This window comes from Desulfosalsimonas propionicica, from assembly GCF_013761005.1.
GTDB lineage: Bacteria > Desulfobacterota > Desulfobacteria > Desulfobacterales > Desulfosalsimonadaceae > Desulfosalsimonas > Desulfosalsimonas propionicica.
This window is the reverse complement of sequence record NZ_JACDUS010000001.1, coordinates 459,438-517,108: the sequence shown is the minus strand read 5'-3', so window position 1 is coordinate 517,108 and position 57,671 is coordinate 459,438. Positions and strand designations below refer to the sequence as shown.

At 55.5% G+C, this 57,671-nt stretch carries 50 protein-coding genes and 1 riboswitch (2 of these 51 cut by a window edge); of the genes, 22 read left to right on the top strand and 28 right to left on the bottom strand.

Annotation, left to right across the window (positions count from 1 at the left end):
* On the bottom strand, positions 1-1,410 hold the 5' end (the start) of the coding sequence (gene uvrA / locus HNR65_RS02260; RefSeq protein WP_181549810.1) for an excinuclease ABC subunit UvrA. It extends 3,900 nt beyond the left edge of the window; 1,410 of the gene's 5,310 nt are visible here — the first part of the coding sequence; it begins with the start codon at positions 1,408-1,410; its stop codon lies beyond the left edge, outside the window.
* 696 nt (positions 1,411-2,106) lie between these two features.
* Between uvrA and ahcY the strand changes: the two genes are divergently transcribed.
* From ahcY to cobA, 6 genes are all read left to right on the top strand, one after another.
* Positions 2,107-3,369 carry an adenosylhomocysteinase gene (gene ahcY, locus HNR65_RS02255; RefSeq protein ID WP_181549809.1) on the top strand — a complete coding sequence of 421 codons (1,263 nt, stop codon included), beginning with the start codon at positions 2,107-2,109 and terminating at the stop codon, positions 3,367-3,369.
* Positions 3,370-3,514: 145 nt separating this feature from the next.
* On the top strand, positions 3,515-4,960 hold the full coding sequence (selA, locus tag HNR65_RS02250) for an L-seryl-tRNA(Sec) selenium transferase (protein ID WP_181549808.1): 1,446 nt from the start codon (positions 3,515-3,517) through the stop codon (positions 4,958-4,960).
* Positions 4,957-6,315 carry a tetratricopeptide repeat protein gene (locus tag HNR65_RS02245; RefSeq protein ID WP_181549807.1) on the top strand — a complete coding sequence of 453 codons (1,359 nt, stop codon included), beginning with the start codon at positions 4,957-4,959 and terminating at the stop codon, positions 6,313-6,315. Before selA ends, HNR65_RS02245 begins: the two co-directional genes overlap by 4 nt.
* A gap of 100 nt (positions 6,316-6,415) precedes the next feature.
* Positions 6,416-6,643 carry an FmdB family zinc ribbon protein gene (locus HNR65_RS02240; protein WP_181549806.1) on the top strand — a complete coding sequence of 76 codons (228 nt, stop codon included), beginning with the start codon at positions 6,416-6,418 and terminating at the stop codon, positions 6,641-6,643.
* Positions 6,640-7,581: a hydroxymethylbilane synthase gene (hemC, locus tag HNR65_RS02235; RefSeq protein WP_181549805.1), complete on the top strand. Its 942-nt coding sequence runs from the start codon at positions 6,640-6,642 to the stop codon at positions 7,579-7,581. Before HNR65_RS02240 ends, hemC begins: the two co-directional genes overlap by 4 nt.
* Positions 7,578-9,107 (top strand): uroporphyrinogen-III C-methyltransferase, encoded by a 1,530-nt coding sequence (gene cobA / locus HNR65_RS02230; protein ID WP_181549804.1) that lies wholly within the window; start codon positions 7,578-7,580, stop codon positions 9,105-9,107. The genes hemC and cobA overlap by 4 nt, the downstream gene beginning before the upstream one ends.
* 65 nt (positions 9,108-9,172) lie before the next feature.
* On the opposite strand, the gene nuoF is transcribed toward cobA, so the two are convergent.
* Positions 9,173-10,960 (bottom strand): NADH-quinone oxidoreductase subunit NuoF, encoded by a 1,788-nt coding sequence (nuoF, locus tag HNR65_RS02225; RefSeq protein ID WP_181549803.1) that lies wholly within the window; start codon positions 10,958-10,960, stop codon positions 9,173-9,175.
* An 87-nt stretch (positions 10,961-11,047) separates the two neighbouring features.
* A complete protein-coding gene (gene nuoE / locus HNR65_RS02220) occupies positions 11,048-11,542 on the bottom strand; it encodes an NADH-quinone oxidoreductase subunit NuoE (RefSeq protein ID WP_181549802.1) in 495 nt (164 codons plus the stop codon).
* A 270-nt stretch (positions 11,543-11,812) separates the two neighbouring features.
* Between nuoE and HNR65_RS02215 the strand changes: the two genes are divergently transcribed.
* Positions 11,813-12,427: a hypothetical protein gene (locus HNR65_RS02215; protein WP_181549801.1), complete on the top strand. Its 615-nt coding sequence runs from the start codon at positions 11,813-11,815 to the stop codon at positions 12,425-12,427.
* Between the two features lie 30 nt (positions 12,428-12,457).
* A complete protein-coding gene (locus HNR65_RS02210) occupies positions 12,458-12,565 on the top strand; it encodes a 30S ribosomal protein THX (RefSeq protein WP_181549800.1) in 108 nt (35 codons plus the stop codon).
* A gap of 22 nt (positions 12,566-12,587) precedes the next feature.
* Here HNR65_RS02210 and HNR65_RS02205 read toward each other — a convergent pair whose 3' ends face one another.
* From HNR65_RS02205 to HNR65_RS02185, 5 genes are read right to left on the bottom strand one after another with little or no spacing between them, the layout of a single operon-like run.
* Complete coding sequence (locus tag HNR65_RS02205; protein ID WP_181549799.1) at positions 12,588-14,135, bottom strand: ASKHA domain-containing protein; 1,548 nt, start codon at positions 14,133-14,135, stop codon at positions 12,588-12,590.
* A gap of 34 nt (positions 14,136-14,169) precedes the next feature.
* Positions 14,170-14,919, bottom strand: a complete 750-nt coding sequence (locus tag HNR65_RS02200; protein WP_181549798.1) for an SIR2 family NAD-dependent protein deacylase — start codon at positions 14,917-14,919, stop codon at positions 14,170-14,172.
* Positions 14,920-14,937: 18 nt separating this feature from the next.
* Positions 14,938-15,777, bottom strand: coding sequence for an MBL fold metallo-hydrolase (locus HNR65_RS02195; protein ID WP_181549797.1), 840 nt, complete (start codon positions 15,775-15,777; stop codon positions 14,938-14,940).
* A gap of 20 nt (positions 15,778-15,797) precedes the next feature.
* On the bottom strand, positions 15,798-16,616 hold the full coding sequence (locus HNR65_RS02190) for a 50S ribosomal protein L11 methyltransferase (protein ID WP_181549796.1): 819 nt from the start codon (positions 16,614-16,616) through the stop codon (positions 15,798-15,800).
* Positions 16,600-17,382 (bottom strand): ATP-binding protein, encoded by a 783-nt coding sequence (locus tag HNR65_RS02185; RefSeq protein ID WP_181549795.1) that lies wholly within the window; start codon positions 17,380-17,382, stop codon positions 16,600-16,602. The genes HNR65_RS02190 and HNR65_RS02185 overlap by 17 nt, the downstream gene beginning before the upstream one ends.
* Positions 17,383-17,572: 190 nt before the next feature.
* Between HNR65_RS02185 and HNR65_RS02180 the strand changes: the two genes are divergently transcribed.
* On the top strand, positions 17,573-18,001 hold the full coding sequence (locus HNR65_RS02180) for a secondary thiamine-phosphate synthase enzyme YjbQ (protein ID WP_181549794.1): 429 nt from the start codon (positions 17,573-17,575) through the stop codon (positions 17,999-18,001).
* Positions 18,002-18,004: 3 nt separating this feature from the next.
* Complete coding sequence (gene cobS, locus HNR65_RS02175) at positions 18,005-18,769, top strand: adenosylcobinamide-GDP ribazoletransferase (RefSeq protein ID WP_181549793.1); 765 nt, start codon at positions 18,005-18,007, stop codon at positions 18,767-18,769.
* Here cobS and HNR65_RS02170 read toward each other — a convergent pair.
* From HNR65_RS02170 to HNR65_RS02160, 3 genes are all read right to left on the bottom strand, one after another.
* Positions 18,766-19,470, bottom strand: coding sequence for a cytidylate kinase-like family protein (locus tag HNR65_RS02170; RefSeq protein WP_181549792.1), 705 nt, complete (start codon positions 19,468-19,470; stop codon positions 18,766-18,768). The genes cobS and HNR65_RS02170 overlap by 4 nt on opposite strands.
* Before the next feature lie 157 nt (positions 19,471-19,627).
* A complete protein-coding gene (locus tag HNR65_RS02165; RefSeq protein ID WP_181549791.1) occupies positions 19,628-20,224 on the bottom strand; it encodes a flavodoxin family protein in 597 nt (198 codons plus the stop codon).
* 163 nt (positions 20,225-20,387) lie between these two features.
* Positions 20,388-21,119 carry a TorF family putative porin gene (locus tag HNR65_RS02160; RefSeq protein ID WP_232364610.1) on the bottom strand — a complete coding sequence of 244 codons (732 nt, stop codon included), beginning with the start codon at positions 21,117-21,119 and terminating at the stop codon, positions 20,388-20,390.
* A gap of 512 nt (positions 21,120-21,631) precedes the next feature.
* Here HNR65_RS02160 and HNR65_RS02155 point away from each other — a divergent pair.
* From HNR65_RS02155 to sat, 5 genes are all read left to right on the top strand, one after another.
* Entirely contained in the window at positions 21,632-22,549 is a 918-nt protein-coding gene (locus tag HNR65_RS02155; RefSeq protein ID WP_181549790.1) for a radical SAM protein, read from the top strand.
* Positions 22,536-23,372, top strand: coding sequence for a cobamide remodeling phosphodiesterase CbiR (cbiR, locus tag HNR65_RS02150; RefSeq protein ID WP_181549789.1), 837 nt, complete (start codon positions 22,536-22,538; stop codon positions 23,370-23,372). The genes HNR65_RS02155 and cbiR overlap by 14 nt, the downstream gene beginning before the upstream one ends.
* A 40-nt stretch (positions 23,373-23,412) precedes the next feature.
* A riboswitch (cobalamin riboswitch) is annotated at positions 23,413-23,618 on the top strand.
* 383 nt (positions 23,619-24,001) lie between these two features.
* Positions 24,002-25,063 carry a nicotinate-nucleotide--dimethylbenzimidazole phosphoribosyltransferase gene (gene cobT / locus HNR65_RS02145; protein WP_181549788.1) on the top strand — a complete coding sequence of 354 codons (1,062 nt, stop codon included), beginning with the start codon at positions 24,002-24,004 and terminating at the stop codon, positions 25,061-25,063.
* 864 nt (positions 25,064-25,927) lie between these two features.
* Complete coding sequence (locus tag HNR65_RS02140) at positions 25,928-26,749, top strand: sugar phosphate isomerase/epimerase family protein (RefSeq protein ID WP_181549787.1); 822 nt, start codon at positions 25,928-25,930, stop codon at positions 26,747-26,749.
* A gap of 170 nt (positions 26,750-26,919) precedes the next feature.
* Positions 26,920-28,194 (top strand): sulfate adenylyltransferase, encoded by a 1,275-nt coding sequence (gene sat, locus HNR65_RS02135; RefSeq protein WP_181549786.1) that lies wholly within the window; start codon positions 26,920-26,922, stop codon positions 28,192-28,194.
* 117 nt (positions 28,195-28,311) lie between these two features.
* Here the strand turns inward: sat and HNR65_RS02130 are convergent, their stop codons facing one another.
* The 10 genes from HNR65_RS02130 to HNR65_RS02085 all read right to left on the bottom strand — a co-directional run bounded on the left by HNR65_RS02130 (position 28,312) and on the right by HNR65_RS02085 (position 43,357).
* A complete protein-coding gene (locus tag HNR65_RS02130) occupies positions 28,312-29,829 on the bottom strand; it encodes a sigma-54 interaction domain-containing protein (RefSeq protein ID WP_181549785.1) in 1,518 nt (505 codons plus the stop codon).
* A 15-nt stretch (positions 29,830-29,844) separates the two neighbouring features.
* Positions 29,845-31,377, bottom strand: coding sequence for a PAS domain-containing sensor histidine kinase (locus tag HNR65_RS02125; protein ID WP_181549784.1), 1,533 nt, complete (start codon positions 31,375-31,377; stop codon positions 29,845-29,847).
* The gene (locus HNR65_RS02120; RefSeq protein WP_181549783.1) at positions 31,361-32,239 is read right to left on the bottom strand and encodes a ribonuclease H-like domain-containing protein; all 879 of its coding nucleotides are present in this window, start codon (positions 32,237-32,239) and stop codon (positions 31,361-31,363) included. Before HNR65_RS02120 ends, HNR65_RS02125 begins: the two co-directional genes overlap by 17 nt.
* Positions 32,240-32,603: 364 nt before the next feature.
* Positions 32,604-33,758: a quinone-interacting membrane-bound oxidoreductase complex subunit QmoC gene (gene qmoC / locus HNR65_RS02115; protein WP_181549782.1), complete on the bottom strand. Its 1,155-nt coding sequence runs from the start codon at positions 33,756-33,758 to the stop codon at positions 32,604-32,606.
* A gap of 41 nt (positions 33,759-33,799) precedes the next feature.
* Positions 33,800-36,136: an FAD-dependent oxidoreductase gene (locus HNR65_RS02110; RefSeq protein WP_181549781.1), complete on the bottom strand. Its 2,337-nt coding sequence runs from the start codon at positions 36,134-36,136 to the stop codon at positions 33,800-33,802.
* Between the two features lie 11 nt (positions 36,137-36,147).
* Entirely contained in the window at positions 36,148-37,425 is a 1,278-nt protein-coding gene (locus HNR65_RS02105) for a CoB--CoM heterodisulfide reductase iron-sulfur subunit A family protein (RefSeq protein WP_181549780.1), read from the bottom strand.
* 330 nt (positions 37,426-37,755) lie between these two features.
* Entirely contained in the window at positions 37,756-39,732 is a 1,977-nt protein-coding gene (aprA, locus tag HNR65_RS02100; RefSeq protein WP_181549779.1) for an adenylyl-sulfate reductase subunit alpha, read from the bottom strand.
* A 61-nt stretch (positions 39,733-39,793) separates the two neighbouring features.
* Entirely contained in the window at positions 39,794-40,231 is a 438-nt protein-coding gene (gene aprB, locus HNR65_RS02095) for an adenylyl-sulfate reductase subunit beta (RefSeq protein WP_181549778.1), read from the bottom strand.
* Positions 40,232-40,623: 392 nt separating this feature from the next.
* Positions 40,624-41,796 (bottom strand): alanine racemase, encoded by a 1,173-nt coding sequence (gene alr, locus HNR65_RS02090; protein ID WP_332309006.1) that lies wholly within the window; start codon positions 41,794-41,796, stop codon positions 40,624-40,626.
* Positions 41,797-41,833: 37 nt separating this feature from the next.
* Positions 41,834-43,357 (bottom strand): YifB family Mg chelatase-like AAA ATPase, encoded by a 1,524-nt coding sequence (locus HNR65_RS02085; protein WP_181549777.1) that lies wholly within the window; start codon positions 43,355-43,357, stop codon positions 41,834-41,836.
* A gap of 329 nt (positions 43,358-43,686) precedes the next feature.
* Between HNR65_RS02085 and lpxC the strand changes: the two genes are divergently transcribed.
* From lpxC to coaD, 6 genes are read left to right on the top strand one after another with little or no spacing between them, the layout of a single operon-like run.
* On the top strand, positions 43,687-44,574 hold the full coding sequence (gene lpxC / locus HNR65_RS02080) for a UDP-3-O-acyl-N-acetylglucosamine deacetylase (RefSeq protein ID WP_181549776.1): 888 nt from the start codon (positions 43,687-43,689) through the stop codon (positions 44,572-44,574).
* Positions 44,575-44,631: 57 nt separating this feature from the next.
* Entirely contained in the window at positions 44,632-45,207 is a 576-nt protein-coding gene (locus tag HNR65_RS02075; RefSeq protein WP_181549775.1) for a DUF4390 domain-containing protein, read from the top strand.
* Positions 45,208-45,211: 4 nt separating this feature from the next.
* A complete protein-coding gene (locus tag HNR65_RS18190; protein WP_332309005.1) occupies positions 45,212-47,449 on the top strand; it encodes a sensor histidine kinase in 2,238 nt (745 codons plus the stop codon).
* Between the two features lie 38 nt (positions 47,450-47,487).
* Positions 47,488-48,858, top strand: a complete 1,371-nt coding sequence (locus HNR65_RS02065; RefSeq protein ID WP_181549774.1) for a sigma-54-dependent transcriptional regulator — start codon at positions 47,488-47,490, stop codon at positions 48,856-48,858.
* Entirely contained in the window at positions 48,855-49,448 is a 594-nt protein-coding gene (gene rsmD, locus HNR65_RS02060) for a 16S rRNA (guanine(966)-N(2))-methyltransferase RsmD (RefSeq protein ID WP_181549773.1), read from the top strand. Before HNR65_RS02065 ends, rsmD begins: the two co-directional genes overlap by 4 nt.
* Positions 49,449-49,497: 49 nt before the next feature.
* Positions 49,498-50,019 (top strand): pantetheine-phosphate adenylyltransferase, encoded by a 522-nt coding sequence (coaD, locus tag HNR65_RS02055; protein WP_181549772.1) that lies wholly within the window; start codon positions 49,498-49,500, stop codon positions 50,017-50,019.
* Here the strand turns inward: coaD and HNR65_RS02050 are convergent.
* Positions 49,971-51,002, bottom strand: a complete 1,032-nt coding sequence (locus HNR65_RS02050; protein ID WP_232364609.1) for a DUF368 domain-containing protein — start codon at positions 51,000-51,002, stop codon at positions 49,971-49,973. The two genes, coaD and HNR65_RS02050, sit on opposite strands and share 49 nt — an antisense overlap.
* Complete coding sequence (locus HNR65_RS02045) at positions 50,999-51,658, bottom strand: protein-L-isoaspartate(D-aspartate) O-methyltransferase (protein ID WP_181549770.1); 660 nt, start codon at positions 51,656-51,658, stop codon at positions 50,999-51,001. The genes HNR65_RS02050 and HNR65_RS02045 overlap by 4 nt, the downstream gene beginning before the upstream one ends.
* Before the next feature lie 151 nt (positions 51,659-51,809).
* Between HNR65_RS02045 and prmA the strand changes: the two genes are divergently transcribed.
* A complete protein-coding gene (gene prmA / locus HNR65_RS02040; RefSeq protein WP_181549769.1) occupies positions 51,810-52,730 on the top strand; it encodes a 50S ribosomal protein L11 methyltransferase in 921 nt (306 codons plus the stop codon).
* A 22-nt stretch (positions 52,731-52,752) separates the two neighbouring features.
* Here prmA and HNR65_RS02035 read toward each other — a convergent pair whose 3' ends face one another.
* The 5 genes in view from HNR65_RS02035 to ftsE are tightly spaced (at most 57 nt apart) and all read right to left on the bottom strand, a layout consistent with a single transcriptional unit that may run on beyond the window.
* Positions 52,753-53,889 (bottom strand): divergent polysaccharide deacetylase family protein, encoded by a 1,137-nt coding sequence (locus HNR65_RS02035; protein ID WP_181549768.1) that lies wholly within the window; start codon positions 53,887-53,889, stop codon positions 52,753-52,755.
* 57 nt (positions 53,890-53,946) lie between these two features.
* The gene (locus tag HNR65_RS02030) at positions 53,947-55,353 is read right to left on the bottom strand and encodes a S41 family peptidase (RefSeq protein WP_181549767.1); all 1,407 of its coding nucleotides are present in this window, start codon (positions 55,351-55,353) and stop codon (positions 53,947-53,949) included.
* Between the two features lie 11 nt (positions 55,354-55,364).
* Positions 55,365-56,777: a peptidoglycan DD-metalloendopeptidase family protein gene (locus HNR65_RS02025; RefSeq protein WP_181549766.1), complete on the bottom strand. Its 1,413-nt coding sequence runs from the start codon at positions 56,775-56,777 to the stop codon at positions 55,365-55,367.
* Positions 56,741-57,619 carry a cell division protein FtsX gene (locus HNR65_RS02020; protein ID WP_181549765.1) on the bottom strand — a complete coding sequence of 293 codons (879 nt, stop codon included), beginning with the start codon at positions 57,617-57,619 and terminating at the stop codon, positions 56,741-56,743. Before HNR65_RS02020 ends, HNR65_RS02025 begins: the two co-directional genes overlap by 37 nt.
* Positions 57,616-57,671 carry the 3' portion of a cell division ATP-binding protein FtsE gene (gene ftsE, locus HNR65_RS02015; RefSeq protein WP_220128251.1) on the bottom strand. Its footprint extends 661 nt past the window's final position, so only the last 56 of its 717 coding nucleotides appear in the window; its start codon lies off the right edge, out of view; it ends in the stop codon at positions 57,616-57,618. Before ftsE ends, HNR65_RS02020 begins: the two co-directional genes overlap by 4 nt.

Genomic DNA, 57,671 nt, shown 5'->3' with positions numbered 1-57,671 from the left:
GGTCTCGCCTCCGGACAGGGTTCTGGACTGCCGGCCAAGGGACAGATAACCCAGGCCCACGTCGCAGAGAAACTCCAGGCGATCCCGGATTTCGGAAAGCAGCATTTCCGTTGCCCGATCATTACCGTCCAGATCCGCATCACGAAAAAATTGTTGGGCATCCTGGATGGCCATCTGCTCGATTTGGGCGAAATTTTTGTCCTTTATCTGAAACAGCAGGGAGCCGGGCTTTAACCGGGCGCCCCGACAATCCGGGCAGGTGAGATAACGACGGAACCGGGACAGAAAAATCCGTGCGTGTTTTTTGTACCTGCGGCTTTTGAGCCAGTCGAAAAAATCATCAATCCCATACCATGACCCGTCTCCCGTCCAGATCCGCTCCCGCAGATCCGAATCCAGGTCCTGCCAGGGAGTGTCTGCGGGCAGCCGATTTTTGCGCATCCAGGCCATGAGATCATTCTGGCAGGCGGAATAGGACTGGGTCTGGAAGGGTCGGATCGCTCCGTTGGCGATGCTTTGCCCGGGATCGGGAATCACCAGGTCCGGGTCAATGTCGATGATCCGGCCAAACCCGTTGCAGGTCTCGCAGGCGCCCACGGGATTGTTAAAGGAAAACAGGGCGGCTGTGGGTTCGGCATAGTCGATATCGCAGACCGGGCAGTGAAGGCTGTTGCTGAAATGCAGGGTCTCTCCGCTGTCTGCCATTTGCAACTGAATCCGTCCATGTCCGAACTGCAAAGCCGCCTCAATGGAATCAATGATCCGGGCCCTGGCTGCAGGGCGAAGTTTCACCCGGTCGAGCACCACGGTCACCGGCCCTGCGGCCCCGTAATCCAGGCCGGCCTCTTCAATGCGCAGGGCCCGGCCCTGCTCCAGCACCCGGGAAAAACCCGCCTGCTCCAAGGTCTCGCGCACATCCTCCGGGCCTGCATCCCCAACGGGCCGGGAAAAACAAATCAATGCGGTTGTGTCCCGGCCCCGGGCCAGCAGGGCGTCAAAAATGTGCTCCGGGCTTTCCCGGTGCACCGGCCGGCCGCAGCCCCGGCAGTATAGGTGGGCGGCCCGGGCAAACAAAGAGCGCAGGTAATCGTCAATCGAGGTCATGGTCCCCACGGTGGAACGCGACGTCTGCACCGGTGAGGTGCGGGCAATGGATATGGCCGGCAGCACCCCCTCGATGCGATCTGCCTCGGGCCGGTCCAGCCGCTCCAGAAACTGACGGGCATAGGGGGAAAAGGTTTCCACGTACCTTCGGTAGCCCTCTGCATAAAGCACGTCAAAGGCCAAAGAGGATTTCCCTGCCCCGGCCACGCCCGTGACAACGGTCACCGCGCCCACGGGCACGGTGACATTGATATTTTTGAGGTTATTTTGCCGTGCATTGACCACACGGATCTGATCCTGAGCCATAATATTGCCTGTTTTTATCCTTTTTCCTGCAATCAGAGTGTTATATTTCGCCGGGTGATTTTCAGTCTGCCCGAAGTACCCTGGTAAAAATAGCTCCTTTCCCGATTTTCGCAAGGGCCGGGACGGCCATGATTTGTTCGCTGCTGACCGCTTGCGCGCTCAAATGCGACTCACAAACCATACCCGCCCCGGCCCTTGCCCAACGCTAAAATCCTCTTCAGGTAAAAAATTCTGCAAACTATCCGCTATTCAGCAAAGCATTGGCAATGGAAAAGAAAAATCATGAACTCAAAACCTTATCCGGAGCAGGCGACCTGCAAAACACCCGGTATCTTTTACGTCGTGGGCCATGGGGTTGGGCGGGTGTGGTTGGGGCAGCTGCATTGGAGCGGTTTCGGTCAAAGATTCGGACCGGAGCTGAAGCGTCCCAGCCACACCCGCCCGGCCCCATGCGAAAATCCTCGGAAACGTTTCCTCCTGTTTCGTTTTGCCGGTAGTTTCCCCAACATGGCTGAATTGCAAAAAAATAATTATAAAAACAATGTGTTAAAAATTTTTCACACCCGGCCCGAATTTGACACAAGCGTTTTAAATGCCTATTTTTATAAAAGATGTGCTTGCGACAGCGTCCGGAAAATGCCTGACAGCAGCATTGCAACCCCTTCGTCGAACCCCTTATTCGAAAAGGAGACAACCATGGACACCGGAAAAAACTATGAAGTCAAAGACATTTCCCTGGCGGGCCAGGGCGCCCGCAACATGGAACTGGCCGAACTCAATATGGGTGCCCTACTTGAAGTGCGCAAGCGCTTTTCCAGCGAAAAGCCCCTGTCGGGCATCCGGGTGGGCCTGGCCCTGCACGTGACCAAGGAAACCGGCATACTGGTGCGCACCCTGATCGCAGGGGGCGCAGATGTGGCCATCACCGGGTGCAACCCCCTTTCCACCCAGGATGACGTGGCCGCAGCCCTGGCCGAGGAAGGCGTGCGCGTCTGGGCCTACAAGGGCGAAACCACGGAGGACTATTACCGCTACATCAACAATGTCATTGATTTCAAACCCCATATAACCATTGACGACGGCTGTGACCTGGTATCGGAGATCCACAAAAATCACCCCCATCTGCTCCCGGAAATCATCTGCGGCTGCGAGGAAACCACAACCGGCATCATCCGCCTCAAGGCCATGGAAAAAGCCGGTGTTTTAAAATACCCCATGATTGCCGTCAACGACAACAAGACCAAGCACATGGTGGACAACTATTACGGCACCGGCCAGTCCAGCATTGACGGCATCCTCCGGGCCACCAACCTGCTGTATGCCGGAAAAACATTTGTGGTCTGCGGCTACGGCAGCTGCGGCAAGGGGGTGGCCGAGCGCGCCAGGGGCCTGGGCGCAAACGTTATTGTCACCGAGGTTGATAATTTCCGGGCCCTGCAGGCGCACTATGACGGCTACCGGGTCATGAAGACGGCAGATGCCGCCAAAATCGGGGATGTTTTCTGCACGGTGACAGGAAATAAGCACGTCATCAACATCGAGCACATGAAGCAGATGAAAAACGGCGCAATCCTGGCCAACTCCGGCCATTTTGACAACGAACTCCAACTGGAATCCCTGCGCAAAGCCGCTTCCTCCGTCCGTCAGGTGCGTCCCTTTATGGATGAATTCGTGATAGACGACAAAAAACTTTTCGTGCTGGGAGAAGGCCGGCTGGTAAACCTGGCGGCAGCCGAGGGCCATCCCAGCGAGGTCATGTCCACCTCCTTCTGCGGCCAGGCCCTGGCCTGCGAATACGGAGTCAAGAACAAAGACAGGCTTGAAGACCGGGTCCTGAAACTCCCCGAAGAACTCGACGACCAGATCGCAGGTCTGCAACTTAAAGCCATGGGCGTGGAAATCGACGAATTTACCCAGGAGCAGAAAGATTACCTTGACAGCTGGGAAGAAGGCACCTAATGCCCAAAAAAACCTTGAACCTGGCGCCTTTGAAATGATATGAGTGTATAATTTCTTATTTTAACAGCAAAATCACCGGCCGGAGACGAACGTAACCTCTCTCCGGCCATTTGACCGTATCCACACTCATACAGCATTGCCAGGTATGTCCGGAAAAAACGACCAAGTCCTTCCCAATGACCGGCAGGCCCAGCTGCGGCGCCTGCCCTCGGTGGAATCCATGCTGGAGGCCGCAGCCGAAGATCCGCAGCTGGCCGACGCCCCCAGGTCGGTTGTCAAATCCGCCGTGCGCCGGGTCCTGGATGCCATTCGCAAAGACCTTGTTTCCCGGACCCCTCCGGCCGATGATCCGGGTATTTCCAAACAAGCCATTTTCCGCCAGATCCGGAACGAAATCCAGTCGGCCATGGCCGAAAACCTCACCCATGTGATCAATGCCACGGGCGTGGTGGTGCACACCAATCTGGGCCGTTCAATTTTGTCGCAAAAAGCCATGGCGCACATGACCGCCGCGGCCGGCCGGTACTCCAACCTGGAATTCAACCTGGCCGAAGGCAGGCGGGGATCGCGCTACGAAATCGTGGAGGACCTCATCTGCGAACTCACCGGGGCAGAGGCTGCCATGGCGGTCAACAACAACGCCGGGGCCGTGCTTTTGTGCCTGGACACCGTGGCAAGGGGCCGGGAGGTGGTGGTATCCAGGGGAGAACTGGTGGAAATCGGCGGCGCCTTCCGGATTCCGGATGTCATGGCCAAAAGCGGGGCCATCCTCCGGGAGGTGGGCACCACCAATCGCACCCATCGCCGGGACTATGAATCGGCCATCAGCGAAAACACCGGCCTTCTGCTAAAGGTGCACACCAGCAACTACGGCATTGTCGGCTTTACTGCAAGCGTTGGCCTAAAGGACATGGCTCAGATGGGCAAACAGGCCGGGGTGCCCGTGATGGAGGACCTGGGCTCCGGCACCCTGGTGGATTTTTCCAGATACGGACTTTCCCGGGAACCCACGGTGCAGGAGTCCGTAGCCGCCGGGGCCGATATTGTAACCTTCAGCGGCGACAAACTCCTGGGCGGGCCCCAGGCCGGAATTATCGCAGGCTCCGGGCCGGTCATGGAAAAAATCAAAAAAAACCCTCTGACCCGGGCCCTGCGCATTGACAAGCTCACCCTGGCCGCGCTGGAAAGCACCCTGCGCGCCTACCGGGATGAAGCTTCGGCCATGCAGACCATTCCCACGTTGTACATGCTCACCTGCCCCCTGGCCGACATCCGGGAAAAGGCCAAGCGCCTTACCGGGCTTCTGGGGCAGATCAACGATGATCGGCTCACTTGCCGGATCATTGATTCGGCATCCAGGGCCGGGGGCGGATCGCTTCCTTTGCTGGAACTGCCCACCCGGTGCGTGGCCATTTCCATCAAAGACATGTCCGCGGCCCGGATGGATCAAGGCCTGCGCCAACAACGGCCTGCTGTTACCGGCCGCATCGAGTCAGATACTTTTCTTGTGGACCTGAGAACCGTATTGTCCGACGAAGTTGAAATGATTTCACGGGCTGTGAACCTTTTGCTGTCAGGGAGTTCTTCATGAGCGACACCAGTGCCTCTGCACACCGCAGCCAGACTTCAAGCAGTGCATTTCTGCTGTCCCAGAGCGGGGTGGGCGAACCTTTGCCCGCCCACGGACCGGCAACAGACCAGGCCGCTGCCCGGACCCTTGAAGCCCTGACCAGCCTTCCGGATGCTGCCATATCCCCGGGCCGGCTTATGGAAGCAGCCGCCGGCCGGCTGGCGAACACAAATTTGTTTTCCGTGATGGTTCTGCGCATGGACGATTTTGCCGCACACCCGGAGCCGGAAACCCTGGCCCTGGACACGGCCGCGGCCGTGAGACAGACTTGCCGGCAGCACGAAGGATTCTGGGGGGTATTTGACGAGGACAAACTGGCCTGTTTTTTTCCTGGCATGGATGAAGCCGGCGCCCTTGAACTGGCCTGCGGCCTGCAGGAACAAATAAAACGTCAGCAGGCCCGGAGTCTGACCATCGGCATTGCCGCCTATCCCGCCCTGGATTTTGACCGGGCCGAAATTCTGATCAACGCCCAAAAAGCCCTGGAGCATGCCGAATTTTTCGGGCCGGGCAGCACCACGGCCTTTGACGCGGTCAGCCTCAACATATCCGGGGACAAGTATTACCAGGCCGGCGATATTGACGGGGCGGTTTTTGAATTCAAACGCGCCCTTGCCATGGACCCGAAAAATGTGAATGTCTACAACAGCCTGGGGGTGTGCCACGGGGTCAGACAGGAACTGGATGCGGCCCTGGAATGCTTTGTCCGTGCAGCCGAGCTGGACCCCGGAGAGGTAATGGCATTGTATAATGCCGGTTACGCGCATATGTGCCTGGACGATCATGAAAAAGCCCTCAAATATTTCTCCGGCGCGGAACAGATCGATCCGGAAGTCTTTGAGGTGGCGTTTCAGACCGGCCGGGTATACCTGGAAGCCAATGATCTGGAAAATGCGCTGCAATACCTGGAAAGGGCCGTGGCTTTAAACCAAAAATCCGGGATTGCATACCGATACCTGGCAGACTGTTACCTGCACCTTGGGCGGGACACGGATGCTACGGCCGCCTATAAAACCGCCTTGAAACTCCGGCCTGATGACGCTGAAGCCCTGTCTGCCCTGGGCTGGCTTTATGACAAACAGGGCAGAAACGCTGATATTGCCCTGATGTTCTGCCGCCGGGCGGCTGAAATGGCCCCGGACAACGGGCTGTTCCGGTACCGGCTGGGGCGGGTTTATTTCCAGCAAAACGAGCCGGAAAAGGCCCTGGCTGAATTTGAAGCCGCAAGCGCCTGCGGATATGACGCATCTGAGGACATCGCCCGGATCGGACAGATCGCCGAAGGCCCGGACACGGACCGGCAGGCCCGGGCATAGGGCAGCCGGCCTTGATTGAACCGCAGGCATGGTTAATTTGTTTACATCCGGTCCTGCATGGGATATGAAAGCGGACAAAATTTACCACAGGAGGCATGTCATGCCCATTTATGAATATTATTGTCAGAAATGCGACAAAACCTTTGAAACCCTGATTTTGGGAAAGGAAACCCCGGCCTGCCCGGACTGCGGCACCGAAGAGGTCCAAAGGCGCCTTTCGGCCTGCGGTTTTGTAAGCAAGGGCGAGGGCGGCCAGACCGTGAGTGCCTCAGCAGGCTCGGCCTGCGGGGGATGTGCATCCACCAGCTGCGGCAGCTGCGGCATATGACTTCCGGGACCATACGAATCGGCACCCGCGGCAGCCAGCTTGCCCTCTGGCAGGCCAACTGGGTAAAGCATCAAATCCAGGCTCATCATCCTGAAATTTCCGTGGAACTGGCGGTCATCAAGACCAGCGGGGACAAGATCCTGGATGTGCCCCTGGCCAAAGTGGGCGGCAAGGGGCTTTTTGTCAAGGAAATCGAGGAAGCCCTGCTGGCAGAAGACATCCACATGGCCGTGCACAGCATGAAGGACATGCCCGGGGAAATCCCAGAAGGCCTCTGCATTGCCGCCATTCCGGTGCGGGAAAACCCTTGTGACGCCTTAATTGCCAGAAACGTCACCAAGATCGAAGACCTTCCTCAAGGGGCATCCATCGGCACCAGCAGTCTGCGCCGGGGCTCCCAGATGCTTTACCTCCGGCCGGACCTGGATATCCGTCCGCTGCGCGGCAACATTGACACCCGGATCAAAAAACTGGAATCCGAAAACCTGGATGCCGTGATTCTGGCCGCAGCAGGCATGATGCGCCTGGGCTTCGGGGACCAAATCACCGCAAAAATCGATCCCCAAACCCTGATGCCAGCGGTAGGCCAGGGCGCTTTGTGCATCGAAGCCCGCAAAAACGACGCTGAAACAGCCGATCTGCTCTCAGCCATTCATCATCCGGATACGGCATGCACCGTGCTGGCAGAGCGCGCTTTTTTAAAACGCCTCCAGGGCGGATGCCAGGTGCCCATTGCCGCGTTTGCACAGAAACAGGGCCGGCAACTGACAATCAACGCCATGGTGGCTGAAATCGATGGTTCGGTGATGTACCGCGAGCAGATGCAGGGCACGGCCGATGATCCCGAAAAATTGGGAACCGCCGTGGCCGGGCGCTTAATTGACCGCGGCGCCGGCGATATCGTCCAACGGCTCATAGAGGAGGCCCGGCAAACATGACCGGCAAGGTTTATCTGATCGGCGCCGGCCCGGGAGATCCGGGCCTGATCACCCGCAAGGGAATCGATTGCATTGCCGCAGCAGACGTGGTGGTATACGATTACCTGGCATCTGCCGAACTGCTCAAATACGCCCGGGCTGATGCAGAGCTGATCTACGTGGGAAAAAAGGGCGGGGATCACACCCTCAACCAGGAGGGCATCAATGCCTTGCTGGTAAAAAAAGCCGGGGCCGGCAGGGTGGTGGCCCGGCTAAAAGGGGGAGATCCGTTTATTTTCGGCCGTGGCGGCGAGGAAATCGAGGAGCTGGTGGCAGCCGGTCTGGCATTCGAAGTGGTGCCAGGGGTGACATCCGCGGTGGCCGCACCCGCATATGCGGGCATCCCCCTGACCCATAGACAGTTTGCCTCGTGCGTGACCTTTATCACCGGCCACGAAGACCCGGATAAGACCGAATCCATGCTCAACTGGCAGGCCCTGGCAGACACCGGCGGAACCCTGGTGTTTTTCATGGGGGTCAAGAACCTGCCCAATATCGTGGAAAAACTTTGGCAATCCGGAAAAGACCCCAAAACTCCGGCAGCACTTGTGAGATGGGGCACCACAGCCGGCCAGCAGACGGTTTCCGGAACCCTTGAGACCATCTGCGGCAAGGTGGCCGCAGCCGGTCTGAAAGCACCTTGTATCATCGTGATCGGAGAGGTGGTCAGCCTGCGCGAAAAAATGCAGTGGTTTGAAAACAGGCCCCTGTTTGGCCGGCGGATCGTGGTGACCCGGGCCAGAAAACAGGCAAGTGACCTTGTGGAAAGACTATCGCAAATGGGAGCAGCCTGCCTGGAAATGCCGGTGATTGAAATCGAGCCGGCCAAAGACCTGTCTGCCCTGGATGCAGCCATTGAAAACATCAGCGGATATGACTGGCTCGTGTTTACCAGTGTCAACGGGGTGGACGCATTTTTCACCCGCCTGCAGGGCCTGGGATATGACACCCGGGTCCTGGGCCGCATCCGGACTGCGGCCATCGGACCGGCCACAGCAAAGCGCATGAATGACAACGGGTTAAACGCGGATATCATACCCGAAAGCTACCGGGCCGAGTCCGTGGTCAGCGCCTTTGCCGGCCAGAATGTTTCCGGCAAAAAATTTCTGCTGCCCCGGGCCGAAGGGGCGCGGCCGGTGCTGCCTGAAGAACTTTCAAAAATGGGAGCCAGCGTGGATGAGATCCTTTCCTACCGCGCCGTACAGGGACAGGCCGAAGCCAAAGACCTGGCCGAAGCCCTGAAATCCGGCCGGGTGGATATGGTCACCTTTACCAGCTCCTCCACGGTGAAAAACTTCATGGCCCTTTTGCCGGAATCCATGGCAAAGCAGCTGCTTTCCGGCACCACCCTGGCCGCAATCGGCCCGATTACAGCCCAAACCGCTTCTGATATGGGCCTTGAAATGGACGTGATTGCAGACGAATACACCATTGACGGTCTCTGCAAAGCCATCGCGGCCTATTACCAAAAAAAAACGGCGGTCTGAAAAAAGACCGCCGCTTTATCCCGTAATTTCATGGATGCCGGCGATAAAAGCCGGCATTTGCCGTTTTATTCGATTGCATCAAACCGGCAGGCGTCATAGCAGGCCATGCACTGGATGCATTTTTCCTTGTCAATTGAGGCCGGCTGCTTTTTCTCCCACTGCACCGCACCGGTGGGGCAGGCCTTGAAACAAAGCCCGCACTTCTTGCACTTGTCCGGATCCACGGTAAATTTCAGCAGCGCCACGCATCGCTTGGCCGGACACCGCTTTTCATAGACATGGGCGTAATACTCATCCCGGAAATAATTCAGGGTGGAGAGCACCGGGTTGGGCGCGGTCTGGCCCAGACCGCACAATGAAGAACTTTTGATCACTTCCGAGAGTTCTTCCAGGGTTTCGATATCCCCGGGCTCGCCCCGGCCCTCGGAAATTTTTTCCAGAATCTCCAGAATCCGTCGGGTGCCTTCCCTGCAGGGAGTGCACTTGCCACAGGACTCCTCCTGGATGAAATCCATGAAAAACCTTGCCATGTCGACCATGCAGGTTTTTTCATCCATGACGATCACGCCGCCGGAACCCATAATGGCCCCGACCTTGGCGATTTCCTCGTAATCCACCGGGGTGTCGAGGTATTTTTCCGGAATACATCCGCCAGAGGGGCCGCCGAGCTGCACGGCCTTGAACTTTCGCTTGTTGGGAATGCCGCCGCCGATATCATAAATCATTTTGCGCAAGGATATGCCCATGGGCACTTCCACCAGGCCGATATTGTTGATATCGCCGGAAATGGCAAAAACCTTGGTTCCCTTACTGCTCTCGGTGCCCACGCTGGCATACCACTGGCCGCCGTTTAACATGATCTGCCCGACATTGGCCAGGGTTTCCACATTGTTTAAAACCGTGGGCTTGTCCCAGAGCCCCTTGTTGGCGGGAAACGGAGGCCGGGGACGCGGCATGCCGCGCCTGCCCTCGATGGAACGCATCAGGGCGGTTTCCTCGCCGCACACAAATGCGCCCGCGCCCTGGTAGATATCCACGTCAAAACCAAACCCGCTGCCCAAAATATCCTCGCCCAGCAGGCCGTAGTCCCGCGCTTTTTCAATGGCCAGGCTCAGGCGCTGGATGGCCAGGGGATATTCCGTGCGGCAGTAGATATATCCCTGGGTGGCGTTGATGGCCTTTGCAGCAATGATCATACCTTCGAGCACTGCATGGGGATCCGCCTCCAGGATGCTGCGATCCATAAACGCCCCCGGATCGCCCTCGTCGGCATTGCACAGAACATACTTGACATCGCTTTTGGCCTGTGCCGCAAACCCCCACTTCACGCCCGTGGGAAAACCGGCGCCGCCCCGGCCGCGCAGGCCGGATGCCTTGATCTCCCCAATGATATCTTCGCTGCTCATCTCGGTCAGGGCTTTTGCCATGCCGAAATAGCCGTCCCTGGCAATGTATTCGTCAATGCTTTCCGGGTCAATCAGGCCCTTGTTGCGCATGGCCCAGATCATCTGGTGGGCGAAAAAGGGAATTTCGTCCATGTGGGCCATGGTCTTTTTGGATACAGGATCCCGGTACATCAGCCGCTGCACCGGACGGCCCTTTAAAAAATGGGACTCCACGAGTTCGGCAGCGTCGTCGGCCTTGAGCTGCTGATAAAAAATCCCCTCCGGCTGCACCAGCATAACCGGCCCAAGGGCGCAAAACCCGTTGCAGCCTGTTTCAATCACCCGGACTTCCTTTTCAAGCCCCTGGTTTTTCAATTCCGCATCCAGCGCTTCATGAAAACTTTTGCTGCCGCTGGCATGGCAGCCGGTGCCGCCGCAAAGCATCAAATGAAGTCTCGCCTGATCCATGATTCTCTCCCGAAAATATTCCAGTCCGTGTCAGTATACAAAAATCGGATGAAAAACGCATCCACGCCCTGATGCGCAGCCCGACGACTATTCGTATTTTTCCAGAATCCCGGATACCTGGTCTGCGGAAATACCGCCGTAGGTATCCTGGTCCACCACCACAACCGGGGCCAGCCCGCATGCCCCAAGACAGCGCACCGCTTCCAGGGAAAACCGCCGGTCTTCGGTGGTGCCGCCCACCTCCAGGTCAAACTCCTTGCTGATCCGGCCCATGACCTCCTTGATGCCCTTGACATAACAGGCCGTTCCCAGGCAGGCCCGGATCCTGTGCCGGCCCTTGGGCGTCAGGGAAAACAGGGAATAAAACGTGGCCACCCCGTATACATCGCTGGAGGGGATATTGAGCCCGGCGCTGATGTAATCAATCACCTCCACCGGCAGATAGCCCACCACGTCCTGGCTCATGCGCAAAACCGGAATCACCGCGCCCGGGGCATTTTTCTGGGATTCAATAATATCATCGATTTCCCGGATCATTTCAGGAGTGACATCCGGGTGCTGCAGCTTGTCTGTTGCCGCCATTTTTTCCTCCACAGCCGATTGAATTCAATGCGGTTTACAAATAAAGTAATTACTCTTCCATAACCCGAATCAAATGTCAATGCACGAAAGCGCAACAGGCGCCCGTTTTGGACCGGCGTCCAAGGTCTGCCCTTTTTTATCCTTGCGGCCCTTTTGAATGATAACTATAGTATTGGATTAAGTATAAGAAACAAAGGAATCCTCCGCCGCTATCCATCCCTGATTTCTGTTTTCAGCCTGTCATTCCACCATGAAAGGGAGGTTATTGTCATGGAAACTGATAAGAATCCGATCAACCGTCTTGCCGGGGCACTTTCCGTAAAACTTTCAGAACAGGAATGCCAGATGATGGCCGTGTTAATTGATGCCGCCCTGGAATCGGAAAACGTTTACACCGAGCAAATCCCCCTGTCTGACGAGGAAAAGCACGACTACCTGCTCATGGCTTTTGAGGAGCGAATCCTGATTCCGGTCAGGGGCCGGCAGACCGGGGCCTGGGAGGACCGGATGCTGCGATTTGCAGTGGGCGAGATGTTTTTCATGCCCCATGTGGCGCGTATTTTATTTGGGACCGCCCGGCAAACCGGCGCCCTGGATTCGGAATCCGCGGTGCGCAAGGTGCTTTCTCACCATCCGGCCCGATTCATTGACCATTCCGTGATTTTTCTCAAGCAGATCCGGCCCCACACCAAATCCTGCATGGCCGAAGGCGGCCTCATGACGGCTGTGGCCCAGGGCGCGGGAATTGAAACAGACATCCATGATATTGTTGACAATTGCGTAACGGCCGGTATCATGAATCCATGCACCCGGGGCTCGACCCTGCAGGGACTGGCCTGGTATGAATTTCATCCCTGTCTGTACTGGGATAGAAAGTTTCAATAATTATAAACACATAGAAAGGAGAACAAGAAGATGGGCAAAGGAGACCAAAAATCCAAAAAGGGAAAAATCTGGCGTGGCACCTTCGGCAAATCCCGCTCCAGAAAAAACAACTCCCAGCGGGAACACGACAAGAAATAGTCCCCGGAGCGCCGGCCGGGATTTATCCCGGCCGGTGAACCGAGGGAAAACGGCCGGCATCCGTGTGGGGCAGAAACTTGGCTGCGGAAAACCGGTTCATGAAGTCCTGGTTGACATTTAACTCCAGGTAGGTCATCCGTTCTTTGATCGATTCAACGGCGGCCACGGCATTGCGGGACTGGAGCAGACGCGCAGCGCCTTCCAGTGAACTGTTGCCCAGGGAACAATAAGTGGACTCGGGCAGGTCCGGAATCATGCCGATGGAAATGGCCGAGCGGGGACGAATAAAGGAACCAAAAGTGCCGGCCACATAAAAGGCCTCAATGTCTTGGAAGGAAATGCCCACGTAGCCAATGATGGTTTCCAGGATGGTATACATGGCCGCCTTTGACCGGATCAGGCTGTCAATGTCAGCCTGACTGATGGTCAAATCCCCGCCGGTGGCAGACTGGTCTGCAAACGCCACCACCAGGTGCCGCATATCATCTTGTTCCTTAAGGCGGCTGCCGCAGGCCTCCGGCACCAGGCGACCCCGGATATCGAGCATCCCGGAAACAAACAACTGGGCGGCCAGGTCGATCATGCCCGAGCCGCAGATTCCCCTGGGCGGCTTTTCGTCAATGGTATGAATTTCAAACTCCCGGGTTTCCGGGTCTATGCGGACGCTGTCAATGACCCCCGGACCTGCGGTCATACCGATTTCAGACACGCCCCCTTCCAGGGCCGGGCCGGCCGCACCGGCACACACCACCAGCCAGTCGCGGTTTCCCAGAAGCACTTCGGCATTTGTGCCCACATCCACGAGCATGGCCACCTGCTCATTTTCATGAAATCCTGCATAATAGGCGCCGGATAACAGGTCGCCGCCGAAATAGGACCCCACGTTGGGAAAAACAAACACAGCTGCCGCGTCATTGACTTTTAAGTCCAGTTCGGAAGCCCGCATCACGCCAGGCGCATTGACCGCCGGAATATAGGGTTCCCGGATGATCCCGCCGGCCGGCAGGCCCATAAACAGGTGAGTCATGCTGGTGTTGCCGGACACAGCGGCTAAAAAAATCTGCCCTGGATCAATGCCGGCGCTTTGACAAAGATCAGCGGCCGCGGCATTGATGCCGTCTATGATCCGGCTGTGCAGCCGGCCGAGCCCCTCGGGCTTATCCGCGTAATGAATTCGGGTAAGAATATCCGGGCCGATTTCGATCTGAGGGTTGTCAAAGGCGCTCTGGCCGAGATTTTCACCGGTCTGCAGATCCACTATCCGGAGCACTACGCGGGTGGTGCCCAGATCCACGGCCAGCCCGGCTGCAGCAAACTGCTCATGCGGGTTGAGCACATCAATGAGCTGCCATCTGCCGGCTGCGCCAAAAACCACGCATTTGCAGGCATACTGCCATGACCGAAGTTTTTCAGGCAGTTTCCGGCTCAGTTCCAGATTGATGGCCACCCGCCCGGCCCCGATTTTTGCAGCCAGAACCTTTTCCAGGCGATCGGCATCCGCGGTGTTATCTTCAAGGGACGGCGGCGGCATGTACACATCCACCACCCATCCGTTTATTTCGGTTGCCATATAAAAAAAATTGAATTCCTGTGGGTTTGGAGTTTTATTTTTTCAGCGATTCCACTGCGGAAACCAGTTCATCCATCACCTCACCGGCTTTGCCCTGGACAAGGACCTGGCTGGTGGTCCCGGTCAAAGGCGTGGGTTCGGGATTGATTTCAATGATCACAGCGCCCCGCTGCCGGGCGATGACCGGCATGTAGGCCGCCGGCTGGACCGTGGCTGAAGTGCCCACCACGAGCATTACGTCGCACCGGGCCGAGGCCTGCTGGGAGCGGTCCAGTGCCTGGGAGGGAATGAGTTCCCCGAAAAACACGCAGTCCGGCCGGAAAATCCCGCCGCAGTCACATCTGGGGGGGATGTCGACAGCGTTTACCTGTGTAATCTCCTTGCGGATGCCGCATTCCAGACAGCTGAGCCAGGCGAAATTGCCGTGAAACTCGATCACATCCGTGCTGCCGGCCTTTTGGTGCAGTCCGTCAATATTCTGGGTTATCACAGTGCCCATCAGGCCCAAATCCTCGAGCCGCGCCAGGCCGAAATGCCCGGCATTGGGCGAGGCGTTCATAAGCACATCCCGCATTTCGGCAATCAGGGTTTTCCAGATTTTTTCCGGATCCTTTAAAAATGCGTTGATATGGGCATATTCCATGGGATCGAATTTTTCCCACAAACTGCCCGGCCCGCGAAAAGGCGGAATTCCGCTTTCCACGGAAATCCCCGCACCTGTCAGCGCCACTGTATGCCTGGATGAAAGCAGATACTCCGCGGCTTTGGCGATCTCTTCTCTCATATGCCCCCCCATTGCTGCCTATAATTCAAAAGTCATGTCCCGGCTGACGCCGAAACAATCGATTTGCGAAGCATTGTCTGAAAGCTCCCGGCGGCATCCGGCCACCAGTTCATCCATCTGGTCATCAGTCCGGTCCTGATTGAGATGAAAAAGGCCCAAAGATTTAACCCGGGCCTCCATGGCCATGCGCAGGGTATGCATGCACGAGGAATGCCCCCATTCGATGCTTCTGCTGTATTCTTCGGGGCTGAATTCCGCGTCATGGATCAGCAAATCCACGCCTTCACAAAAGCGCACATAATCGGCATGCCGGCATCCGCCGGGGTGCACGAAACCCAGTTCATTATCGGTGAGAAAAACAAAAGTTTTTCCGTCTTCCTCAAATTTGTACCCGCACCCGCCGTTGGGATGGCTCAGGGAAATGGGCGTCACGGTCACAGAGCCGATCTCAAAGGCATCCGGGCAGCCATCCCGGTAAATCACCTGTGCGGTCAGATCCGAATAGCGTACCGGAAAAAGCGGGGGCCGCATAAGCTTGGTCACAATGGTTTCAACGTATTTGCCGGGAAACGGGCATCGGTGCATCATGATCCGGGCGGTTTTCTCATAAAGCGGCTTGAAAAAGGGAAACCCCATCAGGTGATCCCAATGGGAATGAGTGAAAATAAAGTGGTATACCTGCCGGTTTTCCCCGATCAACTGGTTGCCAAGCCTGCGGATGCCGGTTCCGGCATCCACGATAATCAGGTCATCGCTTCGGGTACGGATTTCAATGCAGGTGGTGTCTCCTCCGTATTTTTGAAACTCCCGGCCTGAAACCGGAATGGATCCGCGGGATCCCCAGCATTTGATATACATGAACACCCCTTGAAAAAGGCTCAGCCGGTACAAGCTCCGAGAAACGTGTACCAGACACCGTCGTTGATCCACCGCTGAACAATGCGGCCCGGTCCATAATGAATCATTTCTTCGACCTGCCGGGCCTGGCTTCGCAAAAGGCCTGAAAGAATGAACCATTTTTTTTCATAAAATTCAGGACTTGCCAGCAGGTGTCGCATTACATCAAAATGAATATTGGCCATGACAAGATCCACCGGGCATGCAATCAGCTCCCGGGCGTCTGCGATGACTGCCAGTGCCCGGGCATCCAGGCTGTTGGCACGGATATTTTCCCGGGTGGTGCGCACGGCCAGGCCGTTGTTGTCTACTGCCAGCACCCGGGGACAGCCCAGTCTGGCCGCGGCCAGAGCCAGCAGACCCGTGCCGGTTCCCAGGTCCAGGGCCGAACCGGCACCTCCCTGCTGCCAGACGATTTCCAGGGCCTCCAGGCAGCTTTGGGTAGTGGGATGCGTACCCGCTCCAAATACCACCCCGGGATCGAGCAGAATGGGAAGTCGGTTGTCATCCCGTCCTGAGGCTGCCCACGGCGGAGCCACGTAAAATCGGTCTGTCACAAACGGTTTGATGTCCCCGCCATGCCAGTCCGCATAGGACATGTGAAAGGTGTCCACGAGCGCGAGTTCCGGCTGACGCCGCAACAGCGCGTTTACCCGGCTTTCCGCGGGCTGGGTGAAAAAAAGAAAGGCCGCATCAGATTCCTGCCAGTTGCCGATAAATTCCGGGCCAAGTCCATCGGGCGCGTTTGCCACCCGGCCCCGGAGATAATAAATATGCAGATCTTTATACGGTATGTCCACTGGCCTTTGCAGTTTCGGTTTCCATGATTTTGTCAAACATTTCATATGCAGCCAGGACCACCGGATTGTCATCAGGCAGCTCGATCATGGGACGGCCCTGAAAATCATAATCATAGACCGTATCATCCTCGGGCAGAACGCCGCCCAGTTCGATACCCGCTTGGTTTAACATTTCCATGGCCTGATCCGGCGCCCCGGACTTGACCTGGTTGATGATCACGTAACTTTTGCCCACGCCCACGTTTAAACTCTGGGCCAGTTCATGAATCCGAAGCGCGGCCTGCAGCCCGCGCCGGGAGGCGTCGGTGACAATCAACAGAACATCCACATTGTGGGTTGTCATCCGGCTGATATGTTCCAAGCCCGCCTCATTGTCGATCACAATATAAGGGTAGTTGTCCTGAAGCCGGTCAAGAAAGTTGGTCAGCAGGGTGTTGGCCGCGCAATAGCAGCCCTGGCCCTCTGGCTGTCCCATGACCACCAGGTCGCAATCACCGGATTCCATGACCGCCTGCTCCAGGCGCATGGACATGAACACGTCCTTTGTCATCCCGCTGGGCACCTTGCCCTTTTTCATGTCTTCCCTGGCCTGTCCCACGGTATCGGTGACCTCCAGGCCGAGCACCTCGTTTAAGTTGGCATTGGAATCGGCATCAACAGCCAGAACAGGTTTGCGATCGGTTTTTAACAAATATTTAATCAGCAGGCCGGCGGTTGTGGTCTTGCCGGTTCCGCCCTTGCCGGCCAGTGCAATAGAATAAGCCATATAAAAAGATCCTTTCTCCAGAATTTCGATTATTGAAAACAAATTAGGCCACATACCCAAAACAGTCAAGTATCTTTTGGCCGCGGCACTCCCGGTCAAGCCCATTGGATTTGATTCTTCATCCGGAATATGCTACCCAAAAGGCGGCAGATGCGGAAAAATTCACAAAAACCAGAAAAATGGCATCATCATGAGCACAACTGTGTATTGCAAAGACATTGAAGTCAAACTCGGGGCGCACATGGGCATGGCGGATATCACCGGGCCGCTCGAAGCCATGGTTAAAGAATCGGGGATCCAAAACGGCCGGCTTTCGGCCACCATCATCGGCTCTACCGGCTCGTTGACCACAATTGAATACGAACCCGGGGTTATTGAGGATCTGCGCCGGGCCATTGACCGCATGGCCCCCAGGGAAATGGAATATGAGCATGAAAAGGCCTGGCACGACGGAAACGGCCACAGCCATGTCCAGGCGGCAATCATCGGGCCGTCGCTCTCCATGCCCGTGCGCAGCGGCAGAATGCAGTGCGGCACCTGGCAGCAGGTGGTGGCCATCAACCATGACAACCGGGACCGGACCCGAACCGTGGCCGTCACCCTCATGGGTGAAAAATAATCCATGAACCCGGCGATAAAAACCCACCTGACCCACCTGGCCGCGGCCCTGCGCTTTATCACCATCCTGCCGGCCGGAGCGGCAGATGCCTATCACCCCAGGGCCATGATCCCTTTTTTCCCGGCCGTGGGCCTGATCCTGGGCCTGATCCTGGCAACGGCGGATGCGCTTTTTTCCCGCCTTTTTTCCCCGTCGGCTGCCGGCGCGGCAGACGTTATTGTCCTGGTGGTACTCACAGGTGCCCTGCACTTAGACGGGCTGGCAGACTCGGCTGACGGTTTTTTCTCCCACAGGGACCGGGAAACCACGCTTTCGATCATGAAAGACAGCCGCATCGGGGTCATGGGCGCCGTAGTGCTGATCTGTGTACTGCTGGCCAAGTACGGAGGGATTAGCGGGATGCCGGACAATGGCACGGCCGGCTTTGAACGGTTTTTGATCCTGATGCTCGTGCCCGCCTATTCCAGATCCGCCATGCTGCTGGGGGTACGATTTTTGCCTTATGCCCGCTCCGGCGGTGGCACTGCAGCAGACCTGTTCGGCCGGCCCCTTTCACCGGCCGATTTCTGGGGAATAGGGGTCTGCGTGGTCCTCAGCCTGCTGCTGGGCTGGCAGGGCCTGCTGCTGACCATCGTGTTTTTCGCCCTATGCGCATGGCTTATCCGGTTTTACCGCCGGCGCATTGGCGGGATCACCGGTGACATGCTCGGAGCCATGTGTGAAATCACCGAGGCGCTTTTGCTGCTCTGCGCGGCAATCCGGCTTTAACCCCGGGCCGGCCCGCGCTTGAAGCCGTTTTCCACCAGGGCCTGGATCATGGACACGGCCTGATCATCACTGATGTCATCGGTGTTGATGATCATATCGTAATGTGTGGGCTCATCCACATTGGTATAAAAATACCTGCGGGTAAAGGAGCGGCGCCGGGCCTCCACGTCATAAATCTGCCGCCGGGCCTCTTCTGATGACACATTTAAATCCTCTGCCACCTTTTGGATCCGGTTTTCCAGAGAAGCAATGAAGCGAAGCCGGATATTTTCCTCCCGGGGGATGATAAAGGTTGCCCCCCGGCCCACGATCACGGCCTTTCCATGCCGGCCAATGGTGCCGATGATCTTCATGAGATGCTTCATGTACTGATCCGGCCACAGATGGCGCTGTTCCACAATTGTGGCGATCACATCCTCGAGCATGTTCAGGCCCTTTTCGTCCAGGGTTTCCAGCACCTTGTCGCTCATATTGGAATCCCGGGCCATCTGCTGAATGATCTCCCGGTCAAACAGCTCATACTCAAAGGCCCTGGCCAGTTTTACGGCAATCTCGTTGCCCCGGCTACCGGGCTGCCGGGAAATGGTAATCACGGAGCTTTTGAGGGGCTCCTCTTTTTTTGCAGCGCCCCTGGATGCCTGCCACTGATGAATCTGCTCCTCGACTATCTTGTCCACAGAACGTCCCCGATGAATTTTCATTCAGCCTCCTTACCATTGGATTACAGAACATGGGCAAACACTTGCGCTAATGATTTGATCCCCTGTTTTTATATAATTTTAAAACCCTGCCGTGTCAATCCGGCTACTTGTAGATGCCGGAGTTTGGAGCATCGGAATCCAAAGGGGCGCGGCGCTTTTATGCATTGTCTGCGCCGATTGCGTCTGCCAGGCGGCAGCCGGCATCCCGGGCCTGCTGAAGGTATTGGGGATATTTTTGCACGTCGCCTTCAAAATCAAGGCCCCTGCAGAGAAGGCTATCCCACAGCCGGGCATCCAGGACATCAAAAAAATATTTCACAGTCAGCAGGGTGCCGTCAAACAAACGCTTGCCCTTTGTGGCACCCACGGAAATCAGCAAACCCTGCCGCTGTGTTGCCCACTGGCCGGGGACGGTTTTGTCAATCCAGTATTTTTTCACCCACAAAGACTGGCATCGGTCCATGAGCGCCTTGACATGGGCGCTGACCGTGTAGAAAAAAATGGGCGTGGCCAGCATCAGCCCGTCTGCTGCCAGCATGGCGTCGCGCACGGCCTGAAAGTCATCTTTGATCACGCATTCACCCGATTTTTTGCACCCATAAATCTCCAGGCAGGGCGATATCCTGCAGTCCCGCAAAACGATTTCCTCCACCCGTGCGCCCCGGCTTCTGGCCCCGGCCACGGCTTCTGCCAGCAGTGCTGCGGTGTTTCCCGCCCGCCGTGGGCTGCCGTAAATGGCGACAATTTGTCCCATAAGCTTGCCTTTTGTTTTAAAATTTGAAGAGTCCCTGGAACTTGATTCTGTCAGGCCTGGCCGGAAAAAACAAGTCCATTGTCACCACGCAGCAAAGCCCGCTGCACAGCACAGCGGGCTTTGCTGTCAAATCCCGGAAAAGGCGGAAATTTGGAAAAACTGATTAAAAGCTGTAGTAAATCCCCATTCCTCCAAACCAGTCCGTGTCCTGATCCGGAAGCACGTCTTTGTCGAAATGATCCGTGTAGGCCAGATAGGCCGTTACTTCCAGGGCATCGGTGAGCGCATAGGCACAGTCAACCGAAAGCAGGTATTCGTGAAAGCCCGAATCTTCGCCCGCACTTGCGTCATCCCCGGCGATGCCCACCGCGGCCCCGGCTCCCAGGGTCAGGTCTTTTGCCAGTTCATATGCATAGCCCAGCGAAACATTGACATAATAATCCTCCACCTCGTCAAAGTCGTAATATCCCGTGACACCGGCCGTAAGCCCGGAAAACGGCTCAACAGACAAGCCCGCATAAACCTCCCGGGTCCCGGATCCGCCCTCGGGAAACAGGTATTCGATGTAGCCGACGCTCACATCCACGGGATCCAGAGAGAACCCGTAGGACAGGGTTAGATCCACTTCAGAAAACTCCCCGCTGTTTAAGGTGTCATCATAGTCGTCAATGTCCATGTTCCCCCATACATTGAAACCAACCCCCCCTGAACTCACATCCACTGATGGCTGGGCCACGAACCCGTCATTAAACGTTATGCCCCGCCACACATACGCCGAGGCAAAATCCGTTCCCGCGGTGACATCAGCGGCAAGGACCCTGCCCGACAACCCCGCCACAGCACATAACACTACCAACAATCCTGTTAAAACCGACACCTTCCTCTTTTTCTGCATTTTCTGGCCCTCCTGATAATCGATTATTGAAAAACACCAAGCTACAAACCTGCTTTCCATAAAGCCAGAACCGTGCCAGTTGTGAAGAAAAAGCCCATTCTCAATTTTTTTCTTTTTTATCGAGATGTTATATTCAACCCAAATGCTTTTTAAAAACCAGACAAAAACTGTTGTTTTACATTTATGTCTTTCAGATCTTTAATTTTTACATTTATGTATAATAAATAAAATATTGGCCCATATGCTTTTTGGCATTTCCCCCGATTCTGACGGGGTTGGCCATGGGGCCGGCCGGGTGTGCTTTGCGAGTCGCATTGAGCGCGCAAGCGGTCAGCAGGGAGCATAGCACACCCGGCCGGCCCCATGCGAAACACATTGAAAAAAGACTAAAATCCACCAGCAACAGACCCGAAAAACCGCTCAACGGATTGACAGGCCGGAGCCAATTGTCATTGACATGGCCCCGCCCCCTCTTTATCCTTATCCATAATCTTCAGACACAGGATAGACCCATGAGCAGCCCATACCGACCGGCATACATGGAAACCCACAAAACCGGCAAACTGGCCGAAAAAACCCGCCGGGCACACGAAATCCTGAAAGACTGCACCCTTTGCCCAAGGCAGTGCCGCGTCAACCGGACAGCCGGTGAAGCCGGAATCTGCGGGATCGCTGAACAGATGATGGTTTCGGGCTGCCACCCCCACTTTGGCGAGGAAACCCCACTGGTGGGCCGTCACGGCTCGGGCACCATCTTTATGACCGGCTGCAGCCTGACCTGCTGCTTCTGCCAGAACTGGGAGATCAGCCATGAGTGCCGGGGCGAGCCGGTTACAGCGCAGCAGGCCGCCGACATGATGATGGAACTCCAGGCCCTGGGCTGCCACAACATCAATTTTGTCACCCCCACCCATGTGGTGCCGCAGATTTTGTTCGCCCTGGAAAAGGCTGTTGAAAAGGGCCTGCACATTCCCCTGGTCTACAACTGCGGGGGATATGAAACCCAGGAAACCTTACGCCTGCTCGAAGGGATTATTGACATCTACATGCCGGATTTGAAATTCATGGATCCCGACATTGCCAGCCGGGCCTGCGATGCCCCGGACTACCCGGAAACCGCCAAAGCCGCCCTGAAGGAAATGCACCGGCAGGTCGGCGATCTGACAATTGACCCCGGGGGCATTGCCTTGCGCGGCCTTCTGGTGCGCCACCTGGTGCTGCCGGAAAACCTGGCCGGCACCCGGGAGGCCATGGCCTTTATTGTAAAAGAAATCTCGCCGGACACCTATGTCAATGTCATGAGCCAGTACCGGCCCATGGGCCATGCCGCAAAAGTGCCGGAACTGGCCCGGCCGGTTGGGCCCGGGGAATACCGGGAGGCGGTAAACGCAGCCAGAGAGGAAGGAATCCACAGACTTGACCGACCGTAAAACCGATATTACAGGAAAACATCCCTATACGCCCCTGCCCCGGTCCTATAAAAACCAATTCAGCTTTTCCCTGGCCTGCCCCTCGTTTATCTACCCGGACCACATTCTGCCCAATGTCTCCATGCTGGCGCCGTTTGTGGACGAAATCGAGGTGCTCATTTTTGAAAGCGCACCTGCCAAACACCTGCCGCCTGAAAACGATATCCGGCAAATGGCCGCCCTGGCAAAAAATCAACAAATTTCCTACAACGTGCACCTGCCCACAGATGTCAACATCACAGATGCGGTCCCCGGCCGGCAGAAAAAAGCCATTGAACGCATCCTGGCGGCCGCAGACCGTGCCCGGCCCCTTGCGCCCGTGACCTGGACCCTGCATCTGCCTTTTGAAGAAAACAGCACAGATACGGGCACGGTGCAAAAATGGCAGAAACGGGCCATTGATGCATTGGAACGGCTGCTGGTCCAGAGCGGGATTGCCCCCCGGCACATCTCCATTGAAAACCTGGATTATCCGCCAGAATGGATGGAGCCAGTGGCAGAAGCCATGGATGTTTCCGTATGCCTGGATACCGGCCACCTGCTGGAATACAATTTTGACATCCTTGAAACCTTTGAACTTTTCCGCCCCAGGATCACGATCCTGCATTTATATGGCGACGTGGCCGCCGGCCGGGGCCATTTGGGCCTTCATCGCCTGGATGCCCGGCATGTTCCGGCTGTATCGCGAATTCTGGAGGGATTTTGCGGCACTGTGAGTCTGGAGGTATTTTCCTTCAATGATCTGAGCAAATCCCTTCCGGCCCTGGAGGGCCTTGTTTCCTGAGGGCCTTGCAGATATTGCTTGACTTTGCCGGCACCCCTTGGTTAAAAATTTTAAGACAATTGAACAGGGCGTTTTTTTGCAAACGGAACACGGTGCAAACCCGTGACGCTCCCGGCGCTGTGAACCGCTAAACGCCCGCGCGCATGCAGGGCCATGGCCCTGCGGTCGCTGCCGGTTTTCAGGCCGGCGGGAAGGCCCGCGCGGGATTTCAATCCGGCAAGTCAGAAGACGTGTAAAAAACGCGAATTTACGGAATCCGATGGCAAAGGGTTCCGGCAGGAAAACCCATGTTTTCCGGTCGGGACCCTTTTTTTGTTAAAAGCTTTTTACCGCGTCCGCTGTTTTTTCAGGAAGGAAGCCCTGCGGCCGGGCATGAAAACAACGCTTTTTAAGACTTGGATGTGTTGCTTTCGACCCCCTTGGTGAAACTTTGCACGCAGTCGGCCATGATGCCGGCCCGGGGGTGGTTTGCGAGTCGCATTGAGCGCGCAAGCGGTCAGCAGGGAGCAAACCGCCACCGGGTCGGCATCATGCGAAAATTACAGAACCAGGCACGAACAGCAACTTTTTTTGATGTTACCCGGCTGCGGTATTTTAACCCAACAGATACAGAAAAAAGGAGAGACACAATGAACCTTAACGAAGCCATTGAAAAAATCCGCCCCCCGGATGAACAATTTGAACAAAAGGCCGCGGCCCGGCTGTCTGATCAGGCCCGGCCCGGCGGCAGCCTGGGAATGCTGGAAGACGCGGCCCGGCGCCTGGCGGGCATGGCCCGAAGCCTGGATGTGCACTTGAAACGCAAGGTCATCGTTACCTGCGCGGGTGATCACGGCGTGGTGGCGGAAGGTGTAAGCCTTTTTCCCCAGGAAGTCACAGCCCAGATGGTTTACAACTTTGTGGACGGCGGGGCCTCAATCAACGTCCTGGCCCGGCACGCCGGCGCGGAAGTCCGGGCGGCGGACCTGGGCGTAAACCATGATTTTGAAAAAAATCTGCCGATTTTTCATGAAAAAATCCGAAAAGGGACGGATAATCTAAGACGTAAATCCGCCATGACCCGCCGGGAAGCTATTTTGTCAATTGAGGCCGGCATCCGCATTGCCGAACAGCTCCACACTGCACATTCGGTGGACCTGCTGGGCACCGGGGATATGGGCATCGGCAACACCACCCCCTCTTCTGCGGTGATTGCGGCATTTTCCGGCATTGACCCGAAAAAACTCGTGGGCCGGGGCACGGGTATTGATGACACCGCCCTGACAAACAAGATCGAGGTGATCCGCGGGGCCCTGGACCTGCACACCCCGGACCCGAAAGACCCCGTTGACGTGCTGGCCAAAGTGGGCGGATTTGAAATCGGCGGTCTGGCCGGGCTCGTCATTGGCGGGGCTGCCCTGGGATTTCCAGTGGTGTGCGACGGCCTGATTGCCACGGCCGGGGCCCTGATTGCCTGCGAACTGGCCCCGGGAGCCAAAAAATGGTTGTTTACAAGCCACCGCTCCGTGGAAATCGGCCACCAGTTCATGATTGACCGGCTGGGCATGGAGCCGCTGCTGGATCTCGGGCTCCGGCTCGGGGAAGGCACGGGTGCGGCTCTGGCCATGGAACTTCTGGATGCCGCAACCCGGGTGTTGGCCGAAATCCGGACATTTGAGGAAGTCAGCATCAGAAACGCCCAGAAACAGTAAATTTGATGAGCCTGTAAAAAGTCTTTTTTACAGGCTGTATTATGTAAAATCAGGAAGTTATTTTTTATCGCCTGACGGTTATATCTGTTTTAAGACTTCTTGCGACCCCATCAAATTTGATCAATATGATCAAATACAGCAAACCCTGAAAAAAATTTGTCAGGATTTGCGCATGTACCGGGGTCGGGGTGGGTTTGTTTGTCTGCGGATCGCTTTCGGCGATCGGCCCGCGGCCCTGGCTGGAATTTCAAAAACTCGGGCGCAGGCGCCCTCAGACAGTTTGAAATTCCGGGCGCCAGGCCCGCGGGCCGATCTTTGGCCGAAACCGCTCCAATGCAGCCAAACAAACCCACCCCGACCCCGCCACATGGCCAGCATTCTGGGAATAGGAACACTACTGCGTTTTTACCGAAAAACGCCCCTGAGTTCGAGAATGGCTCAGGTGTAGGTCAATCCGGAGGGCTTTTCCAATTTCCTTTGCAGAAAAATCGAGCTTGCAATGGCTCGCCAGGGAAGCCCGGAGGGCCGGGGGGGCGGGTTTTTGAAGCGACATTGAGCGTTTTTGCGGAAAAATTCAGCCACTGCCGGAGCCGGAAAATTTCAAACTGTTTGAGGCCGTAAGGCCGAGTTTTTGAAATTTCGGCGGAGGCATTGGCTGAATCCGCAAAAAGGCTCAGGAGCGAAAAAACCCGCCCCCACGCCCTCCGGACTTCCTTCCCCAAAACTTGCAAAATTCCGATGGCAGCGTCTGGATGTTTGGAACAGGCCGGGCGGGAACTTTTTTATCCATGGCCTTCATATCCATTGCAGTATATGCTATATTTCAGCCAATGTCCGCCTGGGCCGGCAAACAAGAGGAATTTTATGGCAGAAATGTTTGATTCGGCAAAAACCCGCATCCTTGAAAATGTTCAGGTCAACATCCCGTTTACCTGGCTTATGGATTCACAGGAAAACTGGCTGGAAATTTTCGCGGAAAACCGAATTCAGCCGGAAATCGGCTTAGACGCTGAGACCCTGGACCGGTTTGCACCGGAAGATTTCTCCCGTGTGGGCCGCCGGTTTGCCCATGCCGGGTGCCGGGTGACGGTACACGGACCGTTTCTGGACTTGTCACCGGGATCGCCAGATCCGGAAATCCGGTCGGCAACCCACAAGCGGCTGACACAGGCCCGGGCGGCTGCAGAGGTTTTGGGCCCGGAAACCATGGTCTGCCATGCCGGCTATGACCCGGCGCGCTACAGCTTTATCCGGCAGGAGTGGTACAAAAGGGCGGCTGACACATGGAACACCCACAGCTATGCCCTTTGGGACCATGGCATCCGCCTGGTGCTGGAAAACGTCTACGAACCCGACCCAAAAGACCTGATGGATTTATTTGAAAAAACCGATCCAGAGACAACCGGTTTCTGTCTTGACGTGGGACACCTGACCGTATTTGGCTCGTTTTCTCTCTCAGAGTGGCTCAACAGACTCGGTCCCCGTATCCGCCAGCTCCACCTGCACGACAATTGCGGAAAAACCGATGACCACCTGGGAATGGGACGGGGCATCATCGATTTCACGCCCTTGCATGAGTGGCTGAAAACCGCCGGCCCCGGGCCTGTTATCACCCTGGAACCCCACCGCCGGGAAGACCTGTTGCACAGCCTTTTGTTTCTGGAAAATCACAAATGGTTCCAATAAGTTCTTTATTGCTGAGCGCACCCGGCAAATGCCTTGATTTGCCTTGACAAATCCGGCTGTTCTTATTAGATAAATTCCTTTACATCAGGAGGTGTATAAGGCGAGATGCCCGTTAGCAATTGTTTCGGGTTTTGTGAAATGACCAACATCATTTGAAAGGAGAGGTTGACATGTCGAATCTAATTCCCCCGCATGGCGGCAAGGGCCTGATCAATTGTCTGCTGGAAGGCGCGGAACTGGAAGCGGAAAAGAAAAAAGCCGAAGGATTGAAAAAGGTTTCGCTGTCTCCCAGGGAACGCGGTGACCTGATCATGCTCGGCACCGGCGGTTTCTCACCCCTGGACGGCTTTATGACCAAGGCGGACTGGAAGAGTGTCTGTGACAACTACCAGCTGTCAGACGGCACATTCTGGCCCGTGCCCGTGACCCTGTCGGCAAGCCAGGAAGAGGCCGGCGCCATCAGCGAAGGCGACGAAATCGCCCTGTTTAATTCGGAAACCAACGAAATCATGGCCACCATGAAGGTTACCGAGAAATTTGAGATGACCGAGGAAAACAAGCGCTATGAATGCGAAAAGGTTTTCATGGGCGAAGGCACTCCCACTCCGGAAGAATTCTGGAAGATTGCAGAAGATGAGCATCCGGGCGTGCAGATGGTCATGAACCAGAAACCCTTTAACCTGGCCGGCCAGGTAAAGGTTCTGTCTGAAGCTGAATTTCCCACCAAGTACAAGGGCATTTACATGCGCCCGTCAGAATCCCGCAGAATTTTCGAGGAACGTGGATGGCAGAAGGTCGCCGCCCTGCAGCTGCGCAATCCCATGCACCGCTCCCACGAATACCTGGCCAAGATCGCCATTGAAGTCAGCGACGGCTGCTTTATCCACTCCTTGGTGGGCAACCTCAAACCCGGCGACATCCCCGCCGAGGTCCGGGTCAAATGCATTGACGTGCTGGTCAACAATTACTTTGTGCCCGACAAGGTTGTGCAGGGCGGCTATCCCCTGGATATGCGCTATGCAGGCCCCAGAGAAGCCCTGCTCCATGCCACGTTCCGCCAGAACTACGGATGCTCCCATATGATCATCGGCCGGGACCATGCCGGCGTGGGCGACTTTTACGGCATGTTTGAAGCCCAGACCATATTCAACAAGATCCCGGCTCCGGCAGAAGAAGGCAAGGCCCTGCTGTGCGAGCCCTTAAACATTGACTGGACCTTCTACTGCCACAAGTGCGACGGCATGGCATCGCTGAAAACCTGTCCGCACACCAAGGAAGACCGTGTGCTTCTGTCCGGCACCATGCTTCGCAAGATGCTTTCCGAAGGCGGCCAGCTGCCGGATCACTTCGGCCGCGAAGAAGTCCTGGACATCCTGCGCAATTACTACCAGGGCCTGACCGACAAGGTCGAGGTCAAGCTCCACGGTGCAGCCACCGGAGAATAAAAATCCGGCAGGCCTGTTGTAATTGCAAAAGACCACCGCAAAAAAGGACGGGGCATGCCATGCCCCGTCCTTTTTTCATTTTATCCAAAAATCCCGGCCAAACCATCCCGACAATAATCAGCGGTGCTTACGGTCTTTTTTGATGCCATACCGGGAAATCAGCCGGGACAAATAGGTGCGCTGAATCCCCATGATTTTGGCAGCCCGGGTCTGGTTTCCGCCGGTTTTTTTCAGGTTCATCCGGATAAATTTCTTTTTAAACGCATGCATTGCCTCCTCAAGCGTCATTCCCACGTCAATACCCTCTGCCGAAGGGCCCCGGGATGCAAACATGGGCAGATCTTCCGGCTCAATTTTACGACCACGCCCCATGACTACGGCCCGTTCAAGGGCATTTTGCAGCTCGCGCACGTTTCCGGGCCAGTCATAGCCGATCATCTTCTCCATTGCTGCATCTGAAATCTCCAGGTGCAAGTATCCCTTTTCCTTGCGAAACCACTCTACAAAATGGGCCGCCAGAAGCGGAATATCGCTTTTGCGCTCCCGCAGGGGCGGCATTTGGAGTTCCACGACATTGAGCCGGTAATACAGATCCTCCCTGAAATTTCCGGATTGCACTTCTTTGCCGATTTTCCGGTTGGTGGCGGCAATAACCCGGATATCCACGGCAATTGGGGTATTGCCGCCCAGTCGGTAAAAGATTCCGTCCTGGAGCACCCGCAAAAGTTTTGCCTGCATGGCCGGACTCATTTCAGCAATCTCATCGAGAAAAATGGTTCCTTCATCTGCCAGTTCGAATTTTCCGATCTTGGTCCCAGTGGCCCCGGTAAAGGCGCCTTTTTCATACCCGAACAACTCGGCTTCAAGCAGGGTCTCGGGCATGGCCGCGCAATTGAGCGCCACCAGGGGCCGGTCCTTGCGGGGGCTGGCCTGGTGGATCAGGCGGGCCAGCAATTCCTTGCCCGTGCCGCTTTCCCCCAAAATCAGCGTACTGGCCATGGAATCGGCCACCTGCAGGGCATCGGAAACCACCTGCCGGATGGCGTGGCTTTTGCCCACAATTTCATGACTCAGGTGCAGGTCCTGCTTCAAGTCCCGGTTTTCCAGTTCCACGAGCTTGAACTTACGGGCGTTTTCAATGGCAATGGCGGCCAATTCGGCAAATACATTGATCAGCTCCAGATCACTTTCCTGAAACCTACCTTTTTCGCCCTTGTTGATAAATTCCACCACACCAATGACCCTGCTGCCGACCTTTAAAGGCACGCAGGCAATGGAGCGGGTTTTAAACCCAATCTGGTCGCTTATGTACCGGTACCAGCGCCGATCCCGGCTGACATCGGGTATGAGCAAAGGCTCTCCGGTGCTGGCCACATGCCCGGCAATACCCTCTCCCATCCTGAGGGAGAACTGTTTGATATCCTCTTTTTTGGCGCCGGTGGCCACCTGAAAATTCAGCCGGCCGGTCTTTTTTTCCAGAAGCAGCAGGGAACTGGCTCTTGCGCGCATCATGCGTGCGCCTGCCTCCAGGATCATCTCCAGGAGCCGGTCCAGGTCGTTGGCCATCCAGACGCCGTTTTCCATGCCCTTATCCCGGCCTTCTTCTGCGGATTTTTTTGATTTTGTTGTATTCATTGAGCCCGGTCTTCCTTATTCCTGTTGATCCGCGCACTGCCATCCCGCTTTGATCCAGACGCCGCGGCCGGGCCGGGACTCCACCCGGAAGGTCCCGCCGCTTAACTCCACCCGCTCCTTCATCCCCAGCAGACCGTAACCGGCCTCAGCCCGGGACTGTTTTTCTGCTGAAAAACCGATTCCATTGTCTGCCACTGTCAAGAGCATGCATTGGCCGTTTTTGATCAATGAAAGCTGAATGCTGCCGGCATTGCCATGCCTTGCCGCATTGTTCATGGCCTCCTGGACGACCCGGTAAATCACGATTTTCAAGGCTTCCTCAATGTCTTGTTCATCAATCATGAGAATTTTTTCCAGCCGGATGTGAGGGAACACACTGTTAAATTGCCGGCAGTACCAGTCAATGGTGGACAGGAGCCCGAGATCATCGAGCATGGGGGGCCGCAAACCCTTCTGAATCCGCCGGCATTCGGCCAGCAGATGACCGGCGTTGGCCACCAGGCCCTCCAGCACAGATGGCGCCACCGCTGTTTTCGAAGACCGGGCCGCTGCCAGGGCATTTTCGATCTGGATCTTGAGCCCAGCCAGTCCAGAGCCCAGACTGTCGTGGAGTTCCCGGGCAACGTATTTGCGCTCCTTTTCCTGGGCCTCCATTAACTGGGAAGAGAGCAGACGGATCCGCCCCTCTGAGGTTTGCAGGGCGCGCTGAACAGACTTGAGACTGGAAATGTCCGTGCACACGCCCACAATCATCTGAAGCCCCCCGTTTTCATCCCAAACCGGATATCCCCGGTCCCGGACCCAGCAAATGGATCCGTCGGGCCGCGCCACCCGGTACTCCTCATCCCATGTTCCGCCGCTGTAATGCCTGATCCGCTGCCAGACCCGGGGTCGATCCCGGAAATCAATACTTTCCACAAACGACATGGGCGATTCATACACGCTCTGACAGCTCCGGCCCCACATTTTTTCATATGAGGGGCTGACGTAAAGAATCCGTTTCAACCCCGGAAGGGCCATCCAGAACACGTCATCAATGGCCTCGGTCATGATCCGGAAGCGTTTTTCCGCCTTCAGGGCGGCCTTTTGGGCAAGTTTGCGGCGGGTAACATTTACCAGGGCCAGGATCAAACCGGTTACGCGGCCGTCTGCCGCCTTTACCGGATTGAGACTCCAGTCCCAGTAACTCACTCCCCGCTCCGGATTTTGGCAATATTCAAACGGCTTTTCAAGGGCGTAATAGGGCTGTCCGGAATCCACCACCTTTTGGAAAATAGCCTGGTTTTCCGCGTTTGGATACAGGTCAAAATGGTTTCTGCCTTTATAGTCCTCCGGCCATTTGCCATCGGCTTTTGCATAGGCCTGATTAACACGGATAAAACAAAAGTTGGTATCCATATGCGCTACCATGAAATGCGTATTGGCAAAAATGGCTTCCAACAACTGACTGGATTCATTGCCTTTGCTGCTGTCATACCCGAATCCATGCAAATCCGCACCAGGGCAGCTGATCCGGTTTTCTTTTGTATTTTCAGGTCCCCGGCTCATCAGTTCTCCTTTGGTAATGAGCCCCATGGGCAAACGATTTTTCCATAATCCTGTGCACAAACTCTGAATGCGCTGCAAACGGAATTCGGGGCCGATCCGGCCGGACAAGGGCTTTGGTCTGTGCAAAGGGCGTCTGGTTGACCTTGAGATTGTAGGCTGTGTGTATCAAATACTCCAGGTTCACGGTATCTTCAGCATTATAAGCCATAAGGGTTTCAAGCGCAGACAAACTGCCGGTTTTCTCATATTCCTGCCACAACAGCACCGCCAGATATCCGTCGATACCGTCGAGTTCCTTGCGGTCAATTCCCATTTGCTTCTCACACCCCTTGAGCCCTCCATTAAACCCCAGGCCGGCAAGCAGATGCCGCAGGTCGATATGGGCCTGGAACATGCGGATATTGAAAAAGCGCTCGATAAAAGGAATGTCAAAGCTTTTGCCGTTATAGGTCACCAGCAGATCATAACGGGAAATATCGTCGGGAAAGTCATGCAGGTTTTGCCCGTTTACATAGCAGCGGATATGGGTGCCGTCATAAAGGGCAATGGTGGTAATCCGGTTGGAATCCCGGCACAGGCCGGTGGTTTCAATATCAAGATAAGCGGTTCTGGTACGGAAAGTCCCGAACAGGCGCCACTGCTGATCCAGGGGCAAGCGACGGGAAAAATAACCAATCCGGCCCTCTTGCAGGGATTTTTCAGAAACCGCCAGTTCACTTCGGATCCATGCGGCCGCTGACGGCCCGACAGGCAGCTCACGAGCTGCAGACACATCATTCCAGGCGCAGATACCGGCATGCCACAGCCGGGCCTCGATTTTTTTGCCCACGCCATTGATGTGACAGAATGTATTTTCAATCATTCTGCAAACCCTTGAATCCGGCAGATGCTGTTGCAGGTTCAGGACAGCACTCCTGCCCTGATACCTTTTCTTATAGCATAATAATGCGCATGATAAACAAATTTGCCATCCAAAAGTCCTGACAGCCTTTAACCAACTTCAAATTTTGCCGGACATAGTGTGTCGCCGATGTTTCGTATAGCCACCCAACCCCGGCATTAGGCTTCCTTACTGATAAACATCGGACAAGGTAAAAAACCGCCTTTTTCTGTTTCCCGGACGATAAGGCCGGCTGCTTTGATTGGAAGCCGCACCACGCAAAAAGGGGGCTTTACGGATAAAGCCCCCTTTTCACAGTCAGTATGAATCAGACAAACAAAAGCTGTCAGACCTTTTTGGCCTCCCTGCCGGAGTATTCGTTATACGCCAGGGCCACGGTGCGGTAGACCAGATGGGCCAGCTTGGAGAAGGGCAGAAACGCGATCAGATGAAATACCAGCATCAGATGGATGAAATAAATGAGGTAAGTCAAAAAGGCCGCGTCCGCCATCCGGGTCAGCTCTGCCAGCATGCCGGTCACACCCAGGCCCAGTACCAGCCACAGCAGGTACCAGTCCTTGTAAGTGGAAATCTCATCGGTTTTGTCCATCCGCTGCTTGATCAAAAGAGCCGCGCCGATAATCAGGGCAATGCCGCTGACGTTGGCCAGGATTTTGATGGGATTGAGCTGGGAATAGGGACCATGGATGCCAAATACGTAAAGGGTGACAAAAAAGACGCCTGTAACAATCAGCAGACCGATAAAGGAAAACAGCACCATCATGTGTGGGGTGGCCCGGTTGTTGTTCTCCCCGCACTCGGAAAATTTGCTGTGCTTGAGAATCGAAGGAATCACCCGCACCAGGGCAGACAAAAATCCTTTGGTGTCAATGGTTTCCTTGTCCGTCTTTCCCTCGGCCAGGGCATTTTTATGAATGTCGGCAATGAAGCGCTTCAGGCCCAGGGCAAACACCGCCACGGCCCAGATGCTCAACGGGATGAAAACCAAATCCACCAGCCAGGTGGAAAAGAAATTGGCATGGGCGATTTCGCCATGCTTGTTTAGTCCCGGGGAAAAATCCAGCAAGCCGGTGATCAGGCCGAGCACGATAAAAACAATCGCCGGCAGGGCAATGAGCAGCGGCAGTTTCTTGCGGTCATTGACGGCGTTGGCAACGCTTTTGGGTGTTGCATATTCATTGATGGCCATCATGCGCAAAGACGCCATGACATCGCCCGGCTTGGCCCCGCGCGGGCACAAGGTGGAGCAGTCCCCGCAGTTATGGCACAGCCAGATGTCCGGGTTGCTCAGCAATTTGTCCTTCAACCCCCAGGACGCGGCAATCATTTCCTTTCTTGGAAAGGGCTTGCGGTCCGGGGCTATTGGGCAGGCAACAGAGCAGGTAGCGCATTGAAAGCACTTTTTCAGCGACTCCCCCCCGTTTGCCCGTATCTCATTGATAAAATTAATGTCTGGTTGAACCAGGTATTTATCCGCCATAATCAAACCTCCTCAATTGGGCTGTATTCGCATCAATCCTTTTAGAATCCCTTAAACGGGTTCGGCCCCAGCTCTTCGACCTGTTCGACAAATCCATTGATGATTTCCGGAATCCTGTCGTAGTCATCAATGGCCACTTCGTACTGGGCCACGCGTTCTTCTTCCAGGGCGAGACTGGATAGGGCATCGCCGATTTTCTGCATCCGGATGCTGGCAAGTTCGCTGCCCTTGACAAAATGACACTGATAATCATCGCCGTGCTTGCATCCAAGCAGAAAAACCCCGTCCATGCCCTGGGAAAGGGCATCCTTGATCCAGATCACGTTGACCGAACCCAGACAGCGTACCGGGATAATCCGAACATCCGCGGAAAAGGACTTTTTGTGCAGGCCCGTGATATCCATGGCCGGATAAGCGTCATTTTCGCAGACCAGGCCCAGAATCCGCAGGGGCGGTTCGTCATAATCGTCTTCTGACGGAACCTCAATGGATTTGACCTGCGAGCCGATGCTGTCAACACTGTAGTCGGCAAAGCTGATGATCCGTTCCGGACATGCGCCCATGCAGGTTCCACAGCGCCGGCACCGGGTGGGATTGGGTTTGGGGGTTCCCTTTTCATCGTCATCAATGGCGCCAAACGGACATTCATCTGTACACCGCTTGCACTGGGTGCAGCGCTGGAAGAAAAAATCGGGAAATGTCATATCCCCGGTTCTCGGATGGACTGCAATACCCCGGTTGACACACTCCAGACACTGGATGGCCTTCAGGGCCGCACCGCTGGCATCTTCCATGCTTTCTTCCACCGACAGGGCCCGGCGCACCGCACCGGCCGCATAAATACCGGTTCGCTGGGTCTCGTAGGGAAAACAGATAAAGTTGGAATCCGCGTACTTGTCAAACAGGTCATTGTCCCGAAAACCCGGGCCCTGGCGGTAGGCCAGGTTCACGGTGGGATCGTCGAATGTCACCGGCAGCATTCCTGTGGCCAGAACCACCAGGTCTGCGTTGACCCCGATGTTTTCCCCAAGGAGCGTGTCTTTTGCCGATACGACCAGTCCGCTGCCGTTTTTCTCAACGGATGTGATCTCGCCCTTGCTCATAAAAATGCCCGAATCCTGCTGGGCGGCCTTGTAAAAATTTTCGTTCAACCCCGAGGTACGCATGTGCTGATAGAAAATATAGGCCCTTGCGTCAGGATAATCCTCACGCACGTACTGGGCCTGCTTTAATGCCACCATGCTGGTGACCACCCCGGTGTAGGGAAAATCTGCATCCTCTCCGTTTCCGGGGCTCTGGACAAACACCACATTTTTGGCTTCCCTGCCGTCCGACGGCCGGGTGATCTTGCCGGCTGCCGCCATTTCCTCGAACTGATGGTTGGTGACCACGTCCGGGCTTGCGCCCCATCCCAAATGCGGAAATTCATCATCTTTGGGCTGGTAGGGCCGCCATCCGGCTGCCAGGATCACAGCCCCGAACTTTTCGCCATTGGGATCCAGGGTAAGAATATCGCGGCGGCCTTCGTTGTACTCCTTGTATTTTTCCAGCAGCGCCTCATGCTCCAGTTCCTTGCCGTTTTCATCCACCCGCATTTCCGGGGGTAGAGGGTAGGGCACGTCAAACTCGATCTTTTCACCGGGTTTTTTCAGGGTAACCGTGAAATCTCCGGGCTGTCCCGCAATCCTGGCCACCACCATGCCGGTGCGGATGTCGATTTTGGGATGATTTTCAACCGCTTTGACCTTGTCGGCCACCATGGGGGGAATCAGGTTTTCGTAGGGCGGCTGAATGGGCAGCTGTTTTCTCCACTTTTTGGCGTTTCCGCCGAGCTGGTCTTCCTTTTCCACGATGGTCACTTCATATCCCGCATCAGCGGCATCCAGGGCGGCACTCATGCCCGTAATTCCGCCGCCCATAACCATGATTTTGCGGCTCATGGTTTCCAGAAGATACGGTTCGGGCAGCTTGACCTTTTCCACCCGGGCCATGCCCATGCGGACATAGTCTTCTGCCATCATCTGCACGCGATCAAAATTGTTTTCGTCCTGTTTTTCCTCTTCGGTGAGCTGGGGAAACGCATCCCTGGGATGGGACCAGACCACGCCCTCGCGAAGATTGACCCGCTCGACAATACAGCCGTCGAATTTAAAGGTATTGTAATTAACCCGGCGGGAGCAGGCGGCAATAACGATCGTATTGGTGCCCTCTTCTTCAATGTCCTTTTTGATAAAATCCACGCCTTGCTGGCTGCACAAAAAATCATGGGTCTTGCAGGGCAGGGCCTCTTCCTCGACCACGTCGCAGATCGCCTCTATATCCAGGGCATCGCCGATGCCGCATCCTTTACAAATATAAACGCCGTATTTTTTACTCATGATCTAACCTCCTACCGCTTCATCATGGTTTGAATTGCCTTTAAGGCAATACCGGTCGCATTCTGATTGGACATCATGACATCGGCTGGCCGGTTGGCACACCCGGTGGCAAACATGCCGCCCTTATCCAGGTCATTGATGATGAAGCCGTCTTCCGTGTAGTTCAGATCAGCGGCCGGCAACTTGGCATTGACGGCCGTGGGCTGCATGCCAGTGGCCAGAACCGCCATATCCACGGTCTGATGAAGCTTTTCCCCGCTGACCGCATCCTCGGCCACAAGGGTCACCTGTCCGTTGCCGCCGTCTTCCACGGCCGCAACCTTGCCCTTGATGAACACGACGTTTTCATCGGCCTTGACTTTCTCGTAGAACCTTTCATACCGGTAGCCGGGCGCCCGCATATCAATATAGAAGATATAGACTTTGGCATCCGGATACTGCTCCCGGATATAAGTGGCGTGCTTCAGTGAAGCCATACAGCAGATATAGGAACAGTACGGCAAATGGTTTTCATCCCTGGAGCCGGCGCACTGAACAAAGGCAACGCTTTTGGGGGCCTGGTTGTCTGAAGGCCGCAGAATCTGTCCCTTGGTGGGGCCGTTTGGCGCAGCCAACCGCTCCAGCATCATATTGGTGACGATGTTGGGGTACTGACCAAAACCCAGGTTATCAATTTTGGATGCATCATAGGGCTCCCAGCCGGTTGCCCAGACAATGGCGCCCACATTGAGATCCATGGTTTTGGCCTGCATTTCCAGATCCACCGCATCATAGGGGCAGGCTTCCTTGCACCGCTGCGCATCTTCAGTGCCCATAATCCTGGAAGAAATGACATACCTGTTGGGAAAAGCCATTTCATGGGGAAGAAATGCGCCTTTGGTCTTGTCCATGCCAAAATTGAATTCATTTGGGATTTCCGTCTGGCAGGCATCGGCGCAGGCGCCGCAACAGGTGCAATTCTCATTGACATAGCGGGGATTGAGCTTGATGCTCACATTGTAATTGCCCGGCGAGCCGTCAACTTTTTCGACATCTGCCAGGGTGAAAAATTTGATTCTGGGATTGTCCTTGATCCGGCGAAAATTAATTTCCAGGCCGCAGGTGGGGGGGCATAATTTGGGGAAATACTGCTTTAATTGAGCAACCCGTCCGCCCAGATAAGGATTTTTCTCGACAATAAAGACTTCATAGCCCACTTCCGCGGCTTCCAGAGCCGTGGTCAGTCCGCTGATGCCGCCGCCGACCACCAAGATGCTTCCGCTAAACGGGGCTCCTTGCGCTTCACTCATGCTGTCCCTCCGTGCTTATAGGTTCGATTCGTTTAACCGTCTATATCTGGCCTCTTCATTCCATCATGTTCATATCCTTATATTGGACCGGCTTGCCCGTCCATTTGCGTTCATATCGATCTGATGTATTTTCGAAACAGCTGGCTCGATGCCGGATTGTCGCGGGCCCCTACTGTCCGCACCGGTTCTCCGGACTCCAGCCTGCGGTTTCCAAATCGGAAACGAATTCAATGGGCTTGAAATGTCATCCAGGGCTGTGTTTAATAAAAACCTCCAGGTGTCGATCCGACACCTGGAGGTATATGCTGCTAATCGCCGATCATCTCCGGTTTAATCGGGAATGATCTGGACATAATCCCGCTTGAAAGTATCCCATTTCTGGGCCTTGGGATCATACTTGGAGTTGGTGAAGCAGAACCAGTTCTCGTCATCCTGGTTCGGGTAGTCCGACTGATAGTAGAAGCCCGGGTACCGGGTTTCTTTACGGAACTGGATGTGCCGCAGGTGGGATTCCACCGTCCAGATGCGGTGATAAATTTCCCAGGCGCGCATCAGCTCATGCAGGTCCCCGGCGGCCAGTTTTTCGCAGTCTTCACGCATGACCTCCAGCAGATCCATGACGATCTCAAGGTTTTTGCTGGTGGTTTCATAGAAGGTAGCGGTACCTGCGCCGTATTCATGGGTGGCCTTCATCAGCCGGTACATCATGCCCTCGGGCTTGAGGTAGTTCGGGTTGATGTCTTCAGCCGTGGTGTATTCGCAATTGTCCAGATAAGTCCGGACCGGCTTGTAGACCATGTCCACGATCTCGTCCTTGCTCAGGGCCAGCTCGGGGCTGTAGTCAGCGTGATCCTTGGCATAACGAACCATCTGCTTGGCGGCCATACGTCCTTCAGCATGGGAGCCGGAGGAGAACTTGTGGCCGGAGCAGCCCACGCCGTCGCCGGAGGTGAACAGACCGTTGACAGTGGTCATGCGGTTGTAAACCTTGCCGTTGTCCGCCTTGATCTTGAAAGAATCCGGGACCCAGTCATAATCCGGGCCGGAGGTCCACAGACCGCAGCAACCCGAGTGCGAACCCAGCAGGTACGGCTCGGTGGGCATAAGCTCGGAGTTTTTCTTTTCCGGTTCGGTGTTGGTGGCGCACCACAGGTTGGCCTGGCCACATGTCATGTCCAGGAAGTCTTCCCAGGCTTCGGACTCAAGATGCTTGAGTTCCTTCTTGTCCAGGGATTTGCCGAGTTCTGCCAGAGCGGTCACGGTGTCCATGAGGATCGGACCACGGCCGGCCTTCATCTCAAAGAGCATCAGGTGGTTACGCAGACAGGTCGGGGTGATGGCGGCAGTGCCGTAAGGCGCATAGAATTCAAGCTCTTTTTTGGCTGCGTCGCTGGCAACATAGGACTCACCCAGGCCGTTGAGGGCTTTGGCCTTAAACAGCAGGAACCATGCGCCCACGGGGCCGTAACCATCTTTGAAGCGCGCCGGGGTGAACCGGTTTTCCATCATGGACAGCTCTGCACCGACCTTCATGCACAGGGTATAGGTGGAACCGGAGTTCCATACCGGGTACCATGCACGGCCCTTGCCTTCGCCCACTGACCGCGGCTGGTAAATGTTGACTGCGCCGCCGCAGGCCACCATCATGGTTTTGGCCTTGATGATGTAGACTTTGTTTTCACGCACGGAAAAACCCACCGCGCCGGCGATCTGATTTTCCTTGTTTTTGTCAAGAAGCAGCTCAACGATGAAAACCCGCTCCAGGATGTTGTCGTCGCCCAGGGCCTTTTTGGCGGCTTCGGCAACGATCCGCTTATAGGATTCGCCGTTGATCATGATCTGCCATTTACCCGTGCGGACAGGCTGTGCGCCGGACTTCAGGGTGCCCTGTTTCAGACCCTTTTTGCCGTCGAGGTTCTTGCCTTCCGGGGATTTCTTCCATACGGGCAGACCCCATTCCTCAAACAAATGAACGGAATCATCCACGTGGCAGCCCAGGTCAAAAATCAGGTCTTCGCGGACAATGCCCATCAGGTCGTTTCTGACCATGCGGACATAATCATCGGGTGTATTGTCGCCGATATAGGTATTGATTGCGGAAAGCCCCTGCGCTACAGCACCGGAGCGCTCCAGCGCAGCCTTGTCCACGAGCAGAACGGATTCACTGTCAGCCCACTTCTTTGCTTCAAATGCAGCGCCGCAAGCCGCCATGCCACCGCCTACAATCAGGACGTCGACTTCTTTCTCCTCAACTTCCGGATCTCTCACGGCCTTGAGTTCACCCTTGGGTTTATTCGGTAATGCCATCTTATATCCTCCTTAAAGATCGAATCAGTTTGAATTAATCTCGTCCGTCCGGGCGAACCGGCTATACGGTCGCCTGGGGTTTGGGGACCTGGTAGCCGTCGGCTTCTTCGGTGGACAGCAGGTCGCTTTCGAGATCCTTGCCTTTCAAGTCGTTGTAGGCATTGGCTTCGCCTTCGGGAGTGGTCCGGATGGGGAACTTGAAGCGTTTGACCAAGCCGTTTCTGAACTTACAGGTCCACATGACATCTTCGGTTCCCAGCATGGGATAGATGCTGCTTCCCAGAGGAACGAAATCGGCATAGCCGCGGACTTCAATGGCCTGGGTGGGGCAGATTTTTACGCAGGAAAAACATTCCCAGCACTGATCGGGCTCCTGGTTATAAGCTTTCATGGTGTTGGGTTCGAGGACCATCAAGTCGTTGGGACAAATGTACATACATGCTGTCTTGTCCCCGCCCTTGCAGCCGTCGCATTTTTCGGTAATGACGAAACTTGGCATTATCAACCTCCTGATTGTCAATTGTTAGTGAATGTTACCACATTTCCACTAAGTTCATGTAAAAAAGCAAACGTTCCGTTGCGAGCCGTGTGCACCTCCTTTCTTATCTCACACGTAACAAAATCATTTTCGCACTCTTTATAGATCCGTTCCATCGCATCTTTTTCGGGCCCTTATAACCGGATTTCCGGGCATCTTTTGCTTAAATACTTATTAACTGCTTAATTTTCAAAGAAAATCAATCTACTCCACACTTACCGTGCCGAAAGTATTTTTTTAGCACCCGCCCCCTGCCTTGTCAAGGAATTTCAGCGCCCAAATTCCGGCGCAAATCCACTGTGTTAGGCAACCGGAAAACCCTCAACATATAGGATTATAGTACCCGGCAAGCACTATATATCGTTTCCTTTTGGCAACCCAGATTTGTAAATCCTGGGGATTCTGGCGGAAATCCGGGATAAAACCTCGTAATGAATGGTCCCCAGCGCTTGTGCCAGATGATCCGCGGCAAGCGTTCCACGGGTGTCCCGGCCGAAGACCAGAACGGGCTCACCGCAGGCCGCATCCGGCACAGCGCCGACATCTATCATTGTGTGGTCCATGCATACCCGGCCGATTACCGGTACCGGAAAACCGCGAAGCGACATTCGTCCCCTGGAGGAAAAATGCCGGTCATAACCGTCCGCATACCCGATGGGCACGGTGGCAATGAGGGTTTTCTCCCGGGTTTGCTCCGTCCACCCGTAGCTGACCCTGAAACCCGAATCCACCCTCTTTAGATGAACGATTCTGGCACGCAGGCTCATGGCGGGCTCCAAATGAACCCCGGATTGTTGCGCCTCATGGGACGGATAACATCCATATATGCTAATGCCCGGTCGCACCATGTCCAGATGAGTTTCGGGAAGGTTGATGGCAGCTGCGCTGTTTGCCGCATGGCGCACTGAAAAGGTTATACCCCGTCGCTCCAGGGCCGACAGAATCTGCAAAAACGTCTCCAGCTGCCTGCGCGTTCCGGCCGGATCCGGGCTGTCCGCAGTGGCAAAATGGGTGTAAACCCCTTCAGCCCTCAGACCGGACAGACCGCAGATGGCCGCAACTTCCTCTGCCGCTTCCCCGCAAGCGTCCCGGGAGGAATCCGGCCATCCGGCCACGCCCAGACGCCCCATCCCCGTATCAATCTTGACATGCACCCGGATGGTCCTGCCATCGGCCTGCGCCCGCCGGTCGAGATCCCTGGCGTCGGCATAAGCGTATACCGTCTGGATGAGATCAAAGGCCATGAGCTTGCCGGCCATTTCCGGGGGAGTGTGGCCGAAAATCAGGATCGGACAGGAAAGGCCCGCATACCGAAGCTCCAGTGCTTCTGCCAGGCGGGCGACGGCCAGGCAGCCGGCACCGGCGGCCACCGCCTGCCGGGCCACGGGCACGGCTCCGTGGCCGTAAGCGTTTGCCTTCACCACGGCCATCAGACGGGCGTTGTTTGTCAGTCCGGCCCTGAGATTCCGGATATTTTGCGCAATGGCGGCCAGATTGATTTCCGCCCACACATCATAAGGGATCACGTCGTTTTTTTCCTCGAAATGATTTTTATTGAACCGGCTACACCGGCCTGTCCATGCTCCGGTAACCAATTGCCTCAAGGATATGCGGAGGCCTGATCCCCTCGGATGGCTCCAGATCGGCAATAGTGCGGGCAATCTTGAGTATCCTGTGATAGGCCCGGGCAGAAAGACCAAGGCGGTCTGCCGCGTTTTTGATGATTTGCTGGGATTCGGCGTCAATAACGCAGTGCTGACGGATATGGCGGCTGTTCATGACGGCATTGGTACGGATTCGGGTTTTTCGAAACCGCCGGGCCTGAAGCTTTCTTGCCGCTACAACCCGCCGGCGGATTTCAGCCGAAGGCTCTCCTGCCCCCTCTGCCACAAGATCGCTGTAGACCACCGCCGGCACCTCCACATGCATATCAATACGGTCAAGCAAAGGTCCGGACAGCCGATTTCGGTATCTTGCAATCTGGGCCGCAGAACACCGGCACTCGTGGGCCGGGTCCGAATAATAGCCGCAGGGGCAAGGATTCAAGGCCGTCACCAAAATAAAGTCCGAAGGGTAGGTAAGGGATGTGGAGGCCCGTGAAATGGTCACTTGCCGGTCTTCCAGCGGCTGGCGCAGCACCTCGAGGACGCTTTTTTTGAATTCCGGCAGTTCGTCCAAAAACAGCACCCCGTTATGGGCCAGGCTCACCTCGCCGGGGCGCGGAATCCCGCCGCCGCCGATCAGTCCGGCATCGGAAATGGTGTGATGGGGGGCGCGAAAGGGCCGTTGGGTCACCAGGGCCTGGTCCTTTGCCAGCAGTCCGGCCACACTGAAAATCTTGGTGGTCTCAATGGCCTCGGAAAAATCCATGGCCGGCACAATACCGGCAAATCTTTTGGCCAGCATGGTTTTGCCCGAACCCGGGGGGCCGATCATCATCACATTATGGGCGCCGGCTGCAGCAATCTCCAGTGCTCTTTTAACATGGGCCTGGCCGGCCACTTCGGAGAAATCGGCTTCAGAGGCCGCCCGGGTGTTGCATTCAGATGCAGGCGGCTGCTGGGGAGAAATTTCCCGGGTCTGGCGGAGAAAATCAACCACCTCAGCCAAATACCGGACCGGATAAACGTCGATCCCGTCGGCCACGGCGGCTTCCCGGCGGTTGTCATAAGGCGCCACAAGCCCCCTGTACCCGGCCTCTTTTGCGGCAAGCACCAGAGGAAGGCAACCGTTGACCGGCTTGATGCGCCCGTCCAGAGCCAACTCACCCACCAGCACGCAGGAATCTGCGGCCCCGGCCGGTATCACTCCCGAAGCCTCGAGAATTCCGGCTGCGATGGGCAGGTCAAATCCCGTACCCTCCTTCTTTATATGAGCCGGGGCCAGATTCACTGTGATCCGGTCATCGGGAAACCCGTAGCCGCAATTGACAATAGCGGCTTTGACCCGCTCCCGGCTTTCCCGGACCGCGGCCTCGGGAAGACCCACAGTGGAAAACGCCGGAAGCCCGCGGGCAATATCAACCTCCACCTCCATGAGCAGGCCGTTGATTCCCACGACTGCACCGGTAATGACCCTGGACAACACGGATGCCCTCCCGCTGAAAATCGACTTTTACGAGTCCATCATCTTTGGTTTACTCAAACTCTGTTTGTGTGCCGGGCAAACCATAGCAAAGCCGTGAGGCCCGAACAATTGAAAAATCCGAAAATAGCTGAAAGTCCTTTTGTTTGCCGGACCTTTCAGGAAACGAAAAGGGGTTTTTAAAAAAAGCGGCCCGTCTCTGACATGTTGCGGTCTGCATTGCAATTTGATACAGAATCCGTTATAAAAAGATTAAATATGGACGCAGGCCGGCTGAAATGGACCCCAAAAAGGCCGTCATGCCAATTGACCAAGCAGGACAACAAACCCTTATGGGACTTTATAAATATCAACGGACCCTGGCTGCACCAGTGTCGTTTACCGGCCAGGGCGTGCATTCCGGAAGAACTGTACACTTAAACATTGAGCCGGCGCCGCCAAACTTCGGCATTAAATTCCGGCGTACGGATTTGCCCGCCAGGCCCACAGTGGCCGGTCATTTCAACCGGGTGGTGGACACCAGCCTGGCCACCGTCATCGGGGAAAACGGGTGCATCGTCTCAACCATTGAGCACCTGATGGCCACATTTGCAGGTCTTTCCATTGACAACGCCATCGTGGAACTCGATGATTACGAGCTGCCCATCATGGACGGCAGTGCAGCGGTATTTACCCGGGGCATACGGGAAACGGGCATTGCAGAACAAGAGGCCCCGCGGTTTTACTTCTGGATCCAAAAACCGATCTTTCTGGAAGACGGAGATAAATCGGTGTGCGTCTATCCAGACCGCAGGCAGAAAATCACCTGCTCCATTGACTTCGACCATCCGGCCATCGGCCGGCAGCGCCTTGAAATCGAATTGGACGAAAATCGGTTTGAAACCGAGCTCGCCGGGGCCAGGACCTTCGGGTTCATGCATGAAATGGAGATGCTAAAATTCTACGGCCTGGCCAGGGGGGGGTCGCTGGACAATGCCGTTGCCATTGACAAAAACGGCGTGGTCAATGAAGAAGGCCTGCGCTGGCCCGACGAATTTGTCCGGCACAAGATTCTTGACTGCATCGGCGATTTTTCCCTTCTGGGAATCCCCATTGTCGGCCACATTGTGTTACACAAATCCGGCCACAACTTTAACCACGAATTTTTAAAGACCTTTTTCAGGCATAAGCAATGCTGGAAAACCACGACCCTCGAACAATTCGAAGCAGCTGCCGGGTAAGCGGCAAAGGGCTTTGAAAGGATGCCGTTGGATCCCTTGCGTTCCGGAAAGATATTTGTGAAAAAAACACGTTTTTTTTTCCTCATCCTCCTGGCTGTTTTCCTGATCCCGGCAATCGTGCCGGCGCCTGCCGAGGCTCAAAAAGCCCGGCTGACCGACATGGTAATCAGCAATACCCGGGATGATCTGCTTTTGTTTGTTACAGTTGAAGGCGCTTTTACCGAACAGATGAAACAGGCCGTGCTAAACGGCATTCCCACATCCTTTTCCTTTATTGTCCGCCTGGAGAAGATCAATGCCTTTGTGCTTCCCAACTCCCTGGTGGCGGAAAAAAAAGTTACCCACACCATCAAATATGAAAGCCTCAAAAAACAGTTTGTGATCCGCCGTTCCTGGGAGGAGAACCGAACCCTGACCACGGACAGCTTTGAAAAGGCCCGGCAATGGATGTCGGAAATCAAAAGTCTGCGCATCGCCGCACTTGACAAACTCCAGGAAGGCAAAAAATATCGAATCCGGGCCAAGGCCAGGCTCGATACGGTGGAACTGCCTTTTTACCTGAATTACATCTTTTTTTTCGTTTCCCTGTGGGATTTTGAAACCAACTGGCACAGCCTTGAATTCGGTTATTGAAAACGTGAGACCCAACCGATACATCACCCCCACCCCCCCGGATCATGAAGCAGACCGCAGACGCCGAAAGCGCGACATGATCATCATCGCAGTTGTTCTGGTTCTGGTGGGTCTGCTGTCGTATCTCATTGTCAAGCCCATGGTAAGGGGCATGGAGGTGCCCTTTTCGAGCATGATGCTGATGTTTATTCTCATGAACATCGACATGCTCCTGATCCTGCTGCTGATCTTTCTGGTCTTCCGAAACCTGGTGAAACTGTTTTATGAAAGACGCAGCCGGATTCCCGGCACGCGGCTGCGTACCAAACTGGTGGCCGCTTTTATCTCCCTGAGCCTGCTGCCGGCCGGTGTGCTGTTTGCCTTTTCCCTGCATTTTATCTCCAGCAGCATCGGATTCTGGTTCCAGGTCCCCATTGAACAGGCTTTGGACAATTCCCTTGCCGTGGGCCAGAGCATGTATCAGCATGTGGAGAACAACAACCGGTTTTTCCTGGAAAAAGCCGCCTACCAGATCAACAGCCGCAACCTGCTCAAGCCGGATAACAACACGAGCCTGGACAACTACATCCAGATTGTGCAGCGCGAATTTAACATTGATGCCGTGGAGGCCTACGGCGCCAACTTCAGGCGCCTTGGCTTTTCCACCGGCCCCGGGCTTCCGGCCGCGGCCTTATCCGAAGTCGACGCCAATCAGCTGCAGAAATCCATGGCCACGCCTTCACCAACATGGTCCACATCGGAACTGCTTTCCCACGGAGAGCTGATCCGAAATATCGCTACAGTGCCCTACGGCGCCAAGGGCGATGAAATCAAAGGCTTTGTGGTCATCAGTGTACTTCTGCCCCCGGACATGGCCGAACACCTGGCATCCATATCCCGCGGCCTGGAAGAATACAAGCAGATCGAAATGCTCAAGCAGCCCATCCGGCTGTCGTATTTTATCACCTTATCGGTGGTGGCCCTGCTGGTGGTTTTTTGCGCCATCTGGTTTGGCATGTATCTTTCCCGCTCTATTACCATTCCCATTATGGAACTGGCCGAAGGGACCCGGAAGCTGGCAGAAGGCGACCTGACTTATAACATTAACGTCCAGGCCGACGATGAAATGAAAACCCTGGTGGACTCGTTTAACAAAATGACCCGGGAGCTTCGGTTCAACCGGAGGGAGCTGGAGTTTTCCGCCAGAAAGCTCTACGAACAGAACCTGGAGATCGAGGAACGGCGCAGATACATGGAAATTGTTTTAAACAACGTATCCGCCGGGGTCATATCCCTCGACGCCCACGGCCTGATTACCACCATCAATGCATCGGCCGAAGAGATGCTCCAGATACAGGCTGCAGAGGTTTTGAAAAAAAGCTACAGACACCTGCTGAGCGAACCCTATCCCAAGCTGGCCTCTGAAATCATGACGCACTTCTCCAGCCAGTCTGACGACAGCGTTTCCAAAGCCCTGAACCTGACCATCAACGGAAAGCGACGGACCTTCAAGGTCAATTTCAATGCCTTAAAAGACGATGCCGGCCGTCAGCTGGGCATTGTGATGGTTTTCGATGATCTGACCGAGCTGGAAAAAGCCCAGCGCATGGCTGCCTGGCGGGAAGTGGCCAGAAGAATCGCCCATGAGGTGAAAAATCCCCTCACACCCATTTCCCTGTCTGCCCAGCGGCTGAAACGCAAATACCAGAAACAGATCGATGATCCCGTGTTTGACGAGTGCACCCAGACCATTATCGATCACACGGATCTGATCCGAAACCTGGTCAATGAATTTTCCTCGTTCGCCCGCTTTCCGACTGCCAATCCCTCCCCCTGCGAGCTGAGCCCCATTATTTACGAATCCGTGGCCCTTTACAGGGAAGGACACCCGGAAATTGCGTTTTCGGTAAAAATCAGCCAAGACATCCCCGGGCTCAACCTGGACCGCCAGCAGATCAAGCAGGTCCTGATCAACCTGATTGATAACGCCATTGCCGCCATCCGGGAACAGGGAAAAATTTCCATTACCGCCGAATTTGCCCCGGAAGAGGAAAAAGTCCGGATTGCCGTGGCAGACACGGGAAGCGGAATCCCGGACGCAGACAAGCCCTATCTGTTTGAGCCGGATTTTACCACCAAAAAATCCGGGATGGGCCTGGGACTTGCCATTGTGGCCACAATTGTGGCAGACCATCAGGGCACCATCAGCACAGAAGACAACCCGTCCGGCGGAGCGCGCTTTATCATTGAACTGCCGGTGTAATGCCGGGTGAAAAAAATTTCAAACCAAGGAAAAACCAAATGTTTCCGACCATTCTGATCGTGGATGACGAACCTTCCATTCTCCGTTCCTTAAGCGGTATTCTCATGGACGAAGGCTTTGAAACCATGACCGCAACCAACGGCTATGAGGCCCTCCAGTGCGTGGAGGCCCAGACCCCGGACCTGGTACTGCTCGACATCTGGATGCCCGGATTAGACGGCATTGAAACCTTAAAGGAAATCAAAAACCTGCACTCCCATGTCCAGGTGGTGATGATCACCGGCCACGGCACCATTGAAACCGCAGTCAACGCCACGAAAATGGGCGCCTATGATTTTATTGAAAAGCCCCTGAACATCGACCGGGTGATTGTGGCCATCAACAATGCATTGAATTTCCGGCGCCTGGAGGAAGAAAACCGGTTTCTGCGGAAAAAAACCATTGAAAAATACGCCATCACCGGCAGCAGCCCGGCCACCATGGAGCTCAAAAAGCAAATCCAGATTGCCGCGCCAACCGATGCCTGGATCCTGATCACCGGTGAAAACGGCACCGGAAAAGAACTTGTGGCCCGAACCATTCACCAGTTGTCGGCCCGTTGTGACAAGCCTCTGGTGGATGTTAACTGCGCGGCGTTAAACGATGAAAGCCTGGAAAGCGAACTGCTGGGACATGAAAAGGGGGCTTTCGCCGGGGCGGTGACCAAAAAGTACGGCAAATTTGAACTGGCCCACACCGGGACCCTGTTTTTCGACGAAATCGGTGACATGGGCCTCAAGACACAGGCCACCATACTGCGGATTCTCGAAGAAAAACAATTTCAGCGCCTGGGCGGCAGCCGAACCATTCCCATTGATGTTCGGGTGATTGCCGCGACAAACAAAAATCTGAAAAAAGCCATACGGGAGGGCACATTCCGCGAAGATCTGTATTACCGGATCAACGTGGTGCCCATCTCCGTGCCGGCCCTGCGCGAACGCATCGAAGACATTCCGGCCCTGATCCATGTATTTCTCTCCAAAACAGCTGAAGACAACGGCACCCCGGCCAAGCAGATGGCGCCCGAGGCCGTGGAAATGCTCAAACAGTACGAATGGCCGGGCAATGTCCGGGAACTCAAAAACCTGGTGGAGCGGCTGGACATAATGGCCGGGGATTCCATTGGGGTCAAAGACCTTCCTGCGCCTTACAACACAGCCGTCAGGCCACCGGCCACCCCGGCTGCGGAACTGTTTTCCTTTGACCGGCTCAGGGATGCACAGCAGGCCTTTGAAGAGGTATTTATAATGCAAAAACTCAAATCCCATGATTTTGACATCAACAAAACCGCAAAGTCCACGGGAGCAGACAAAACCCGGGTAAAAAAGATTCAGCAGAAAATCACCCGGCAGAAGGGACCTGAAAAATGAAAATCATTGCCGGAAAAAACAGGGGCAGAAACCTGTTTTCCCTCCCGGACCGCACCACACGGCCAACTTCAGGAAAGGTCCGGGAAGCCGTGTTCAACATCTGCGCCGGGCGTGTCCCCGGCGCCCGGGTGGCGGACCTGTTTGCCGGAACCGGGGCCTTTGGCCTGGAAGCCCTGAGCCGGGGGGCCGGGTATGCGGTATTTGTGGAATCCGAACGCAGGGCTGTGGCCACAATCGAAAAAAACGTGGCCGCCTGCCGGGCAGAGCAGCAGTCGCGGGTACTGTGCCGAAACATTTTGCAGGATCCGGGATTTTTGTCTTCAACCGGGCTTTTCTTCGACCTGGTGTTTCTGGATCCCCCATACAACGCCGGGGCCCTGGAGCCGGCCATAAAAAACCTGGCCGCCGGAGGTGTGCTGGCGCCGAAGGCGCTTGTGATCATCGAGCATGCGCCTGCAGATCCCCTTCCCGACAATCTTTTCGGCCTGCAATGCACAGATCAGCGCAAATACGGAAAAACCATTGTCAGCTTTTTGTCAAATATGGTAGCAAACGGGAAATCCGATACCGGACCATCTCCGGGGAAATGACCCCAAAAGCCTTGTTTCTCATCACGTTAAAGCACTCAGGACATTGATTATGGAAAAAATCGCCATCTACCCGGGATCATTTGACCCGGTCACCAACGGTCACCTGGATATCATTGAGCGGGGCCTGAAAATCTTTGACCGCCTCATTATCACCATACTGGAAAACCCGGCGAAAAAACTGCTTTTCTCCGTGGACGAGCGCATTGATCTGCTCACACGATCCCTTGCCGGGTTTTCAAACGTGGAAAGCGCCTCTTACGACGGCCTGCTGGTGGATTACGCCAAGCAGCGCAATGCGCATGCCATTTTGCGGGGCATGCGGGCGGTATCTGATTTTGAATACGAATTCCAGATGGCCCTGATGAACCGACGGCTCAACCGGGAGGTGCAGACCGTGTTTCTGATGACCGGATTGCGCTGGATTTTCACCAGTTCGTCGATTATCAAGGAAGCGGCCAAGTTCGGGGGCAATATCGAAAGCATGGTCCCGCCGGTGGTGCAGGAAAAACTGGAGCAGCGATTTCATTGTTTACTGGGGGGCGATTCCGAAGATTCAGATGAAACCGTGTGATGTCCCGAAGACCACCGGCTTGAGATCCGCTCCATGGCCACCACGGCCCCAAAGCCGGCTGCCATCAAAACCAGGGGGATCATCAGCTCGGAAAACTTTGGTTCCGGCCAGATATTTCTTTCCGTGATCACCATCAGCTTGCCGTGAATCTGCTCTGTGACCAGAGGTTCTTTCCAGGGCCAGATTTTTCGCATGGAGCCCAGCATCAGACCGGTCAAACCGGCGATGGCCAGATCGGGCCGGGTATCGAGCACGTATTTGAGCAGCCTGGCAAACCCGGCCAGCCCAACGGCGCATCCCGCGGCCAGAACTGCGAGCATTCCCAGGTTTGCCGGGACAAAGGGATTTTCCACCAGGCCCAGGACATATTCATACTTGCCGAGAATCAACAGGATAAACGCACCGCTCAACCCTGGCAAAATCATGGCGCAGACCGCCAGCATCCCGGACAAAAACACGAACCAAATGGTTTCAGGGGTTTGTGCCGGCACCAAGCCCACAACGTACCACGCAGCTGCCGTCCCGGCACAAAATCCAGCAGCCGGCCCTGCAGACCATGCAGCCACCCGGCGCCCCACAGCCCAGATCGAAGCGGCGATCAGGCCAAAAAAAAGACTCCAGGTGGGCACGGGATGATGGGCCAGCAGATAGTTCATCACCCGGGCCAGGCTGAACACCGCAATGCCGATACCGCAAAACAGGCTCAAAAGAAAGCGAAGATGGACCCCGGCCAAAGCGCCCTTGATATCCAAAACAAGCAGACGGTGTATGGCCCGGGCGTCAACGGATTTGACTGCCGCCAGCAGGTCCTGGTAAATGCCGGTGATCAGCGCAATGGTACCGCCCGACACCCCGGGCACGGTATCAGCCGCCCCCATGCATGCACCCTTGACCGCCAGGAAAACGGCAGCGCCTTTGGAACGGGGTCCCGGCGGGTCCATAAACACGGATTTCCAGGTTTTGGCGCGGGGACCTGAACTCAAGCGTCTCTCCACCCGTACTGGCCTACAAGCCGGACAAACCGGCATCCGCCCAGTTCGCTCTGATGCAGTCCCTGGTCTTCCTTGACAACCTTGATCATTTTCTGGGAAAGGGAAGAACCCACGGGAATCACCATGCGCCCACCCGTGGCCAGCTGGTCCACCAAGGGCTTGGGGATTTCAGGGGCACCGGCTGTGACCATGATGGCATCAAACGGGCTTTCTTCCCGCCAGCCGATGGTGCCGTCGGAATAACGGGCAATGATGTTGTAGTAACCAATTCCCTCAAACATTTTGCGGGCGCTTTCATACAGGGTCCGGTTGCGTTCAATGGTATAAACCCGGTAGGCGATTTCCGCCAGCACGGCCGCCTGGTAGCCTGAACCCGTTCCGATTTCCAGGACCCGGTCGTCCTGGTTGAGCTGCAGGGCTTCGGTCATCATGGCCACGATATAGGGCTGGGAAATGGTTTGCTGCTCGCCGATGGGCAGGGGATGATCATTGTAAGCCTGATCCATGAGGGCTTCGTTGACAAACAGGTGACGGGGCACCCGCCGCATGGCCGCAAGAGTCCCGGGATCGTTCACCCCACGGGTTTCGATCTGGTTTTTAACCATGGCTTCGCGCTGGCGCTGATATCGTCGGGAGTCACCTTCCATAATACATCGATAATTATCAATTTCCCCGGGCCCCGTCAAGCAGTTAAACCGGACCATCGGGAGCAAAGGGATAAAAAAGTCTTGTGATTTAAACTGCGCCGGCGTATTGCAAAGCCCCATACAAACACAAACCGGAAAAAGCGATAGACAAATGAAATGGATTCAAACCCGCGTAATATTTGAGTCGTCAGATCCCGAGTCTGCAGCCGCCATGATAACCGACATCTTCTGCGATCTGGGCCTGCAGGGCGTGATCGTGGAAAGCCCGGATGCAGACCCGGAACTGGACTGGGCCGACGATGCCCTGCCCCGGCCGCGGCAGAATGCAGTAATCGGCTTTTTCAGAGCAGATGATCAATTGGAACAAAACCGCCGTAAGCTGGAAGAGGCCCTTTGCCGGCTGCCGGCATCTGTTGCGGACGCATGCTCGACGCGTTACAGCGACGTGGATGAGCAGGACTGGGCCGAATCCTGGAAGGCCCATTTTCACCCGGTGCGCATCTCCGATCGCCTGGTGGTCAAGCCTTCCTGGCGGGATTTTCAAGCCGGCGGCGATGATATCGTCATTGAGCTGGATCCGGGAATGGCCTTTGGCGCGGGAACCCATCCCACAACAGCCCTGTGCATGCGCCTAATCGAAGCCCACCTGCGGCCAGGAGCCCGGGTGCTGGACGTGGGTACCGGTTCGGGGATTCTGCTGGTGACCGCGGCAAAACTGGGGGCAGCGCAGCTTGAAGGCATTGACTGCGATCCAGTGGCCGTGGATGTTGCCCAACAAAATCTGCTGGCAAACCGGGTCTGCAAAGACTGCTTTTGCCTGCGCACCGGGGATCTGGTGACAGACACCCGGGGCAGTTTTGACCTGGTGGTGGCCAACATCCTGACCCAGACCATCCTGCCCATGATCCCGGACATTCCGGTACTGCTCACCGGGGAAAAAATTTTTATCACCTCCGGGATTATCGAGGAAAAGCGGGACATGATTATTGGCGCTCTTCAACAACAGGGATTTACCATACTCGAAGTGCTCAATGAAGACGGCTGGGTGGCCATCGCCGCAAAACTGGCTTAAATCAGAGATTCGCAACCGCTTTTCAAAAATCCAGGCCGGAAACGATTTCGGAGGCCGGCACCAGCCGAACCTGGTTTTTGATCTCCGGCAATTTTTCAGTCAGGACCTTGTAGGTTTCCGGATAGGGGTGACCGATGCCCACGGCCTTCCCATTTTTACGGGCAACAGCCACCAGCCGGTCAAGCTGGCCGCGGATAAATTCGACCTCAGGGACATGATCAAGAAAAACGTCGCGCCTGGCAAAGGGCACCTGAAACAACCGGGCAGACGAACCAGACCGGCTGTCTGCTGCGGTGAGGCTGTCAATATAAAACAGCTTGTTTTTTTTGACAATCGATAAGATTTGATTCATCTGGGCCGAATCCGCACTCATTTTCGATCCCATGTGATTGTTAACTCCTGAAATATGGGGCACCGCATCAAGGTGGGATTTTAACAGCCCGATGCGTTCATCTGTTGTCATTCCGGTCAGCAAAGCCCCCGGACCCGGGTCCACCTCCGGATATTCCCTGGGCTCCATGGGCAGATGGAGCATGACCTGGCACCCCCTGTTATGCGCGCTTTGGGCAATTTCCCGCTGAAACGGACTTTGGGGCAGAATTGAATAGGTCAAAGGACAGTCAAGGGACAAAAAGTTTTCGGCCACATCCATTTCATAGCCCATATCATCAATGATAATGGCCACCATGGGCCGCCGGTCAGGGATTTGGACAGGCGGCGGCGCAACCGGGCCCGGCTCCGTTGCCGGAGCAGAAGCCGGCTCGGGGGGAAAGACTTCAAAATCCGGGGCCACACCCTCCTTGACCGTCTGGGGGTGGAGCACCTTGACCGGCTCCGGCGAACGTCGTGACGCCCGGGTGGACTCCACCGCAACGCCATCGGTTTGAGCCGGCCTGAGTTCAAACCGGTAATAGGCGGCAGTGGCCACCACCATGGCCACAATGGCCACAAAGACCAGAAGATCCCATTTCAGGCTCCTGGCCAGCGTTTTCTGTGCCTTCGAACTCCGGGTCCGGGTCTTTTTCTGACTGTCTGCGCCTGTTTTTTTCTTGCTGGCTGTCTTTTGCCTGCCAGCGGCTTTTTTTGTCCCTTTGCCGCTGCTGGATTTTTTTGCCGCACCTGATTTGGTTTTCCGGCTGGTGCTTTTTTTTTCCGTCATCTGGCTGAGCTGTTTCCTGTTTTCTCGATAACTGGGTTTTTGCTAAACGAATCTGGATCAATCGCCCATGGCGGAAAAGACCTCGTATCCCCGCAAAATTTCATAAGCCCGGTTGATCTGGGAATCGAGCATCAAAGCATCCGGACTCCGTTCACTGTGCTCGTATAAAGAATCGCGCAGGCGCATCAGTTTTTGCACATCGGTTTCATCCTCTGTTTGCCCTTCCCCGGCCTTTTCTCCGTCGCTCTCAGAAGGCCCGGGTTCCTGTCCGTCTTGTTCAAGCTCCATTTTCCCGGGAAGATGATTTTTCAGATCCCCTTCCTTGATCCGCCGGGCATCCAAACCCCCGGATTTCTCATCCAGCAGGCGGCGTTTGACCACCAGGTCCGGATGAATACCCTCGGCCTGGATGGAAATCCCCTTGGGGGTATAATAGCGGGCAACTGTGTATTTCAGCCCGTATCCGTTGCGAAGGGGCCGGACTGTCTGCACAGAGCCTTTTCCAAAGGAAGTGGTGCCCAGAACCAGGGCGCGGCCGTTGTCCTGCAGGGCCCCGGCCACGATTTCCGCAGCGCTTGCGCTGCCGCCGTTGATCAGGACCACAATGGGATAATCAGGCTCCTGGTTATCGTCTTCGGCCCTGTAGACGCTTTCTTCTTTTTGATCCCGCCCCCGGATGGAAACGATTCTGCCGTCGGCCAGAAACACATCAGACAGAGAAACCGCCTGGGTCAGCAGTCCACCCGGGTTGTCGCGCAAATCCAGAATCAGGCCCTTTAGCGGGTCTGCATTTTTCTCCAGGTCTGCCAGGGCCTTTTTGACCTCGTCGGTGGTGTTTTCCCGGAAATTGGTCACCCACAGGTATCCGTAGCCCGGCTGGAGTATGATATGGCGGACGCTGTCCATGGGAATCACGGCCCGGACCAGTGTAAATTCCAGAGGCTCGGGCTCGCCTTCGCGCACCACCGTGATCTGAAGTTCTGTGCCGGGCTCTCCCCGCATCTGCTTGACCGCCTCCCACAGCATCATGTCCTGGGTGGATTCGTCTTCCACCTTGATAATGACATCATTGGCCTGAATGCCGGCCTTGTAGGCAGGGGTGCCCTCAATGGGCGAGACAACTGTTAACCGGCCGTCTTCCTTGGTAATCACAATGCCGATCCCCCCGAAATCCCCCCGGGTTTCACTCTGGAGACTTTCAAAGGCTTCCGGCGGCATGAACGTGGAATGCGGATCCAGGCTTTCGACCATTCCGTGGATGGCCTCTTCGATAAGGTCCCGCGTATCCACCGGTTCCACGTAATTTTTCTCCAGTTCCTCGATCACGTCGGAAAACAGCTTCAGGCCCTCATAAGTATCTGCCTTTGAAAGCTCTCCGTGCACACTGGAGGCCAGAAAGAAAACAGCAGCCGCCAGAGCCAGCACAAACCCTTTTCGGACGGGAGATTTTTTTTGAGAATGCATTGCTCACTCCTTTATCCGTTATCTGACTGAATGGATGAATCGGTCCATTTGAGGGGATCCACCGGCTTTCCCTGATGGCGGACCTCAAAATAAAGCGCCGGACCGCCCCTGGAGCCGGTATCGCCCACCGTGGCAATCACCTGTCCGGTTTTGACGGTTTCCCCCTGAGCGCAGAAAAGATCACTGATGTGGGCATAGACCGTATGATAGTGTTGCCCGTGAGATAAAATCACCACCTGGCCGTATCCCCTGAGCCAGTCGGCATACGCCACTTTTCCTTCAAAAACGGCCCGTACGGGTGCTCCCCGGGCCGAACTCAACTCCAACCCATTGGAATAATTCATAACTCCTGAATCCGAAGTTACGGTTTTTCCGAATTTTGAGGTAATCTTACCCTGAACCGGCATCTTTAGCAAGCCCCGATGAGAAGCAAAATCCCCGTCATCCGACTCGTTTTCCGTTTTCAGGGCCGATATGGTTTTTTCCAGCCGCGCAGCCGCATCCCGCAGAGATTCAAGGGTTTGCTGCCGCCCGGATTTCCGGTTTTCCAAAGAGGCGAGCATCTGCTGCCGCTGGTTGCGCTTTTGGGCCAGTCGCGTGAGCGTCTCTTCGTATTCAAAAACCACCTGCTCCTGTTTTTTCCGCTCATGGCGCAAACCGGCAAGCACGTTGTCCAGTTGGTGTTTTTGTTCCCGCATCTGCTGCAGCACAGCTTCATCATGGCCCACCACCCGCTCTATGGCCGCCTTTCGTAAAAATAACTGGCTTGCGGATTCCGCGGTTGCCAAAAGATTCATCCGCCCCAGGCGGCAAAGCTTATACAAGGCAACGATACGCTCATTGGCATGGGTCTTTCGCCGCTCCAGTTCCCGCCGCAGTTCCCGGGCCTCATTTTCAAGCATGCGGATCCTGGCGCCGGTTTCTTCAGCCTTCTTCATCAGGGACTGCAGCTTCTGCCGATTTTGGGCGGCCTCCCGGTCCAGGGTGGCCAGGTCTTTTGTCAGCACGCTTTTTTTTTGGGAAACCGCCTTTAGCTCCTTTTGCTTTTCCCGGATACGGCGCTCGATTTCCCGTGCCCGGGCCATGGCCAGTTCCAGATCCTTATCTGTTTGATCCGTGACCCGGTGCTCGGTGAATCTTTCCACGTATCCGGCATGGTCGTAAATATAGCCGAGGTTTTCACCGGCTGCCACCTGCAGCCAATCCCCTTTTTCCATGAGCACGCGCACTCGCTCATTTTTTTTCAGCACCCGGATGATCCGGGCGTTTGTGTCCGGAGCCGCGCGCACGTTTAACCTGTCGGCCTGCACAACCGCATACTGCTGCAGGCGGGTGCCGTATGCCGGGGCCGAGGCAAAAACCACCGCCAGGCAGAGCACAATCAGACTTAAATGCGAAGGAATCGACGGACGGTAAACCAGCATCCTACCCACCCCACAAACATGCTCGCCATAAGAATCATGAGAATCCATCCCAGGGAAAGAAAACGAATCTGAAACACCGGCAGAAGGCCTCCGGGGGAAACCCGGGGTATCACCGACAAAAAGGCCGCATACAAAAGCCCCAGTCCCGCCACAGCCCCGCAGAGCCCCAGCAATATTGACTCCAGATAAAGAGGGTATTTCACAAATGTCTCATCCGCACCAATGATCCGGGTGATCTCGATTTCCTCCTGGCGGGAATAAAGAATCAGCCGGAACGTATTGGCCCCGATAAACATGATGGCCACAATCACCAGGACCGCCATCACGGCTGCGGTCATGCGGAACAGGTTGTAAACCCCGTAAAACCGGTGAAGCCAGTTGCGACCGTACTCGACGTCTGCAACTTCGGCCCTGGCGGAAACGGATTTGGCAAGGGCATCAAAGGCATCAGCACCTGTAAGACCCTGTTCCGGTCGGATTTCCAGGGCATCTGGCAAGGGGTTTTCCGAAAGATCGGCCAACAGATCGGTCTGCCCGCCAATCTGCTCCTTGAGCCATTCAAGGCCCTCTTTTCCGGAAACATGGGATACCGAGGCCACCTCCGGTTTTTGCTCCAGCTCACCGGCCAGGGCCAGCGCCTGCTGCCCGGAAATATCGGATTTAAGATAGGCGGTGATACGCACTCCCTGCTGCCAGGCGTCCATGAGCTCGCCGGCATTGACCAGAAACAAGCCAAATGCGCTGACAATGAATACGGACAGGGAAACGGTGAGAAAACAGGTGCCGTGAAGAAAGCGGTGGCGGACAAAATCGGCCGCAGCCCGGCGAAACATATCCATCATGGACACACCCCGTCGGCATTCCCGGCAGCATCGTCCACCTGCCGCCCGCCTT

What these genes read in the sequence shown, in the direction of transcription:
- HNR65_RS02185 (WP_181549795.1), bottom strand. Translation starts at nt 17,382, where the DNA reads ATGGCTTATTCTATTGCACTGGCCGGCAAGGGCGGAACCGGCAAGACC.
- HNR65_RS02205 (WP_181549799.1), bottom strand. Translation starts at nt 14,135, where the DNA reads ATGGCAACCGAAATAAACGGATGGGTGGTGGATGTGTACATGCCGCCG.
- aprB (WP_181549778.1), bottom strand. Translation starts at nt 40,231, where the DNA reads ATGCCAAGTTTCGTCATTACCGAAAAATGCGACGGCTGCAAGGGCGGG.
- HNR65_RS02170 (WP_181549792.1), bottom strand. Translation starts at nt 19,470, where the DNA reads ATGAAAATTCATCGGGGACGTTCTGTGGACAAGATAGTCGAGGAGCAG.
- ahcY (WP_181549809.1), top strand. Translation starts at nt 2,107, where the DNA reads ATGGACACCGGAAAAAACTATGAAGTCAAAGACATTTCCCTGGCGGGC.
- HNR65_RS02110 (WP_181549781.1), bottom strand. Translation starts at nt 36,136, where the DNA reads ATGAGTAAAAAATACGGCGTTTATATTTGTAAAGGATGCGGCATCGGC.
- HNR65_RS02025 (WP_181549766.1), bottom strand. Translation starts at nt 56,777, where the DNA reads ATGCTGGTTTACCGTCCGTCGATTCCTTCGCATTTAAGTCTGATTGTG.
- hemC (WP_181549805.1), top strand. Translation starts at nt 6,640, where the DNA reads ATGACTTCCGGGACCATACGAATCGGCACCCGCGGCAGCCAGCTTGCC.
- HNR65_RS02215 (WP_181549801.1), top strand. Translation starts at nt 11,813, where the DNA reads ATGGAAACTGATAAGAATCCGATCAACCGTCTTGCCGGGGCACTTTCC.
- HNR65_RS02120 (WP_181549783.1), bottom strand. Translation starts at nt 32,239, where the DNA reads ATGATTGAAAATACATTCTGTCACATCAATGGCGTGGGCAAAAAAATC.
- HNR65_RS02195 (WP_181549797.1), bottom strand. Translation starts at nt 15,777, where the DNA reads ATGTATATCAAATGCTGGGGATCCCGCGGATCCATTCCGGTTTCAGGC.
- lpxC (WP_181549776.1), top strand. Translation starts at nt 43,687, where the DNA reads ATGGGACTTTATAAATATCAACGGACCCTGGCTGCACCAGTGTCGTTT.
- cobS (WP_181549793.1), top strand. Translation starts at nt 18,005, where the DNA reads ATGAACCCGGCGATAAAAACCCACCTGACCCACCTGGCCGCGGCCCTG.
- rsmD (WP_181549773.1), top strand. Translation starts at nt 48,855, where the DNA reads ATGAAAATCATTGCCGGAAAAAACAGGGGCAGAAACCTGTTTTCCCTC.
- HNR65_RS02065 (WP_181549774.1), top strand. Translation starts at nt 47,488, where the DNA reads ATGTTTCCGACCATTCTGATCGTGGATGACGAACCTTCCATTCTCCGT.
- aprA (WP_181549779.1), bottom strand. Translation starts at nt 39,732, where the DNA reads ATGGCATTACCGAATAAACCCAAGGGTGAACTCAAGGCCGTGAGAGAT.
- prmA (WP_181549769.1), top strand. Translation starts at nt 51,810, where the DNA reads ATGAAATGGATTCAAACCCGCGTAATATTTGAGTCGTCAGATCCCGAG.
- nuoF (WP_181549803.1), bottom strand. Translation starts at nt 10,960, where the DNA reads ATGGATCAGGCGAGACTTCATTTGATGCTTTGCGGCGGCACCGGCTGC.
- HNR65_RS02160 (WP_232364610.1), bottom strand. Translation starts at nt 21,119, where the DNA reads ATGCAGAAAAAGAGGAAGGTGTCGGTTTTAACAGGATTGTTGGTAGTG.
- HNR65_RS02210 (WP_181549800.1), top strand. Translation starts at nt 12,458, where the DNA reads ATGGGCAAAGGAGACCAAAAATCCAAAAAGGGAAAAATCTGGCGTGGC.
- cobT (WP_181549788.1), top strand. Translation starts at nt 24,002, where the DNA reads ATGAACCTTAACGAAGCCATTGAAAAAATCCGCCCCCCGGATGAACAA.
- HNR65_RS02140 (WP_181549787.1), top strand. Translation starts at nt 25,928, where the DNA reads ATGGCAGAAATGTTTGATTCGGCAAAAACCCGCATCCTTGAAAATGTT.
- HNR65_RS02200 (WP_181549798.1), bottom strand. Translation starts at nt 14,919, where the DNA reads ATGAGAGAAGAGATCGCCAAAGCCGCGGAGTATCTGCTTTCATCCAGG.
- HNR65_RS02020 (WP_181549765.1), bottom strand. Translation starts at nt 57,619, where the DNA reads ATGATGGATATGTTTCGCCGGGCTGCGGCCGATTTTGTCCGCCACCGC.
- sat (WP_181549786.1), top strand. Translation starts at nt 26,920, where the DNA reads ATGTCGAATCTAATTCCCCCGCATGGCGGCAAGGGCCTGATCAATTGT.
- HNR65_RS02245 (WP_181549807.1), top strand. Translation starts at nt 4,957, where the DNA reads ATGAGCGACACCAGTGCCTCTGCACACCGCAGCCAGACTTCAAGCAGT.
- qmoC (WP_181549782.1), bottom strand. Translation starts at nt 33,758, where the DNA reads ATGGCGGATAAATACCTGGTTCAACCAGACATTAATTTTATCAATGAG.
- nuoE (WP_181549802.1), bottom strand. Translation starts at nt 11,542, where the DNA reads ATGGCGGCAACAGACAAGCTGCAGCACCCGGATGTCACTCCTGAAATG.
- HNR65_RS02125 (WP_181549784.1), bottom strand. Translation starts at nt 31,377, where the DNA reads ATGAGCCGGGGACCTGAAAATACAAAAGAAAACCGGATCAGCTGCCCT.
- HNR65_RS02030 (WP_181549767.1), bottom strand. Translation starts at nt 55,353, where the DNA reads ATGCATTCTCAAAAAAAATCTCCCGTCCGAAAAGGGTTTGTGCTGGCT.
- coaD (WP_181549772.1), top strand. Translation starts at nt 49,498, where the DNA reads ATGGAAAAAATCGCCATCTACCCGGGATCATTTGACCCGGTCACCAAC.
- HNR65_RS02180 (WP_181549794.1), top strand. Translation starts at nt 17,573, where the DNA reads ATGAGCACAACTGTGTATTGCAAAGACATTGAAGTCAAACTCGGGGCG.
- HNR65_RS02240 (WP_181549806.1), top strand. Translation starts at nt 6,416, where the DNA reads ATGCCCATTTATGAATATTATTGTCAGAAATGCGACAAAACCTTTGAA.
- HNR65_RS02105 (WP_181549780.1), bottom strand. Translation starts at nt 37,425, where the DNA reads ATGAGTGAAGCGCAAGGAGCCCCGTTTAGCGGAAGCATCTTGGTGGTC.
- cobA (WP_181549804.1), top strand. Translation starts at nt 7,578, where the DNA reads ATGACCGGCAAGGTTTATCTGATCGGCGCCGGCCCGGGAGATCCGGGC.
- HNR65_RS02130 (WP_181549785.1), bottom strand. Translation starts at nt 29,829, where the DNA reads ATGAATACAACAAAATCAAAAAAATCCGCAGAAGAAGGCCGGGATAAG.
- HNR65_RS02155 (WP_181549790.1), top strand. Translation starts at nt 21,632, where the DNA reads ATGAGCAGCCCATACCGACCGGCATACATGGAAACCCACAAAACCGGC.
- HNR65_RS02035 (WP_181549768.1), bottom strand. Translation starts at nt 53,889, where the DNA reads ATGACGGAAAAAAAAAGCACCAGCCGGAAAACCAAATCAGGTGCGGCA.
- selA (WP_181549808.1), top strand. Translation starts at nt 3,515, where the DNA reads ATGTCCGGAAAAAACGACCAAGTCCTTCCCAATGACCGGCAGGCCCAG.
- HNR65_RS02165 (WP_181549791.1), bottom strand. Translation starts at nt 20,224, where the DNA reads ATGGGACAAATTGTCGCCATTTACGGCAGCCCACGGCGGGCGGGAAAC.
- HNR65_RS02045 (WP_181549770.1), bottom strand. Translation starts at nt 51,658, where the DNA reads ATGGAAGGTGACTCCCGACGATATCAGCGCCAGCGCGAAGCCATGGTT.